We start from the raw sequence: 52,933 nt of genomic DNA on the forward strand, positions 1-52,933 counted from the left end.
CCGTTGCCCCACCCGCCCGTCTGGGACGCCTGAGGTTCCGCGGCCGAGGAGGACCGCCGCGCCCGGGCCGGGACGGTGTACCGCACAACTCCTGCGGTCTGCGGGCTCCCGCGGCCGGAGCAGCGGCTCGCGCCTGATCTGCCGGAGTTGTGCGGCCGAGACCGACGCGCAGAGCCGGGGGCTCAGCCCTCGGAGAGGGCGGCGAGCCGAGCCTCTTCGTCGGCGGTGATCGCCGACTCGATGATCGGCGCCAACGCGCCGTCCATCACCTGGTCGAGGTTGTAGGACTTGTACCCGGTGCGGTGGTCGGCGATGCGGTTCTCGGGGAAGTTGTACGTGCGGATGCGCTCGGAGCGGTCCATCCCGCGGATCTGCGAGCGCCGCGCGTCGGCGGCCACCGCGTCGCGCTCCTCCTGCTGCTTCGCCAGCAGCCGCGCGCGCAGCACGCGCATACCGGCTTCGCGGTTCTGCAGCTGCGACTTCTCGTTCTGCATCGAGACGACGATCCCGGTCGGCACGTGGGTGATGCGCACGGCCGAGTCGGTCGTGTTCACCGACTGCCCGCCGGGGCCCGACGAACGGAAGACGTCGATCTTCAGGTCGTTGGGGTCGATCGAGACCTCTTCGGGCTCGTCGACCTCGGGGAACACCAGCACACCCGTCGTCGAGGTGTGGATGCGCCCTTGCGACTCGGTCGCGGGCACACGCTGTACGCGGTGCACACCGCCCTCGTACTTCAAGTGCGCCCACACCCCCTGCGCGGGGTCGCTGGACGAGCCCTTGATCGCGACCTGGACGTCCTTGTAGCCGCCGAGGTCGGACTCGTTGCGTTCGAGGAGCTCGGTCTTCCAGCCCATGGATGCCGCGTACTGCAGGTACATCCGCAGCAGGTCGGCCGCGAACAAGGCGCTCTCCGCCCCGCCTTCGCCGGCCTTGATCTCCATGATCACGTCGCGGGCATCGTCGGGGTCGCGCGGGATGAGCAGGCGCCGCAAGCGCTCCTGCGACTCCTCGAGCCGCTCTTCGAGCGCCGGGACCTCTTCGGCGAAGGCCTCGTCTTCACGCGCGAGTTCGCGCGCGGCATCCAGGTCATCGGATGCCGCCCGCCACGCGTCGTACGCGTGCACGATGCGGTTCAACTCGGCGTAGCGCCGGTTGACCCGCTTCGCGCGCGCCGCATCGGCGTGCACGGCCGGGTCGTTGAGTTCGAGCTCGACCTGCCGGTGCTCGTCGATCAGCCCGCGGACGGACTCGAGGATGCCGGAGTCGGACACGGCTCAGCGGATGCCGTTGTCGTGCCCGTTGTCTCCGCGCGCGGGGGCCGGGATCGACTTCTGCATCTGGACGAGGAACTCGACGTTGGACTGCGTCTCTTTGAGCTTGCCGAGCACGACCTCGAGGGCCTGCTGCGGGTCGAGGCCCGCGAGGGCGCGACGCAGCTTCCAGGTGATCTTGACCTCGTCGGGCGACAGCAGCATCTCTTCGCGACGAGTCGAGGACGCGTTGACGTCCACCGCCGGGAAGATGCGCTTGTCGGCGAGCTGGCGGTTCAGGCGCAGTTCGCTGTTGCCGGTGCCCTTGAACTCCTCGAAGATCACGTCGTCCATCTTCGAACCGGTCTCGACCAGAGCCGTCGCCAGGATCGTGAGCGACCCGCCGTTCTCGATGTTGCGCGCGGCGCCGAAGAAGCGCTTGGGCGGGTACAGCGCCGAGGCGTCCACGCCACCGGTCAGCACGCGACCCGAGGTCGGTGCCGACAGGTTGTAGGCGCGGCCGAGACGCGTGATCGAGTCCAGCAGCACGACGACGTCGCGACCGAGCTCGACCAGACGCTTCGCCCGCTCGATGGCGAGCTCGGCGACCGTGGTGTGGTCTTCGGCGGGACGGTCGAACGTCGAGGCGATGACCTCGCCCTTCACCGTGCGCTGCATGTCGGTGACCTCTTCGGGGCGCTCGTCCACGAGCACGACCATGAGGTGGACCTCGGGGTTGTTCTGCGCGATCGCGTTCGCGATCTGCTGCAGCACGATCGTCTTGCCCGCCTTGGGGGGCGCGACGATCAGGCCGCGCTGGCCCTTGCCGACCGGTGCGACCAGATCGATGAGGCGCTGCGTGAGCTTCTCGGGCGCGGTCTCCATGCGCAGACGCTCCTGCGGGTACAGCGGCGTCAGCTTGCCGAACTCGACGCGCGTGGCGGCGTCGTCGACGGAGAGGCCGTTGATGGAGTCGACCTTCACCAGCGCGTTGTACTTCTGGCGGCTGGACTGCTCGTTCTCGCGCGGCTGCTTGATGGCGCCGACGACCGCGTCGCCCTTGCGCAGGTTGTACTTCTTGACCTGGCCGAGCGAGACGTAGACGTCGCTCGGACCGGGGAGGTACCCGGTCGTGCGGACGAACGCGTAGTTGTCGAGCACGTCGAGGATGCCGGCGATCGGGACGAGGACGTCGTCCTCACCGATCTCGCTCTCGAACTCATCACCGGTCGTGGCCTGCCCGCGACGCTTGTTGCGCTGACGGTTGCGGCCGTTGCCCTGGTTCTGCTGCTGAGCCTGCTGACCGTTCTGCGCGGGCGCTTCGGCCTCCTCGGTCGGGGCAGCCTGGGCGGGGGCGGGTGCCTCGCTCTTGTCGGCGGTCTCGGCCTTGTTGCGGTTGCGGTTGCGCGACCGGCTGCGGCTGCGGCCGCGCGACGGGGTCTCGGAGGACTCGTCGGTCGTGTCGGCCTCGGCACCGGATGCCACGGCCTCGGCGTTCGTGTCGGCCTCGGGGGCGCTCTCGACCGGAGCCTCGGCGGCGTCGGTCACGGGGGCGCTCTCGGCCGGAGCCTCGGCGTCGTCGGTCACGGGGGCACCCTCGGTCGCCGGCTCGGCCTCGGGCGCGGAGCCCTCGGCAGCGGCCTCTTCGGCGGCCGGCGCCTCGGCGGCGGGAGTCTCGGTGGCGACCGGAGCCTCGGCAGCCGGCGCCTCGGCGGCGGGAGCCTCGGTGGCGGCGTCGACGGCCGGAGTCTCGGCGGTGGCGGCGTCGGGAGCCTCGGCGGCCGGGGTCTCTTCGGCGGGGGCGCTCTTCGCACGGCGCGGCGCACGCTTGCGCGGCGCGCGCGCAGGCTTGACCGGCGCCTCTTCGGCGGCGGGCTCCTTGGCCGAAGCCGCGGGCGCCTCCTCGGCGGCGGGCTCCTCGGCCGAAGCCGCGGGCGCTTCCTCGGCGACCGGCTCGGCCGGAGCGGGCTGCTCCTCGGCAGCCGGAGCCGCCTCGGCGTCGGCCGCGGGCTCCTCGGCGACGGGGGCCTCCTCGCCCTCGCCGTCGACGGGCGCGTCGAACAGCGTCTCGTCGGCGGGAGCGGCGGGCTGCTCCTCGGGGGTGGTGTTCGCGCCCTCGGGCGCGTCAACGGGCTGGGTCTCGGAGATGGACTCCACGAGTGCTCCTCAGGATGAAACGTGGTCAGATCGCGGGTCGTCGGTGCAGAGGGCAGACGAAGACACTCACCAGCGGTTCGGAAGACTGCAGCCGATACCGGGTTCGCGATTTGTTGCGGATTTCGCAGGTGTCGCAGAGGCTCAGATTCGCGTGCTAAGCGGAACCCTCTGCGGCCTTCACTGTACCACCCTTGACGTCGACGGCGAGCATGAGCGTCTGCCACGGGGTGTCGACGAGGGACCCGGCGAGCTCGGCAGCCCCGAGACGCTGGCCCGGACCGTCGGCGAGCACCAGCACGCTCGGGCCGGCGCCCGACACGACGGCCGCGTAGCCCTCGGCGCGCAACGAGCGAACCAGACGGTCGGTCTCGGGCATCGCCTGCGCGCGGTAGTTCTGGTGCAGTTTGTCCTCCGTGGCCGCCATCAGCAGCTCGGGGCTCTGCGTCATCGCCGCGATGAGCAGGGCCGACCGCGAGACGTTGAACACCGCGTCTTCGCGCGGCACCTGCAGCGGCTGAAGGCTCCGGGCGACCGCCGTCGACATCGTGAAGCTCGGCACCAGCACGAGCGGCGAGACGCCGCGGTGGACGATGAGCTGCTTGTGCTGGGGGCCTTCGGCATCCATCCACGCGATCGTCAGGCCGCCGAACAGGCCGGGGGCCACGTTGTCGGGGTGACCCTCCATCTCGGTAGCGAGGCGCAGGAGGTCGACGTCGCTGAAGTCGGCCTCGCCCTCGAGCAGCCCCTGGGCGGCCAGGATGCCGGCCACCACCGCCGCGCCGGAGGATCCCATTCCGCGCCCGTGCGGGATGACGTTGTGCGCGACCAGGCGCAGGCCCGGCACCTCGCGCCCGACCGACGCGTAGGCGTGCGCGATCGCGCGGACGACGAGGTGCGAGGCATCGCGCGGGACGTCCTCGGTGCCCTCACCGCTGACCTCGATCTCGAGGCGCCCCGGCTCGAGAGCCTCGACCGTGAGCTCGTCGTAGACGCTGAGCGCGAGACCGAGGGTGTCGAACCCGGGGCCGAGGTTGGCGCTGGTGGCCGGGACGCGGACCGCGACCCGGCGCCCAAGGGCTGCGGTCACTCGGCCACCGGCTTCAGGTCGAGGACCGAGGCGACCTCCGACGTCGTCGCGTCGACGACCGTGGGCTGCACCTCGGTGCCGTCGGCCTTGCGCAGGGCCCACTGCGGGTCCTTCAGACCGTGACCGGTGACGGTGAGCACGACCTTGGCCCCGGCGGGGATGAGGCCCGCCTCGGCGCGGTCGAGCAGACCGGCGACGCTGATCGCCGACGCCGGCTCGACGAACACGCCCACCTCGCCGGCGAGGATCTTCTGCGCGGCGAGGATGCGGTCGTCGTCGATGGCGCCGAACCAGCCGTCGGTGGCATCCCGGGCCTCGAGGGCCAAGTGCCACGATGCGGGGTTGCCGATGCGGATGGCGCTCGCGATCGTCTCGGGGTTCTTCACGACCTCGCCGCGCACGAGCGGGGCGGAGCCGGCGGCCTGGAAACCGAACATGCGGGGAACACGCGTGGAAACGCCGCGGTCGGCCTCTTCACGGTAGCCGCGGGAGTACGCCGTGTAATTACCGGCGTTGCCGACGGGGATGAAGTGGAAGTCGGGGGCGTCGCCCAGCTGCTCCACGACCTCGTACGCGGCGGTCTTCTGGCCCTCGATGCGGTCGGGGTTGACCGAGTTGACCAAGTGCACCGGGTAGTGGTCGGCGAGCTCGCGGGCGATCTCGAGGCAATCGTCGAAGTTGCCGCGAATCTGGATCAGCCGGCCGTTGTGGGCCACGGCCTGGCTCAGCTTTCCCATCGCGATCTTGCCCTCGGGCACGAGCACGGCGGCGGTGATGCCGGCGTGGGCCGCGTACGCCGCGGCCGAGGCCGAGGTGTTGCCGGTCGAGGCGCAGATGACGGCCTTGGCGCCGTGCTCGACGGCGCGCGAGAGCGCGACCGTCATGCCGCGGTCCTTGAACGACCCGGTGGGGTTCATGCCCTCGAACTTCACCCAGACGTCCGCGCCGGTGCGCCGCGACAGGGCGGGAGCCGGGATGAGCGGGGTGCCGCCCTCGCCGAGCGTCACGACGGTGGAGGCGTCGGTGACGCCCAGACGGTCCGCGTACTCGCGGAGGACTCCGCGCCAGACGTGTGCCATGTCAGTTCCCTTCCACGCGCAGTACGGATACCACGCGCTCGACGACGCCGCTCGCGGCGAGACGCTCGACGGTCTCGCTCAGGTCTTGCTCACGGGCCTGGTGTGTACCGATGACCAGACGCGCCGACCCGCTCGCGGCGGTGTCGTCGGCATCCGGTTCGATGACGGTCTGTTCGACGGTCGCGATCGAGACGCGCCCTTCGCTGAGGATGCCGGCGACCGTGGCGAGCACGCCCGGCTGATCGTCGACCTCGAGCGTGATCTGGTAGCGCGTGATGACCCGGCCGATGGGCACGGTGGGGAGATTGGCGCGCGTGGACTCACCGACGCCCACTCCCCCGGCGATGTGGCGGCGGGCCGCGGAGACGACGTCGCCGAGGACGGCGGAGGCGGTCTGCACGCCGCCGGCACCGGCGCCGTAGAACATGAGGTCGCCGGCGGCCTCGGCCTGGACGAACACGGCGTTGTTGGCGCCGTGCACGCTCGCGAGCGGGTGCGTCCGGTCGACCAGCGCGGGGTACACGCGCACCGAGATCGACTCGCTCGACTCGCCCTCGGCGGCGGGCAGGCGCTCGCATACGGCGAGGAGCTTGATGACGTAGCCGGCGTGACGCGCGGACTCGATCATCGCGGCATCGATCTGGGTGATGCCCTCGCGGTGGACGGCATCCAGGGGCACGGTGGTGTGGAACGCCAGGCTCGCCAGGATCGCGGCCTTCTGCGCGGCGTCGTAGCCCTCGACGTCGGCCGTGGGGTCGGCCTCGGCGTATCCGAGCGCCTGCGCCTGGGCGAGCACGTCCGCGAAGTCGGCGCCCTCGGTGTCCATGCGGTCGAGGATGTAGTTCGTCGTGCCGTTGACGATGCCCATGATCCGCACGACGCGGTCGCCGGCGAGCGAGTCGCGGAGCGGGCGGATGATCGGGATGGCACCGGCGGCCGCGGCCTCGTAGTACACCTCGGCGCCCACCTGATCGGCGGCCTCGAAGATCTCGGAGCCGTGCGTGGCCAGCAGCGCCTTGTTGGCGGTGACGACGTCGGCGCCGGAGTTGATGGCCTGCAGCACTTGCGCGCGCGCCGGCTCGATGCCGCCCATGAGCTCGATCACGATGTCCGCGCCGACGATGAGGGTCTCGGCATCCGTCGTGAACAGCTCGCGCGGCAGATCGGTGTCGCGCTTGGCGTCGAGGTCGCGGACGGCGATGCCGGCGAGCTCGAGGGTGGCTCCGGCGCGGTCGGCCAGTTCGGCGCGGTGCTTGAGCAGCAGGTCGGCGACCTGCGAGCCGACGGCACCGGCGCCCAGCAGCGCCACGCGCAGCGTGCGGTAGTCGGTCATTCGATGTCTCCGTGGGGTGGTGCGGCCGAGCCGCGGGATGAGAAGGAAGCGGATGCCGCGATGCCGGCGTCGCGGGACAGCAGATCCTCGACGGTCTCTCCGCGCACGATCACGCGCGCCTCGCCGTCGCGGACCGCCACGACCGGGGGGCGCGGGGTGTAGTTGTAGTTGCTCGCCAGCGAGAAGCAGTACGCGCCGGTGGCCGGCACCGCCAGCAGATCGCCCGGGGTGACGTCGCCGGGAAGGTACTCGGCATCCACCACGATGTCACCGGACTCGCAGTGGTGCCCGACGACGCGCGAGAGGGCGGGGGCGGCGGCACTCTCGCGCGAGACGATCCGCGCGGAGAAGTCGGCGCCGTACAGGGCGGGACGGGCGTTGTCGCTCATCCCCCCGTCGACGCTGACGTAGGTGCGCTCGCGACCCTCGCCGATCTCGACCTTCTTGACCGTGCCGACCTCGTACAGCGTCACGCCGGCCTGACCGACGATGACGCGTCCGGGCTCGCACGCGACGTCGGGCATCGGGATGCCGCGCACCGCGCACTCCTGTGCGATGGCATCGAGGATGCCGTCGGCGATCTCCTCGATCGGGCGCGGGTCGTCGACGGACGTGTAGGAGATGCCGAAACCGCCCCCGACGTTGAGGAGGGGGATCTCTCCCCCGGCGAGCAGGTCGGCGTGCAGGTCGACGAGTCGGGCCGCGGACTCGCGGAACCCGGAGGAGTCGAAGATCTGCGACCCGATGTGGGCGTGGAGTCCGACGAAGCGCAGACCGGGCAGCTCGCGGATGCGAGCGACCGCCTCGGCGGCGCCGTCGAGCGAGAAGCCGAACTTCTGGTCCTCGTGGGCGGTGGCCAGGAAGGCGTGGGTCTCGGCGTGCACGCCGGTGCGCACCCGGACCAGGACGGACTGCACCGCACCGCGACGATCGGCGATCGCGGCGAGACGCTCGATCTCGATGGGACTGTCGACCACGACCGAGCCGATCCCCACGTCGACGGCGCGCTCGAGCTCGTCGACGCTCTTGTTGTTGCCGTGGAACCCCAGGCGCGCGGGTTCGGCGCCGCCGGCCAGCGCGACCTCCAGCTCGCCGCGCGTGCAGACGTCGACGGCGAGGCCCTCGTCGGTGACCCAGCGCACGACCTCGGCCGACAGGAAGGCCTTGCCTGCGTAATAGACGCGCGAGCGGATGCCGTGACGCGCGGCGGCCGAGGCGAAGGCGTCGCGGGCCCGGCGGGCGTGCGCCCGCACCTCGGCCTCGTCGAGCACGTAGAGCGGGGTGCCGAAGCGGGCACGCAAGTCGAAGATCGACACGCCCCCGACCTCGACCGAGCCGTCGTCGACTCGACGCGCGGAAGACGGCCAGACGGAGGCGACGAGCTCGTTCGCTTCGGCCGGGGCGGTGAGCCACTCGGGCACGAGCGCGGAGTGCGAGGCGGACACGGAGGAACCAATCGGGTTTTGCGGCGACGCGACGGCCGCGGATCACGGCTCCTGCCCGCGCGGGGCGTCACGCGACAGGCAGTCCTTGCAGTCTAGGGCACGGCGTATGCCGCCCCCTTCCCATGACCGGTGGATGCCGCTGACCGCGGGCGCCGCCGCCCGCGGAACGAGTGATGCACCGGGTGAACTGCGGGGGCGGAGAGCCGGTGCCGGCGGAACGACGATCCGCCGAGCGCGGCGCCGGACCTACCGTGAACCGGTGCCGCGCCGATCATCGTCCCCCCTCGTCGTCGATGCCCTCGGGGTCAGGATCGGCATCGATCTCTCTGCGCTCGAGCCGCCGGCACGCGCCGCCGTGCGGTCGGCGTGGAGCGGCGCTGTCTCCGCGGAGAGCGCCGCGCCGCGAACCGTCGTCGCCCCCGCGGCCTCCCACGGCGAGGGCCCCATGCTCGCCGCACTCTCCAGCGCCGTGACGATGGCGGCCATCGAGGCACGGCGCGGCGACCTCTGGATGCTGCATGCCGCTGGGGTCGCCGGCCCGGACGGCGGCGTCGTCGTCCTCGTCGGAGAGTCGGGTGCCGGCAAGACCACCGCCGTCCGTACGCTCGCCCGCACGGCGGGCTACGTGTCGGACGAGACGGTGGGCATCGATGCCTCCGGCACGGTTCTGCCGTACCGCAAACCGCTGTCGGTCATCACCGAGGGCGTGTCGCACAAGGTGCAGCGCTCCCCCGACGAGCTGGCCCTCGGCGCGCTCCCCGCCGCCGAGCTGCACCTGTCACGGCTGATCCTGCTCGCCCGGCGTCCCGGATCGTCGGACGCCCGGCTCGTTCCCGTCCCCACCTCCGAGGCGATCGCCGAGCTGGCGGGCCAGTCGAGTGCTCTCGTACAGTTGCGACACCCCGTCCGCACGATGGTCGAGCTCATCGACCGCACGGGCGGCGCCCTCCGCGCGGAGTACGGCGAGGTCGGCGATCTCGCGGCACTCCTGCGGGATGCCGCCTCTCCGTCGCCCAGCGCGGGATCCGAGCCCGCCGATCCGGCCCCGCTCCGGCTCGCCGACCCCGACCCGGGGTCCCCCGGGGACGGAACTCGGTACCAGCGCGCGGACGCCGTCGACTGGTGCGCACTGCCCGACGACCGACTCGCGGTGCTGTCCGGTCACACCGACGGCAGCGGGACGCTGCGGGTGCTCGCGGGTGTCGCGCCCACCCTGTGGCGCGCGGCCTCCGGTGTGCGGCGCGACGAGCTCGTCGCGGCCGTCGACGCCGCGTTCGCCTGCCCCGATCCCGGAGAGGTCACCGATCGGGCCCTTCAATCGCTGATCGAGGCGGGTCTGCTGCGCGCGTCGGTCTGAGCGCGGCTCAGCCGCACGTGCCGTTCTGCTGCAGCGCGGGGTCGTCGAGCAGGCCACCGTCGATGGCGAACATCGCCACGAGGTCGTCGCCCTGCACGGTGACCGAGTCGAGCGTCAGCCCGGCGGGAAGGCGATCGGCGATGCACAGGTTCCACGTCCGCAGAGCACCGTCGGCGACGCCGCCCAACTGACCGCGGAGGGTCTCGGCATCCACGCGGTTGCCGCCGAGCTCGAACGAGGACGGCGTGAGCGTGAGGTCGCCGCCGGCGGCGCCCGGGGTCAGGGAGATCCCGACCGGGATGGGGACGCCGAAGACCGAGAACCGCGTCGAGAGGGTGACGTCGGGCGCCGCGGTGCCGACCGTGTCCGACGGGAAATCGGGGATCTGCGACAGCAGCGCCCGCAGCTGCGCGGGATCCAGGCGCACCGAAGCCGAACCGCCCGATGCGGCCGCGCCCCCGGCGACCGGAACGCCCTGCAACCGCACACGGACGTCACCGGTGAGCGACCCGATCGCGACGTCGTCCGCCGACACCCCGACCTCGTCCAGTCGACCCGAGATCAGCTGCGGCAGGACGATACCCGGCACCTCGACGTCGACCGGCTGATCGGCAGGCAGACCCACCTTCTGCACGACCAGCGAGCGCACCGTGCTCGCCACGGCCGAGCGCGCGATCGCCTCGGCGGCCACGAGAAGACCCGCGACCACCACCACGATCACCGCGACGATTGCGATCGTCCGGCCGGTCCGGCGGCGGGGCCGCGTGGCATCCGTCATGACTACATGCGCTCCGGAGCGCCGACGCCGAGCAGCGTGAGGCCGTTGCGCAGCACCTGACCGGTCGCGTCGTTCAGCCACAGACGCGTGCGGTGCACGGACTCGATCGGGGCGTCGCCGAGCGGGATGACGCGGCAGTTGTCGTACCAACGGTGATAGAGCCCCGCGAGCTCCTCGAGGTAGCGGGCCACGCGGTGGGGCTCGCGCACCTCTGCGGCGTACGCGACGACGCGCGGGTACTCCTGCAGCGCGCCCAGCAGAGCGGATTCGGTCTCGTGCTCGAGCATCTCGGGGGCGAACTCGGAGCGGTCGACACCCGAATCGGCGGCGTTGCGAGCGACGTTGTGCGTGCGCGCGTGGGCGTACTGCACGTAGAAGACGGGGTTGTCGTTCGTGCGCTTCTGCAGGATCTCGGGGTCGAGCGTCAGCGGCGAATCGGCCGGGTACCGCGCGAGGGAGTACCGCAGCGCGTCGGTGCCGAGCCACTCCTGCAGGTCGTCGAGCTCGATGATGTTGCCCGCGCGCTTGGACAGCTTGGCGCCGTTGATCGACACGAGCTGCCCGATGAGCACCTCGATGTCCTTCTCGGGGTCGTCGCCGGCCGCGCCCGCGAGCGCCTTCAAGCGGTGCACGTAGCCGTGATGGTCGGCACCGAGCAGGTAGATCTTGTGCGCGAAGCCGCGATCGCCCTTGTTGAGGTAGTACGCGGCATCCGCGGCGAAGTACGTGTACTCGCCGTTGGAACGACGGATGACGCGGTCCTTGTCGTCGCCGAAATCCGTGGTGCGGACCCACACGGCGCCCTCGTCGTCGAAGACGTGTCCCTGCGCGCGCAAGCGGTCGACGGCCTCGTCGACGAGGCTCGGCTGACCGTCGACGCGCGCGTGGAGCGTCCGCTCCGAGAACCACACGTCGAAGTGCACGTTGAACCGCTCGAGCGAGGCCTGGATCTCGCCCAGCTGGAACTCGTAGGCCAGCTCGGTGGCCGCGGTGATCTGCTCGGCCCGGTCGAGGTCGCGGATGCCGGGCTGAGCGGCGGCGACCCGCTCGGCGAGCGCACCGATGTACGCGCCGCCGTAGCCGTCCTCGGGGGTCGGCTCGCCGTGCAGGGCCGCCACGACCGAGCGACCGAAGCGCTCCATCTGGGCGCCGGCGTCGTTGATGTAGAACTCGCGCACGAGTGTGGCTCCACTGGCGAGCAGCACACGGGCGATCGCGTCGCCGAGGGCGGCCCACCGCGTGTGGCCGATGTGCAACGGACCGGTGGGGTTGGCGCTGACGAACTCGAGGTTGATCGTGTTGCCGCGCTGGGAGTCGTTCGATCCGAACGCCGCCCCCTGCTCGACGATCGTCTTCGCCAGGGCGCCGGCGGCGGCGGCTTCCAGTCGGATGTTGATGAAGCCCGGACCGGCGACCTCGACGCTCGCGATGCCGGCGACGCCCTCGAGGCCCGCGGCGATCTCCGCCGCGAACTCGCGCGGGTTCGCGCCGACGACCTTCGACAGCTTCAGCGCCGCGTTGGACGCCCAGTCCCCGTGATCGCGGTTCTTCGGCCGCTCCAGCGGCAGGTCGGCGGCGGTCAGCCCCGACGACGAACCCTCGCGTCGCGCCTCGGCGAGCGGGGCGATGACGGCGAGCAGGGCGGCGGAGAGGGCTGCGGGATCCATAACCCTGCAATTCTAGGCCGCGCGGGCGGCACGCCCGCCTCAGCCGATCTGCACCAGGGCTTCGTGGTCGTCGTGGCCGGTGGCATCCGGAGTCTGTTCTTCCAGGACCGCATCGACGTACATGCGCTCGAGGCCGACGTACCCGCCGTGGTAGCTGAGGAAGGCGCAGTCGGCGGCGTCGCGGCCCGTGGCGATGCGCACGAGCGAGCGACGGTCGGACAGCCGCGTCGCGTCGATGACGTACCAGGCGCCGTCGAGGTACGCCTCGGCGACGGCGTGGAAGTCCATGGGCTCGAGCCCCGGCGCGTAGCACGCGGCGTACCGCGCCGGCATGTCCATCGCGCGCAGCAGCGCGATCACGACGTGCGCGTAGTCGCGGCAGACGCCCTGGCCGGTCATGAGGGTCGTGACGGCGCTGTCGGTGCCGAGGCTGAGCCCGGGCGTGTAGGTGACGCTGGAGGCCACGAACGTCGAGACCGCCGCGATCAGGTCGGCACCGGCGAGTCCGCGGAACTGCCGGCGGGCCTGGGCGAACACCTCGTCGGACTGGCAGTAGCGGCTCGGGCGCAAGTAGGTGATCGTCTCGAGGTCGCTCGTGTGCAACGTCGGAGAGGCCCCGGCGACCACGGCCTCGTAGCGCACGGAGAGCGGCCCCTGCTCGCCGGAGAGCCGGTGCAGACGACTGCCGGACTGGTCGACGATCTCGGTCGGGGTGTACACACGGTCGCCGCTCGAGAACGTCAGATGCTCGCTCGCCAGGGGCACCCCCTGGGCAGCGGTGATCTGGAAGATGAGGTCGACGGAGGACCCCAGATCGAGGTCGAATTCAGCGGTCACTCGGCGCGGCACCGGGTAATCCTCGCATGGCCCGGAGGGGGTGGGGCGCGCGCCGGTCATCCGTCCTTCTTGCCCGGGCCACCGGGGCGGTCGTGGCCGGGACCGCCCCTGCCGGGACCGGTGTTCCCCGGCCCCTTTCCGCCCGGTTCGTCGGGTGTCGCCGAGTCGCCGGGAGGCGTCGGTTCGTCGTCGGAGGCATCGTCGTCCCCCACGGTGCTCTGTGTGGGGTCGGGCGTGTCCTCGACGACCGGGGTGGTGCTCTCGGTCGTCGGCTCGGGCGTGCTCTCGGCGGTCGGCTCCGGAGCGGGCAGGAGCGAGGACAGATCGGCGCGGACGACGGCGATGCGGGCGAGGATCGCCTCGGCCTCCGCGGCGGAGAGGCTCCCGGCGTCGCGCTGCGCCGTCACGTCGGCGTCGAGCTGATCGAGCGTCGCCGACGCCGACGCGTAATCGCCGCCCGACGCCTGCGACGCGAGGGTCTGCACCACGCCCTGCCACGCGGTCGGTTCGGCGGCCGGCGGCGTGCATCCGGTTAGCGCGAGCACCGCGGCGAGCGCGAGCGCCGTCGTGGCGGTTCGGCGGAGACTCACGGGCCCAGTTCCTTCCAGAGGTCGTCGACGTGCTGGTCCAGGGGTGCGGGCAGCGCGGGCAGCCCCGGGTCGCTCGCGGGTGCGGTGGATCCGATCGCGACCGCGGTGGCGATCCCTCCCCCGGCGAGGAGCACGGCGACGAGGGATGCCACGATCGCGGCGCGTCGACGCGTCGGGCGCGCGGGGGCGGTGACCGGCGGCAGCACCCGCGTGCGGGTGAGGGCGTCCGGCGGCTCCGGCGACGGTTCGTCGAGCGGGACGGTGGGCACCGATTCGTTCGGGAGCGAGCGGAACTCGGCCCCGAGGGAGGCGGCATCCGGTCGCTCCGCCGGGTCGATCGCCGTCATGCGGGTCAACAGCGCACGCCAGGCGGCGGGGATGTACGCGGGGATCTCGGGCGGCGAGACCAGCCGGGCCGCCAGAGCTTCGTGGGGCGTTCGCCCGCCGAACGGGCGGCGGCCGGTGAGCGCCTCGATCAGGACGAGTCCGAGCGAATAGACGTCGCTCGCGGGGGCGGCCGGCATTCCGCGGGCCTGTTCCGGGCTGAGGTAGGCCGCGGTGCCGATGACGGTATCGGCTCGCGTGACGCGCGTCGCCCCGACGAGGGCGGCGATCCCGAAGTCGGCGAGGGTCGCCCGCGCCCGTTCCCCGGTGTGCGCGGGCGGGCGCAACAGGATGTTGGACGGTTTGACGTCGCGGTGGACGATCCCGCGACCATGGATGACCGACAGCGCTTCGGCGATCTCGCGACCGTACCGAGCGGCATCGACCGCAGGCACGGGTCCGCGGTGGACGAGGTCGGTGAGCGTGGGCCCGGCGATGAGTTCCATCGCGAGGTAGGTCGGCGGTGACGACAAGCGGGCGTCGTACAGCGTCACGAGCGACGGATGCGAGAGCGAGGCCAGCAGCCGGATCTCGGACCGTACGCGCGCGGCATCCGCGGGATCGGCGCCGTCGCCCGTGATCACCTTCAGCGCGACGGTCCGCCCGAGCGAGGTGTCCACCGCCTCGTACACACGCGCGTACCCGCCCTCGCCGAGCACCCGTCCGAGGCGGTACCGGCCGTCGAACAGGTCGTCGATGGCGGGGTCGGACGGTTGCGTCGTGTCGGTGTCTGTCATTCGGGTCCCCGATGCCGGGACGAACTCCCGGCGGTGTTCAGACGAGGTCGTCGTTCGAGGACCGCGTCGTCGAACGCGTGACCTGCGCGCCGCCCGCCCCCTCGCTGCGGGTGACGGTGTCGGTCTGGCGACGACGGACCATCAGCACGAGACCGATGACGAAGACGACCGCACCGGCTCCCATCATGATGTAGCCGATGGTCGTGAGATCGACGTAGTCGTTGGGGAGGTCCACGGCGAACGCGAGGATGGCGCCGATGACGATGAGCGCGATGCCGGCTCCGATGCTCATGGCAGTCCTTTCGGGAGGGTCAGCCCAGGATGCCATCGCCCCGGTGAACGGTCGGGAGGTCTTGACAAGCGCGACCGGGGTCGGTTCCGTCGCATCCCCAGCTGTGCTGTGGATACATCGACCGCGCGGGGTCGGGCGAACGGGACGTGTTCACGCGCCCGCTCGTGGACCAGCGCAACCGCCCGCCCATCGTCGGCACGGCAGGGCCGTAGCCTGGCGGACGGAACCCAGGTCGGGGGTCGGTTGAGATCGATGGTCCCGAAGCCGAGCGGGGCCTCGCTGTCGCCGTCGTCGCGCGAGTCGGACTCGACCGTGCTGGTTCACGAGAAAGGGGCCGCAGGATCTCGACGACCCGCGACCCCGTGTCACGACTGGTGCCCCCGACAGGAATCGAACCTGCGACCTTTGGTACCGGAAACCAAGCAGATACCCGCTTGTGACTTGCGACGCATCATTTGTGCGGTGTAGCGTCTCTCTCATGCGATCCCGGACTATCCGGGACGCGCCCATAATGGTTGCACCAGATGGTTGCACCTCACGAGAGGAACGAGCGGTGACAGACGTCGTACGCCTGAGAAGAAGAGAAGCGGTCAACGGTGCCCGCGACTCTCTCCCCCACCCGCAGTAACCGACCACAGGACCCCGCATGCCGAAGATGTTCCAGGACGCCCGCGGGCTCTGGACGGTCGCCGTCGAACTCCCCCCGGCACCAGACGGAACACGCCGGCGAAAGTACATCCGGCGGAAGTCGAAGACGGCGCTGCGAGCAGCGCTCGATGAGGTCGAAGCGACCATCCGGAAGAAGGGTGATGTCGCCACCTCCTCCCCCACGGTCTCCGCATGGGCGGACTACTGGATGACGGACATCGTCGCGAAGAACCGACGGCCGAAGACCGTCGCCTCCTACCGGTCCGTCATCGAGAACCACATCGTCCCCGTCATCGGGGGGACACGCCTCGACAAGCTCAACGCCGCCGCGATCCGGAAGGTCCTCGCACGGATGGAATCCGGGGGCCTGTCGTCCACATACCGGCGGAACGCTCACGGCGTCATGGCGGCGATGTTCGCCGACGCCGAGCGGGAGGAGAAGATCGACCGGAACCCCGTCGACCTCGTCCTCCGCCCCAGGAAGGCTGTAGCCGACCTCGAGGTGCTCACCGTCGAGGAGGCACAGCGGCTGCTTGAGACGTTCAGCGCATCACCGGACGCGTACATGTGGGCGACGTTCATCCTCACCGGCGCCCGTCGCGGCGAGATCATCGGCCTCGAATGGGACCGCATCGGGGAAGATATCGACCTGTCGTGGCAGCTGCAGCGTCTGGAGTACGCGCACGGATGCCGTGGACGGTGCGGCCTACCCCGGCCGTCTGAGTGCCCGAAGCGGCGGTTCATCGTGCCCGAGGGGTTCGAGCACCGTCACCTGCAGGGTGGACTGCACCTGACCCGGCCGAAGTCCCGGGCGGGGTGGCGCATCATCCCCCTGGTCGACCCGCTCCGGTCGATCCTCGACACGGCCCGCGAGTCAGCGACAGAGAACCCGTGGGGTCTCGCGTTCGTATCCGGCAGGGCGGGCGCACCGTCCCCCATCGACCCGGACGACGCCACGGCACGGTGGAACGCGACCCGTGACGCCGCCGGCATCGACCGTCCCGTCCGGCTCCACGACCTGCGGCACACCACGGTCGACCTGCTCGATGCCGCCGAGGTCGATATGGACACGATCATGGACATCGTCGGCCACTCGACGCGGGCGATGTCACGGGAGTACCGGTCGAAAGCGAACCGGGAGCGCATGCGGAAGGCGCTGCTAGCGATGTCTGCAAGCCTCGGGTATCCCGGTCAGTAGGCTCCGGATCGGTTCGCCCTGCTGCCCTCACCGCTGGCAGCTTCGATCGCCGCGACGAGGGCGAGCAGAGCGGTACGTGTCTGTCCGTCGGTGACGTTCGCCGCGGCGTTGCGGGCGTTCTCGATCGCGTTTCGTGTGTTCGTATCCATGGGCGTGAGACTAGCGGGGCGGGCGACTTATCGTCACTCGTTGATGAGCCATTCGCTTATGCCGCGGAGCGACGGCGGATCCTGCCGCAGAGCAGCGGGTCGATTCTCACGCCCTCCTCCGAGGTGGCCGCGTGCACGAGCAGCTGGTAGTACCTGGCCGGGGAGAGTCCGAACTCGTCGACGATCGCTGCTTCCTTGCGGGACGTGTGCCGGGGGTGGCGGTTCTCGAAGTCGAACAGGTCGGGGACGGTGGGCATGGGATCTAGTGTCCGCACGGGGTGCGACATCGGTACCCTGTCCGCATGGAGCAGTCGACACGGCCGGCGTTCACCGGCATCAGCATCACCGCGATCACCCTCGGCGCGGTCGGGTTGCTGATCGTGATCGTCCTGTTCCCGGCGGCGAAGATCGTCGGAGCCGTGCTGGGTGCCGCGGCCGTCATCGTCGGTGTGTTGGCCGCGGTGAACGCCCGCCGCGCTGGGGCGCCCTGGGTTGCTCCCGTGGTGGGGGCTGTGTTCGGGCTCGTCGCTGTCGTGTGGATGCTGATCGTCGCCGCCACGCTCTGACACACCCCCGCGCCCGTGTGCGCCCTGTAGACGCACGAAACGCCCCTCCCTGCACTCACGGTGCGGGAGGGACGGTGATCGTTTCGGTGGGGGCGTCTACTGTTCCGGGTCATGGGTTCGGTGAAGGTCACGGCAGGGAAGCTCGAGGAGACGCTCGCGAGGGTGCCGCCGGTCACGTTGCCGACGCCGGCGTGGGGCCCGCAACCGATCGGATGGTTCACGGGGACGCGGCCAGTGTGGGTGTGGGTGTCGTGGCGTGACCGGCCCGCAACACGTGAACCCGGGGTCGCGCGGGGAGCGAACGACCGGGTCGTGATGGTCAGCATCGACGTGGGCGGGGACCACTGGGAACCCGTCGTCTGGCGCAACGCCGTCACCGTGCGGGGATGAACGACGAAACGCCCCCGACGTCACCTCACAAGCTTGAGTTCTAGCGATCGTTGCAACACCCGTCCGATTTGGGGTTGCAGTGGAAGACGAAGAGTTCAAGATCAGGGCGAACCGGGCGGTGCCACAAGGGCGGGGTCGCCTCCACGCTGAGCGTGAGAGGTACGCCGCCCTTGTGGCGTCTGGCGTTTCGTATCGGCAGGCCGCCAGGATCGTCGGCGTGAACTACCGAACGACGAAGCGATGGCGGTCCGGGGTCTGGCAGTCATCGAAGAACGGGCCGGTGAATCGCCAGCACGTGCGGGCGCCGGGTGATGAGCTTTCGCCGCGGTTCCTGTCGGAGCTGGACCGGGTCGCGATAGCTGATCGGTTGCAGGCCGGCGAGAGCATCAGGGCGATCGCGAAGGCGCTGGTCCGCAGCCCGTCCACGATCAGCCGGGAGGTGCGCCGGAACTCGAGCCCGGTCTCGGGGAACTACCGCCCGTACTCGGCGCAGGTGAGGGCGGACAGCCGGTTGCCGCGGCCGAAGACGGGGAAGATCGCGGAGAACGTCGAGCTTCGGGATTACATCCAGAGCAAGCTGGAGCTCCGATGGAGTCCCGAGCAGATCGTGAACATGCTGCGGCGGGAGTTCCCCGACCGGCCGGAGATGCACGTGGTCCACGAGACGATCTATCAGGCGCTCTACGTCCAGGGCCGCGGCGAGCTGCGGCGGGAACTGCACATCGCCCTGCGCACCGGCCGGGCGCGACGCCGGTCGCAGAAGCAGTCACAGGCCCGCCAGCCGCGCTATCGCGACCCGATGGTGATGATCAGCGATCGACCTGCCTCAATCGAGGATCGCGCCGTTCCGGGCCACTGGGAGGGCGACCTCATTATCGGCGTCGGGTCGAAGTCAGCGATCGCGACGCTGGTCGAGCGCACCACCCGCTACACCATGCTCGTCCATCTGCCTGAAGACCGCGGGGCGATGACCGTCAGCGCGGCGCTGGTCAGGACGATGAAGACCCTGCCCGCCGAGCTGCGACGGTCCCTCACCTGGGATCAGGGCAGCGAGATGGGCAAGCACAAGGCGTTCAGCCTGGCGACCGACATGGCGGTCTACTTCTGCAACCCCGCGTCACCCTGGCAGCGCGGCAGCAACGAGAACACGAACGGCCTGCTACGGCAGTACTTCCCGAAGGGCACCGACCTCTCCCTGCACAGCGCGGAGGAGTTGCAGCGGGTCGCTGATCAGCTCAACTCCAGGCCGCGCAAGACGCTCGACTGGGAGACGCCGGCAGCTCGCCTCGCCGCCCTGATTGATGCCGCCTAAGTGTTGCGGCAGTCGCCACACTAGAGCTAAACTGTTGCTATGACCGCAACAGTAACGAAGCCCGCCCGCATCAAGTTCGTCACCTTCCGCACCGATAAGAACGGCCGTCGCTTCGCCACGGAGTACTTCCGCGGACGCAACTTCCGCATTGGCGTCGAGGAAGCGGAGGGGCTCATCGCTCTCGGCCTCGCTGTCGAGGAGCACGCAGCATGACCGATGCGCGCCAAGAGGCCATCTCGCGCTACTCCCACAAGAACGTCAGGGACCGCTACGACGCCGACCTGCTCATGGCTGGGTTCGAGGAAGGGGCCGCATGGGCGCGGGAGCAGATGGAGGAGCTTGGTAAGCGATGACCGCTACAGTTGCCCGGGTGGCCCCCAACCCCAAGCGCGCCCTCGCGCCGGCCGACGAGCAGCGCCTCCGCGCCGCGCTCGACGCGCACGAATCGTCCTACGACGAGCTGCGCGCCGCGGTCCTTGCCGCCAGCGCCAACGGCGCATCCGTCCGCGTCCTCGCCGAGTTTCTTGGCAAGAGCACCAACACCATCAGCCGATGGAAGACCGACGCCCGCCCCTGACCCCACAACACAGAAGAGCGCCCCTCCCAGCCGTCAGGCCAGGAGGGGCGCTCTTTTCGTATGCTCAAACCACACCGTGTTGCAACGATCCCTAGAATTCGCCCAAGGGAGGGAGGCCGGGGGCGTTGTTGTCTAGTTGTTCTATGTCATGACGTTGGTTACATCTGCGGGCCTGCTGCCTCGGTCAGCTCGGCTTCCTCGGCGCATGCTGCTCTGCCTCGGTCGCCTCGGTGAAACTCGTCTCAGGATTCTTTGGATTCGGACTTGACAGCACCCGCTTTTAGGGTGCTATACTGGATTCATCGCCAAGGGGAATAAGCCCCAGGCAAGACCGGAAAGAGACTCCGATGAACACCACCACCGCTTCTAAGGGAATCGTCAAGACTCACATCGATGGCGGCACCTACCGCGAGCTGGCCTTCGCTGAGACCCGCAACCGCTGGGGCGTCGCGGTCACCGAATGGACCACCTACAAGGGCCAGGTCGTCTTCCAGATCCACCGCGTCAGCGCCAAGGGCCAGATGTTCGCACAGGGCACCTTCGCTACCGAGGCAGAGGCTCGCACCGCCGCCAACCGCCTCTACCGCCGCGACAGCCACTGAATACCAGCGGGAGGGCTTCGGCCCTCCCGCTCCAAATGATCGAGGAACAGGATGACCTCCGCACAGATCGCGGCAACGCGGCGCTTGCTTGGACTCACGGCGGACCAGCTCGGCGACGAGCTCGGGATCAACCCCCGCACGATCCGCGGATGGGAGGCTGGCAAGTACGCCCCTTCCCCATCCGCCGAGGCAGCGTTGCTCGCTCTTCGATCCGAGCATGACGCCGAGCTTGACGTTCTGATCACCGAGGCAGCCGCTGGCCCTGTCGAAGTGCCGAGCGGGCCGAGGGAGCGCAGCTGGTATCTCGCTCTTGCTGCCCGCCTGATCGACCGTCTGCCCGCGGCTCAGATCGAGTGGCGCGCCGAGTAGCCGCTGTGTCTGTGGTGCGTGCAATACTTCCCTCACCACTTTGGGGGCCATCCATTGGGGACAGCCGACCGGGCTGTCCGGACTTGGATGACCGTTGTCACACGCGAACTCACCGCTCACCCCAGAGGGCAAGCGCCGACTGATCGAGCGCCTCGAGACAGGCAGGCCGATCGCGCACGTCGCTGACGAGATGGGCATCTCTCGCCGCACCGCGGCGAAGTGGTACGCCCGCTACCGCGAACACGGATGGTGCGGTCTCGAAGAGATGTCATCCCGCCCGCTCACGAGCCCCACGGCGACGCCTGACAACGTCGTAGATCTGGTGCTTGACATCCGCCGCTCGTCGAAGTGGGGAGCCGCACGGATCGCCGCGCACATGAACAGCACCCTCGGCGTCGAGATCTCGCACTCCACAGTGCAGCGCATCCTCCACCGCCGAGGCATCAGCCGCGTCGCCGACATGGATGAGCCAACCGGAGAGAACAAGCGTGAGCCGAAGACGATGGTCGCGAAGTACGCGGGTTACATGGTGCACGTCGACGTCAAGAAGGTCGGCCGCATCCCAGACGGCGGTGGATGGTTCATCCACGGCCAGGGCACTGACCTCGCCAGGAAATCGAAACGGAAGGGCATCGGCAAGGTCGGCTACATCTACGTCCACTCCGCGATCGAGGCGTACTCGCGGCTCGCGTACTCCGAGGTGCACCTGAACGAGCGGGGCATCACCGCTGCGGGATTCTGGCTCCGCACCGCGACGTTCCTGGCGCGCCACGGTATCGACAAGCTCGAGCGGAACATGACGGATAACGGCAGCGCCTACCGCTCCCGCGCCTACGAATCCGCTCTCGCCTCAACGGCCACCGATCACCGATTCACGCCGCCCTACACACCGAGGGTGAACGGCAAGGTCGAGCGATTCAATCAGACACTCAAAGCCGAGTGGCTCTACGTCCGCGGCTACGAGTCCGAAGATGCCCGGATCGCCGCGCTGACGGACTTCCTGAACTACTACAACCACGAGCGTCCGCACTCCGCGCTCGGCTACAAGCCGCCCGCGTCGCTCGCCCCGTCAGACTTCCGCATCGAGCCCCAGCCGATGCAGTGGCCCGCGGTCGAGATCCCGCGGGCCACCAGCGACGACTACCTCTTCTGACGTGCGAACAACGTCATGAGATACAACATCTAGTAGGCCGCGAGCGCGGACAACAGTGACTGATCTTCGATAGCGATCCGGCGGGCCAGTTCTAAGCCCACGTCAGACCGGACGTACTCTCTGCCACCTCGGCTGACCGTGGGTGCGTTCTCGAAGGCCAGAGGCCACGGCGACGACGGCCACGTGTTCTCCATCATCGTGGTCCTCCCGGTCACCCGGCCACGAACGAGGCAGAATCGAACCGTGCCACGGTCCCTGCGGCGGTGAGGCCATGCTTCTTGTTCGTCGCGAACGTCGAGTCGGTGTAGGTGATCCGTTCGGTGCCGTTGAGGCTCACGGAGATCGAGTTGCCGGACAACACCACCGAGAGGGTGTCCCCGTTCGCGAACGTGAGCCCCGTAGCGGACCCCACCAGCGTTCCCACCCCGCCTGCGACCTTCCGCAGCTCCAGGGTGGTGCTGTTGGGTTGCACGTAGAACAGGTTCGACGCGTCGAAGATGCGGAACGCAACGCCCGCGAAACTCGCCGTCACCGACATGACCGCCGTGAGCGTCCCGTTCTGCGCACCCGTGTCAACGAACGCGTATCCGCGGGACGCGGGAGTGGGACAGTACGCCGCGTTCCCCGCAATGCCCCACACGCTGCTGTTGATCGTCTGCCAGGTCTTCCCGTCGGTGGTGGTGCCGAGGGTGGTGGACGAGTCGGTGCGGTTGAAGTCGTCGGTGAACCCGGTGGACGCGGAGACCGTGCCGGCGAACGTCTGACTGTTCGTGCCGGCACTGTTCGACGCGCGGATGGTGACCGTGTACGACCCGGCCGCAGTCGGGGTACCGGAGATCACACCAACCGAGGACAGGGCCAGCCCTGCGGGCAGCGCACCCGAGGTGACCGTATAGGTCAGCGGTGGCGTGCCGGTCGCGGTGAGCGCCTGCGAGAACGACGATCCGACGAACATGGAGTTCAGCGCGGTCGTGGTAATCGTCGGCGCGGTGATCGTGCCGCCGCTGTAGTCCCCGTACGGGAGCGGGAGCGCGTCGTGCAGGGCGGTGGCATAGTCCTTGTGCCCAAGGGTGCCGAAGTGAACGGTGGTGGGTGCGGCGGGCGGGTAGTACCCGTCCGCGACGGCCTGTGTGCGGTCGGAGATCACCAGGTGCCCGGGCCAGTACGCGACGTGATCGTTCGCATCGCTCAACTCCCGCGCCGCCGTCTGGTAGGCGGACTCCGGGATCGCGAACGCCTCGCCCCCGTTGATCGGAGGAGACGACGCGAGCAGCACGCACGCACCGCCCGCGACGGCTTCGGTGATCGCTTCCTGGATCTGGGTCTTCCACGTGGCGATCGGTGTCTGCGCGTACACGTCGTTCGTGTCCAACTCGATGACCACCATGTGCGAGTACCCGGATAGAACCGACGCCTTGATGTTGCGAGTTCGCGCCGTGCCGGTGGCTGCGCCAGCAATGTCATACGCCTTCGATCCAGGCGCGCCGACCCGGTTCACGATCACCCCGGTGCCGCGGTGAGGGACCACCGCGAACACGTACGCGCCGTTCGTGGACCCGCCGGGGTGGCTGACCGTGATGTCGTGGGCGACGTCGGTGAACCCGGTCAGCCGCATCACGTTCAGCGTCCCGGACACCACAGTCGTCGTGCCGGCGTCGGCGACGGTGGAATCGACGGTCACCTTCGGGCGCACCGGGGTTGTCACGCCCGAATCTGAGCCCCAATAGAACACGTCCAGCGCGGTGAACCGGCCCGCGAACGTCGAGGGGATCGTGATCGACGCGGCCCCCGCCGCGTAGAGGTTGTACCCCCCGTACTGGAAACCACCCGGCGTCGACACATAACTATCGAACGGCCCCAGCGTGGGCGAGAACGCCGGTGCCGGCGAAGTCGACAACGAAGCGACCCCGTACGCCGAGTACAGGCCGAGGAAGTTCTGCGCCACCGCCTGCCGGTTGTCGCGGGCGAACAGCTTCCGCAGCACCACGGGCCACGCGTTCTCCCGGTACAGACCGTTCGGGTCGACCATGCCACCGTTGACGTCGTCGGATCCGATACCCCAACCGATCGAGTGAGTCAAGCACGTGATCACCGCAGGAGTGATGTCCTGCCGCCCGAGGGCCGCGGCCAGTCGGGCGAGCTTCTGCACGTTGTATATCCGGTTCGCCCGAAGTGCACGCGCCTGCCCCTGCGCGATCTTGGGCGCCGCAGCGGACACCCGCGAATCGATAAGCTCAGGAGCCGACGCGCCCAGAACGAAGATGGAGTCCGCTGCTTCCTTGGTGTAGATGACAGGTCCAGGCATTTTGTCCGCCTCACAGAGTCAGGGTGCCGTCACCGTTGTCGGTGAATGAGCCAGGGTTCAGGGTGATAGTGCCGTCGCCGTTGTCGGTGTATCCGCCACCCGCCCCAGCCGCGGCTATCGCACGGGCAACAGCGGCGCCTACGGGAGTGTCGGGGTTGTCCGCGTCCGCCGCGACGGTGTCGTACTGCTGGCCGAGGATGTCAAGCTTCTCGGCTGTGACGGCCTTGGACGGGTCCCCGTCGCGCCACTGCGGTCGAGAGAACGGCATGTGCGCCTCCTACACGGGGTGATGCCGACAGGGTGACGGCTGGGATGACGACGGGGTGATGCGGGTGAAAGCGGGGTACGTGAGAGCGGCGGCCGCCCAGAGGACGGCCGCCGCGAGCAGGAAACGGATCACTCGTTGTGTCCGCCAGGCGCCCGGTAGCGGGCCGTGTGCGGGTCGATCGCGTCCTGATACTCCGTGCGCGTCACAGTCGACGGGTCGGGCGCGTACGCCGGCAGACGGGCGATTCCGAGGAGCCACCCGAACCGGGGCGCGACGTACAGCTCAAGCAGCCGCACACCGATGTAGTACACGCCCTGGAACGCGCCCGTGATGACGAGGGTCAGCGCCACCTCGAACTGGTCGTCGAGGGTGATGCCGGAGGTGACAGCCCATCCGATAACGGCGCCGACGATGATCGGCACGAGGGTACGGACGATGGAGTCGAACAGAGCCTTCATGGCGGGTGTCCTTTCAGACGTCGGCGTAGGAGCCGTTGGTGATGAACCCGTGCTTGCCGCAGCAGTCGGGCCAGATGACGGAGGCGGTGATGGTGAGTGGTTCGATCTGCACGAGCGTGTGCGCACGGTGCCCCGAAGGTCGCCATCCGAATCGCTCGCCCGGGGCGACCGTCTCGGGGCCGAGGATCTTCCCGCAGTCGTGCCACACCCACAGGCACTCGATGGCGTGGATGTGCCCTTCGGGCTCCTCGCACGTCCAGGAGTAGGCGACCCCGTTGCCGAGATCACGCGAGAACTTCGGCGGCTCGATAGCGGCGCGTGCGCTCATGGCTGGGGTGTCCTTTCAAGACGAAGACCCCGGGGCACCCGGAGTCAGGAGGTGTCGCGGTCTGGCCGTGACGGGTACGGGTCGAGCTCGTCCGGGTCGGTGCAGGGCGCGTCGATGAACCGGCGGCGGGCGAGCGCGAGAGCCTCCTCGAGGATCCGCACCCACCGTTCCAGCCAGCCGACCCGCGCGATTGCGACGTCGCGCTCCACGCGCGCCTTGTCGCGCTCGGCGATCGCAGCGTCGACCTCCGCACGCCGCTTCTGCAGGTGGCCCTGCCGGGCGTCGCGGACCCAGTCGAGGATCTTCACGAGCAGACCACCGGAGGTGATCGCGATGATGAGCTTCACGAGGTCTTCGATGGTCACGTGGCGCTCACCTCCGGGGCTCGAACGTGTACTTCCTGATCAGCAGCCAGCGGACGAAGAAGAGCCCCGCGCCGAGCGCGATCCACCCCATCTGCGTGAGGCGCGACCCGGACTGCGAGAGCTGCAGGGACAGGACGACGATGAAGTAGATCGCCGCGCCCAGCCAGATCATGACGATCGAGAGTCGCTCAGCGAACCACCACCCGGGGAACACCGTCAGCAGGCCGCCGAACGCGCCCATGATGACGAACCCCGCCCACACAGCGGTCAGCGGCCCACCAAGCGCACCCTCGATCGACTGCGGCGGACGCAGGAGGGTCACGAACCCCGTCAGCAGCGCCACCCCGTAGAACACGAAGTACGTGGCCTTCAGGTGCCGGGGTTCTGTGATCGACTCCCACACGCGCCGCGCGCGCAGGATCACCATCATCCGACCCGCGACAGGTAGGCGCGGACGATGTCGTACTCCGCGGTGAGCATCTGATCCGACCCGTTGTTGTTGAAGTACCGCTGGATCAGCGACACCTCGTACGGGTTCGCGATGTGTGTCCGCTTCCCCGTCTCCGAGTTCGTCAGCCAGATGCCATGATCACCGTCAGCGAGCGGCAGCAGCGTGTACTTCCCGTAGTCGCCGCGCGCGTCGAGCGCCTTCTTCACCTCCGAAGCAACGATGTCGCGGACACCGTTGAGGATGTCTTCCTTCACGCCCATGATCTGCTCCTCCTCCGTGACCACACGGGTCGCGTTGTTCGATGTAGCTGCGGGTGCCCCACTGCGAGGGTTCTTGTCGATGACGTGCCACGGCTCATCCGGGTAGCCCCGATCGGGCTGGATCATCCCCGGCGTGAGACCGACAGCACGGCAGTCTTCGTAGAACGCGGCACGACCGCCGTGCTTCTCGTACACCCACGCCCAGTTGCCATAGTCGACCGCGAGGGTCTCGATGCCCTCCCAGAATCCGCCGTGCGACGAAGTGCGCGGTGTGGCTGCGCCGATGCCCCAGATGCGTCGGGCGATCACCTGAGCCGCGTACGGTCGGTAACACGACCACCCATCCGAAGGTTCCAGCCACCGTCCCGTCCGGTCGAACGCGCGCTGCAACAGCGCCAGGTGCCGGGCGTACGTGCCGGGGGTGAGACCCCAGAACCAGTCACCGTCGATGCTGTTCCACCCTCGGCGGAAGATGACCAGATCACTCTCGGGGATGTCCCCGTTCTTCCATGCCATGGCAGGTTTCCTCTCCCTCGGTCAGTTAGACCGCGCGGGTCCACTCCATGTCCACGAGCACGACCATCCCGTCCGCACCAGAATTCGACGCCGCCGCCGACGACAACCAGATCTGGAACAAGCCAGCCGAGGTGACTCGCGCCCACCCCCACACCGTCGTAGTCCCGGAGAACACGATCGGACAGAAACCGTCCGACCCAGCCGCCGGCCGCCACCCCACCGGAACGTTGCCGACCGTGTACAAGGTCGTCGCCGAGAAGTTCGTCAACGACGTCGTCGTGAACGCGCCCCGAAGTCCTCCGCGGGTGCCTCGACGGCGGAGCCGCAGCGACTCGTACAACCCGTGGTCTGCGTAGAACGACTCCGCGTACGGCACCGTCCGGGTCTCCTCGAACGCCCAGATGCCGTTCTCCCGCACCGCGAGGACGTCGAGGTCAAGACGGTACGCAGTCGCACCGTCAGCCGGCGTCCACGCGTCCATCTCTGCCTGATTCCTCAGCCACACCGTGCCACCCGCCATCGCGGTGAACGGTGCCGTCTGCGTGATCACGACCGTCTGCGTCGTCAGGTCGCCGGACGTGACCACCGCAGTGGCCAGCTCGAGCGCGCCGGCCGGGATCGAAGGCTTCGACGGGGACGCGTTCGCGACCCCCTGCGTCACCCCGAACAGCGGCGCCGTGCCCGTGTCACTCGCGAGAGGGAACAGGCACCGCACCCAGATCACGTCGATCCGGGAATTCGATCCCGGCGCCGCGGTCGTCGCGACGGTGGTGATCGCGTCGTTCGCGACCCACTCCACACCGGCACTGTTCCGCGCGGTCACCGCGACGAACGGCGCGATCTGGTACGTCATGCCCAGGTCGGCGGTGCCGGTGACGATCGGGTCCGTCGAGAACGGCACCACCCCCACACGGGACACCCCGGCGGCGGAACGGACGGCCATGCCCGCCTGGATGCGACGCCACGCAGCAGCGGACAGTCCAGCGGGCGCCTCGGTGGGAAGGGAAGGGGTGAGCATGACGCCTCCTAGGCGGTGTTACCGATGCGACCGTCGCCCGCGGTCCACGTGACAACGCGGCCCGAAGCGGACGACAGGTTCGTCGTGAGGATGGAAGGCATACGCACCACACCGCCGGTCTGGCCGATCGTGACGTCCGGCCCGGCGAGAGCCGCCGCCACCTGCGCGGCGACGATGTCGTCGATGTTCTCGTTGATGAAGTCGGTGATCCGCTGGTCCAGGTCGCTGACAAGGATCGTGAGCTGTTCCTGCTGTGCGGTGAGCTGCGCCTGCTGCTCCGCGATGACCGTCACCGCGGCCTGCAGCGCCGAGACAGCGTTGTACTGCTGCGTGCCCGTCGGGGACTGCAGCTCCTTGACCGCCGCGCGGAGACGGGCGATCTCGTCCGCGAGACCCTCGAGGTCTGTGCGGGGAGGGGACGGGTCAGCCATCAACCCTCCTCGTCGTACGTGGCCCCACAGGTCACCTGGATGAAGTCCGACCGGGACGAACCCGAGAGGCCCACGATCCGCCGCTTGTACGAGCCGGGAGGCAGGTAGTCGTAGATCGGGTCGAGGGTCGTGTCCCCGGTCACCACACCCGGGCCAGTGAGCGTCCCCGGGCCGGTGAGGAGGCCGAGCTTGATCTGCTGCCGCTCCGACAGGAACAGCTCCGCCATGTCGCCGCACCCGTACTCGTACGGAAACGGGGACTGATCCCCCGACGCGTCGAACGACCAGAACTCCCACGGCTTACGCGCCGTCCGCAGAGCCTCCACGTTCGCGGAGTCCAACGTGCCCGTGTCCTTCGCCGTCGTCGACACGTCAGCATCCAGATGCAGCAGCGGGAACCCCCGGTCGACAAGGTACGGGTCGTACAGCATCCGCAGCAGCGTCGTGTCCGACGAACGCCCCGCGGCCGCCCACGACACCGACCCCATGCGGGACGGGTCGAGCTGCACCCCCACACCGGTGACGTCGTTCGGCTCCCACGTCAACGGCACCTCACCCTGCAGACGCGGGCGATCCTCCGTGCCCGACTCGTACACCCACCCGAACGAATCCGAACCAGTGCGGACAAGCCGCACACGGATGTCTGGGCCGTTCTCCTGGTTCGACAGGTCAGTGAGCGCGGCACCGACTTTCTTCCGCTCAACAGCCGTGTACGACTGCTGGCGGATGCCAGGCCGGTCGGGGTGGAACTCGATCGGGATGTCCGTCCACCCGGGCCACAGGCACGCCTGCTGCACCAGCCGCTTCCCGATCGTCCCGTGATCCACACCCTCGATGACCGTGTCGAACCCCTCGGCAGGTTTCCCCTCAGGCGCGAGCCAGTCCGGCGCCGCAGCACCCAGAAGACCCGGCGGCGGCGGGAGCACCGGCACACCAGCGAGCATGTGCCGGAACCCGCGCGCGGTGACCTTGAGCGAGCTCCGGTCACGGTCGAAATCCTGCGGCAGGATCGGCCCGCCCAGCAGGTGCCCTCCGGCATCCACCGCGATCGAGTGCTTCCACGGGGTGAACAGGTTCCGCCACCCGCGGATCCCATCAACGAAGTGGACGTTGACGGTCTCGGCGGTGTTCGACTGCTCCTGCCAATCGTGCTCGTCGGGCTCGACTTCCTCGAGCAGCGCACCCCCACGGGTCTCGAAGACGAAGAACCGGGTCACCACCATGCGTGATCCACCTTCCCCGCCATCATCGGAGACCCGACCGGGTCAGTCACGTCGAACTGGAACGTCCGCGAGAACCCGCCCGGGATGCTCGTCCACTCACGGAACCGCAACCACCGGGACACGTCCTGACCGCCGAGCGTCGCCCGACCTTTCTCGATCACGACCGACTGGCCGGCGGGGATGGGACGTTCGAACCCGAACCGGGCGCCCGTCTCCACGCACGTGACCAGCGCGGACGAGAACCCACCCGACAGCACGAACGACGGCGACGACGGCGCTTTCCCATCGTTGGGGAGCAGCACACGCCCGCTCGAACCACCACCGGGCCAGACCGCCGTCCAGACCACCGGCCAAACGACACCCTGACCGGCAGACGGCGGGCCCGTCTCCACCCACTCCCCCGTCGAATACCGGCGGGGATCGGCCGCGCGGAAACGCACCTGATAGACCGCGGTCTTCCCGTAGACCAAGATGCGAACGTCGGGCTCGCCGACACGTCGCACCATCGCCCACTTGACGCCGGCCGGCTCCTCCACGGTCAGGAGCCCGCCCTCCCCGCCGGCCAAGACCGAAGACAGGGCGTTCATGCGTTCGGCCTGATCCAGGCCATCCTCTGTGTGGATGACACCCTCGACCGTGATCGTGCGTGCCCCCAGAAGACCGTCCTTCGGGAACTCGCCGTGCTGCTGAGGGCGCTCGATGGTGGGCAGACGTGTCGCAACGCCCGCCCACCACCCGGTGAGCCCGTCCTCGCTGATCGTGTACGTTGCCGGGCCATCTGTCCCATCGAGCGTCAGACCGCCTACGTGCACTCTCACCATCACGGACTCCTTCGTGCGGGATAGAGCCCGGCATTGGCTGCTACGTTCTGCCACATGTACTCATCTGCCGCTGCATCCACGGGGCTCGTCGTCACGGCGCTCATCGTCGCCATTTCCCTCCTGGCGCTGTACTTCATCGTCCGAGGGGCCGTATCGGACGGGATGAAGAACTACGCGCGCTGGCGAGAGGAGACGGGGCGGGACGTGCCACCCACCACAGATGGCAGCGCACCACCCGCCCCGTGACCCTCAGGCCGATCGCATCGCGAAGGAGATTCGTTCACCCGCGATCCGCCCGACCTCAGCCTCCGACATCCCCGGCTGCGGGTAGATCTTCAGGTCGATCGGTCTCTGCTCCTGCACGACCGGCGCGGAGACAGGACTCGCGGAGACGTAGGAACTCATGTACTGCGGGCTTCGATCCACGTAGCCACCGTTCGCATACCCCTTGATCGGGGGCATCTCCCCGCCAGCATTCATGTGCTCCAGCCACGCCCGATTGCGAGGCTTCGCAACCTCACGCGAGCGAGTGACGAACTCGCCAGTGGCGAGTGCGTACACGACGTTGTCGCGGTCAGACGGCGGGCCCGGAATGATGCCACCCATCGCACGGCCGGGTCGGATGCTCGTGGGATCGAGCGAGTCCGTGACCGTGTTCAGGCGGATGGTCGTGCCGTTCCACTGGTTGTAGATCGCGGTGAGCTGAGCATTCACTCCCGAGGTGTCCACCTTCAGGTACGGCGTGACGTTCTCGATGCGGAGCTTGTACTCCCTCATGATCTGCTCGACCGTGGCCTGACCGCTGGCCAACTTGCCAGCGATCTCAGACGCAGCACCCTGTCCCAGTTGCGCGGCCGCCGCCGCCACAATCGGTGACGCATTCGTTAGGGCGCTCGTGAAAGCATCCGTACCGCTCTTCGACCGCTCGCCGAATGCTTTCTCCATCACGGCCAGCTGTTCGTCGCTGGCATTGACCAGCTCCGCGACGAGAGGAGCACCTTCCGGGCCGAGAGATGCCAGCTCAGAGAGGACACCTTCCGATACGCGCCCGGAGAGCAGGATCATGTTCTTTTCCCACTCTGTCTGCGCATCGATCTGCTTCTGCAGTTCGGTTATGTAATCAGCCAGGTTGACGGAGAAACCGTCGTAGTAGTCCTCCCACGAATCACCCGAGTCTTCGGTCTTAGCCGCGGTGTCTTCCGCCCACTCGCGCTGCTTATCCTGCATCGCGGTGAGTGCGTCACCGAAACCGATAAACCGCTCGTCACCGCCAGCTAGCGCCTCGAAGAATGCCTTCTGGGCATCCGTTGCTTCCTGCGTAGCCGTGGCCACGTCACCCTGAGCGATCTCAAGCAGCTTCGTGGACTTCGCGGAGGCGTCGAGCCCCTCGACCTGCACGCCGGTGCTGTTCGCCTGAGCGATCAGCGCGTCGCGGAACTCCGGCATCCGGTCGAGTAGGTCCTTCTGCTCCTGGTCGGTGAGATTGAACCCATCCGCCAGGACACGGAAACCATCCTGAGCAGCTGGAAGATCCGTCGCGGCCAGGCGTCCAAGCTGCTCGCCTAGTCGCCCGAGGTTCGCATCGAGCTGCTGAGCCTCGATGTCGAACCCCTTGAGGAAGGGGTTACGGGCGATGATGTCTAGCTTCGCCTTGAACGTATCGGCGTCCTTGATCGCTCCCGACAGGAACGAGATTGGCGTCCCCTTGTCCGAAACGGCGAACAGCTCCGCCGGGCTGGTGGCGTTGCGGATGACGTTCTCGTACTCTGCGGATGTGGCCTTCAGTTTGTCGAGAGCCTGCTGCAACGCGGCGACGCCGACAGCGCCAGCCGCGAGACCAAGGCCCCATGGCCCGCCGAGGAAAGACACGAGGCTGCTCATACCGCCACGCATCCGGCTGACGCCGTTCACTGTCGCCTCTGCCGCTCGAGCGACACCCGGTAGCTCCGACGCGCGGAGCGTGGTCAGGGCGGCGTTGAAGGCCGCGATCTTCGGCACGGCGATCAGGAACGCCCCGCCTGCCAGCGCGGCCCCACCCGCGACCGTACCGAGCAGCGCGACACCGAACTGGAGCCCCTCGGGAAGGTCAGAGAACCCCTTCGAGAGCGTGGTGACGGCTTCTGCCACACCCTTCACGGCCGGGAGGAACACCGACCCGTAGTCGATCGCAGCGTCCCGTGCCGCGTTCGCCGCGATCTGCAGCTTCGCCTCAGTCGTCTCGTACCGCTTGTTGGCCTCATCAGTCAGCGCGGAGTTCTGCTCCCACGCCTTCGACTGCAGGTCGAGCGAGTCGGTGAGGAGATCCCCGGCACCCTTGAGCTGCAGCAGCACCCGCTGCTCCTCGGTCGACTTGAAACCGAGGTCGGTGAGCGTCTTCACGACGTTCCCGCCGGACGCCTCGACCCCGTTCAGACCCTTCGCGAACGTGTCGAGCGCGCGCACCGGGTCGTTCCGGAACTGGTCCGCGAACTCCTTCGACGTGACGCCCGCTACCTTCGCGAAGGCGGCGAGCTGGTCACCACCCGTCTGCACGGCCGAGTACAGGTCCTGGAGCACCCGAGACGCGACGCCACCACCGAGCTCTGCGGTGATACCCATGGAGGCGAGGGCGTTCGCGAGACCGAGGACTTCACCTTCGGTAGCACCGACCAGCTTGCCGGAGCCGGAGATGCGCTGCGCCATCTGGACGATGTCGCGCTCCGTCGACGCCCCCGCGTTACCGAGCGCCACGAGGGTCGCCCCGAGCCGGCCGACGTCCTCAGGTGCGGTCTGCATCACGTTCATCAGCTGCGCGATGCTCGTGGCGGCCTCGTCAGCGGAGAGATTCGTCGTCTCCGACAGGTCGATCATCGTCTTCGTGAACGAGGCGATGTCCTGACGCTTCACGCCGAGCTGACCCGCAGCTTCCGCGACTCCCGCGATCTCCTCATGGGTGGCGGGGAGAACGCCGGTCAGCGAGCGGAGCTGCTCCTCGAGCGCGCCCATCTCCTCGGCGTTCCCGTCGACGGTCTTCGTAACGCCGGCCCACGCCGACTCCCAGTCGATCGCGGCCTTCACCGATAGTGCCGTCGCGGCGGTGGCGATCGCGCCGACGGCGAGGAGCTTGGTGCCTACTTGCTCCATCGCCGCGTGCTGCCGCTCATACGCGGCCATGGCGTCCTCGCCGGACTCCTTGAGCTTCTGGTTCGCCTGGCGGGCCTTCTCGTAGTTGGCGAGGTAGTTATTCACCTCGGCGAACAGGACGACCTTGACGATGCGCTCCACGATGGCACCTCCGTCCTGTCGTCGACGGCGGGCAGTGGCCTACCGTGTGACCCGTTCGACGTCGAAGTAGACGCCGTTCAGGTTCGCTCCGTCGCCGGACGCCTTCTTGTGCGCATCCATCGCGTCAAGAGCGGCCCTGCGGGCGTAGTTCGTGTGCGGGCCCGTCGCGGCGTACGCGTAGTCGCTGCCGTAGCTGCTGGGCGCCGCGTCGTCCGACGTTGCTTCGGGGAGCCATTCGCCGAACTCGCCGGTGTTCCGCTCGACGATGAGGAGTGCCTGCACGAGGCCTCGGGACTCGTCGTCCCACTCGCTCTCCGTCACGGACGAGACGACGCGGCCGTGCTCGTCGTGAATGTACGTCGTGGTGGGCTGCCAGCCCCAGTACCTCCGTGGGGAGATGCCGGCGCGAACGGCGGCAGCTACTTCGTTGCGGAGCGCCGCGCTGCCCCGAAGTCTTTTACCAGTGCGTCCAGGCGGCTGGCCGGTTCCGCTTCGTTCAGGGACCAGACGGCGTTCTGCACATCCGTGACCTCAGACCCAGAGAGGACCGCGAACAGGCGCGCCCACTGCTCGAGCGTGAGGCGATGTTCCTCGTCGTCTTCGACTCGGTAGCCGTACGCGGTGTCGGTGTCCTGGTCGACGTACGCCGCCGCCGCGAGAGACAGGGTGGAGATGTTGTAGCCGTAGTGGCGGTCGACGGGCACGTCGGCGCGGACGGGGTGGTGGAGGCTGAGCTCGCTCCATGCGTGACCGGGGATTCGGTAGAACCGCAGCGTGACGAGAGACTCCATCGCACGCTCACGCAGGTCGTCGATCTGCATCTTCAGCTCGGTGACCTTCGGGTTCTCGCCTGATGCCAGTCTCTGGTCTGTGGCCGCCTCGGCAGCGAAGTCGGTGATCTGCGCGCGGAGGCTGCTGATGCGCTCCGCGATGTCGCCGTCGAGGCAGACGTGGACGTCCTTGAACGCGCGGGGGCGTTGTTCGGATCGGGTGAGGAGTTCGTCGAAGTTCATGGTGTCCGCCGTTCTCCGCCGTGAAGGGGTGGACCGTGGGGGCGTCCGGCGGAGAACGCCCCCACGGGGTTGTGTCACGTCAGGGCGTGCTCGGCCGAGATGTAGTTCACGGCCGCGGCCTGCTTCATCGTGAACTTGCCGTCCTGGATGGGACCGGGGAGCTGAGCGCCGAGGGTCAGCGAGTATGCGCGGACCTTCTGCGACGCGGCGGCCAGGGTCTTCTGCGGGACGTTGCGGCGCTCGACGAAGATCCAGTCGCCCGGGGTGAGGATGACCGACGCGGACCCGGCGTCCGTGGAGTCCACGTACGACAGGTCCGGGACTTCCTGTGTCACGGCCTGCAGGGACTGACGCGACTGCGGCGACGTGAGGCGGGTGTCGGCGTTCTTGCCCTGCGACGGGTTGGGGTTCCACCCGCCCTGCATGAACGAGTAGGTGATCCGCTTCGCGCTCGTCGCGGCCAAGTTGGCGGCGGTGATGGCGTCGAGGTTGACCCCCGCAGTGGCGGCGGGGATGGCCCAGATGGTGAGGTTCCCGGTCTGGTCCACGGCGGGAGGTCCGCCGAATGCTTCAGGCGCGTCGGCCATGAGCTCTCCTTTCGTCTCCCCGGCAACCGGGGGTTTCGGTTGACCCTCGGGGAGGCCGAGGGGGTCAGTGGGTGATCAGGCAGCGCGGCTGCTGACGGTGTCGAAGTAGATGTCCTGGTAGAACAGGCGAACGTTCGAGTCGTAGCGGGCGTCGTCCATGTCGCTCGTGAACGGGGTGCACGCGCGCCCGGCGACCTCGAGCCGCTGGCCGACGAACTGGGTGCGCAGCGCATCGACGAGGTCGACGAGACCGCCCGCGTCGACGGTGACGACCCGCCACTGGAACTCGACGCTGTAATCGCCTGCGACGTCCTCCGGTGAGGTGTTCCGTTCCCCGGCGTACCCGCGGATGGTGACCGTCAGCACGAGGTAGTTCCCGGAGACGGCCGTGGCGCCACTGTCGCGAAACACCTCGAAGATGTCACTCGAGTCGATGTATTCGTGCCCGGCGGCGAGGGACTTCGCGGCTTCGATGTGTTGGCGGAGCATCAGACGTCCGCCGCGTCAACGCCGGCCATGAGGATGCCGCGGATGAACCCGTCCTGGTTCGCTTTCGCGGCCAGGCGAGCCGCGTGCTGCGGGGACGTACCACGCTCTGCGACACCCTCTTCAAGGAAGCCGAGCGCGCCCTGCCCCTTGGTCGGGTCCGGACCGATCTCGGCCATTACGCCGTCACCGGTCTTCTCGATGTCGTAGCTCATGGACGCGGGGTAGCCGCGCGCGTGGCGGCCGGACGACGCCCGTGACACTGCGCGCATGTCGTCGCGGACGTCTTGCGCGGACACCTGCACCGCCTTGCGGACGTTGCTGTGGAGGTGCCGTGGCACGTCGCCCATGTCGGCAATGAGACCGTTCAGGTCGGTGAAGTCGAATGACACGCTCACGTCTGCTCCTTCACGGGGTATCGGTGGGCAGTCACCTGCCCCATGTCCGGGATGCCGGTCACCTCGAACGTGAGGCCGACGAGGGACTGGTCCGAGGTCGACCCGGTGACATCGATCTCATCCCCGTCGGTCAGCATCGGCGCGGCCACGGGAAGGTCGACGCGGAGGTCCTGTGTGGCGACGGCCTGGCTCGCGGAGTCACGGTCGGAGACCGCGCGGCTCGCCCCGTTGGCGACGCGGGCGGAGCCCGAGTACTTCTCGGTCACCAGCACGCGTGTCGCCTTCCCAGCGACCGTGCGCATCGCCCAAGTACCGGCGACGATCGTCTCCGTCATCCGCTGCTCCGCGCGCTCACGGCCACGCTGAAGCACGGTCGGGTCGTACGCCATCAGCTCTGCCCCAACCGGATCGTGAACGCCCCCGTGCGGCGCTTCACGAGCGGGACGAGCGCGTCAGCCTCCGAGTCGCTGATGAACAGGACACCCTCCTCCGACTCGCGGGCACGGCGGCGGGTGAGGGACCAGTCGTCGATCTGCTCCCGCTCCTCAGCCCACCCATCGGTGTTCTTGAGGAACCGTGCGACGACGTCGGCGATCGTGGAGACGTACCGCCGCTCCCAGTCCGCGAATTCCTCGGCAGTCGCGAAGGTGGGCGGCTGGTGGATGCCGCGGAGGCGCAGCGCTGTCCGGAGCTGCGCCCCCGCGTCTTCGATGCGAGCCGCCGCCACTACGGCCTCCGCGGCGGTGAGCGGTCGCCACCGATCCGCGATGTCGTCCGCGGTGACGTTCGGCCACGCCATCGTCACTCCACCGGGATGTCGACGCTCTTCAGCGCCTCGATGATGTCGGTCTTCGTCGCGTCGGCGGGGATGTCGATCTCGAGCCCCTTCGCCTTGGCGGCTGCGACGCCATACGCCCGCCAGGCGCCCGCACCGGACCCTGCACCGCCACGAGGGGGCAGAGACGGCTCGGACGCGCCAGATGAGCCGGTGTCGCTTCCTGCGCCGTCTTCCTTTCCCTCGTCGGCGTAGACATCATCGGCGTTCTTCTCGGCGAGGAGGTGGTCGCCAACCTTCACGCCCTTGGGGATCTTGTCGCCCGCTCGGAGGATCAGACCCGTCTCGGTGAGGGCGATCCCTTCGAGGTCGTCTCGGATTTTGGCCATGTCGTTGTAGTCCTTTCGCGCGAGCGGGGCCCGAACGCATTGCGCGCCGGGCCCCGCCAGTTCTGTGATGGGTTACGCGAGGACCTTGGCCGCGAGGCTCAGGTTCGCGTTCGCGAGCACGGGAAGGGCGATCGCGTCCGAGATGACCTCGGCGATCATCGGTGGCTTCTCGCCGCGGTACGTGCCGGCCACGATGCCCGGCTGCTCCGATTCCTCGATGCCGTACCGCTCGTCCGTCGACGTCAGGGTCTGACCCCAGAACGTCGCTCCGAGCTCGGTGTCCTCCCACGCGTCGGTGTCGACCGGCGCGGGCAGGAGCAGCAGCTTCGTGTCGTCGAGGACCTTCCCCGACTTCGTGCGGCGGTCGTACTTCACGATCGGCGGGAGGCCGGCGCCGGTGACGATGTCACGCACGTCGGTCTCGGTCGATGCGCGAGAGGCGCCGTTGTTGAGCTGCACGCGGAACTGGTCGCCGGCCGACAGGGCGGTGAACACCTTCGAGGACATCAGCATCGAGCCGGGCTCAACACCGTTGGTGTCCAGGTAGATGTCGCGCAGCGCCTGCAGGTACGCGAGGCGGTCGACGTTGCTCGCGGACCACAGGCTGGTCGCGGTGACGTCGTGCTCGGTCTTGCGACCGAAGGTGTCGTCGGCGCCGATCTCGGGGATCGTGGCCTTGCCGGTGGCGAGGACGATGCCGCGGAGGCGCTCGACCCGGTCGGCGACGGCCTGCACGACGCGGCGCGCCGTGGCGAGGATGGATGCCTCGATCTGCGCGTCCGGGGCGTTCCGGGTGCGGAGCTGCTCGTACTCGGAGATCGCGATCTCCTGGCCGACTGCGGCAAGCTCGAGGATGGTGCGCTTGCGCGCGGGGCGCGCGCCGGGCTTGATCTCGGCGTCGAAGGCGCGGAACAGCGCCTCCTCCACCAGTCCCGCCTCACCGGCGAAGAACCGCACGACGATGTCGGCGACCTCACGGTTCGGCAGGTATTGGGCGAGGGTGGCACGGTTGCGCTCGTACTCCGAGAGGGAGGCGCGCACGTAGCCGGTGAGGGTGGCCGGGTCGACGATGTCAGTCCACAGGGGCATGATCTGTCTCCTCTCAGACGTACTTGATCAGCGAAGCGAGCTTCGCGGTGGCGGGCTTGGCGAAGTTCGCGTAGAAGGCGGCGATCTTCGAGACCTTCACGCGACCGTGATCGAACAGCGGGACACCGAAGTCCTTGTCGTCGACGACGCTCTGGTCGGTGAGGATGTGTCCCTCGAGGACGCCCGCGCCGGTGGTCGTGCCGGCGGTGACGTCGTAGGGAACGAGGAGGCCGCCGACGAGGGCGACCGGAGTGCCGGAGCGGATGTAGCCGTCCGGGTAGTGCGTACTCTTGGTGAAGGCCGAGATGTCGAGGATCTCGGTCCGGCCGTTACGGATGCCGTGGTCGGAGTCGAGCCACGACATGTCTCCCGTGCCGAGCGTCTCCTGGCGGAGCTTGGGCATGATGTCAGTCCTTTCCAGACTTGTTCTTGGAGTGCTTCTCGTCGTAGAGGTCACGTCCCGACTGGACGCTGCCGCCGGTCGCGTTGGTGTCGCGGTCGCCCTGTCCGGGAATGGGGCGGCGCCCCGGCTTCGCGGGCTCGACGGCGGTCGAGTTGTCGTCGACCCACTTCTTCAGCGCTTCCGCGTCGACGTTCTTGCCGTCCTCGCTGACGAGGCTCTTGCGGTCGAGCGCGAAGAGCTTCGAGGCGGGCACGGTGCGCCCTTCGAGCGCCTTGTCGAGCTGGTCGCCGACGCGCTCCAAAGCGAGCTCGAGGCGATCCGCTGCGCGGGCCTCCTCGATGCGCTTGTCGACGTCCTCCTGCGAGAGCGGCGCCGGCTTGCCGTCGTCGTCCTTCGGCTTCGGCTGCGTCACGGCACGGAACTTCTCCGCGTCGCTCTTCAGGTCGTCGTAGTCGGAGTACTTCGCGCGCTCTTCCTCGCGGGCCTTCTGCTCGGCGCGGCGTGCCCGGTCGGACACGATGCGGTCGAGTTCCTCCTGCGATGCCGGTGCCTTGAACTCCTTGCCGCCGCCCTTCTCGTCATCGTCGGCGACGAAGCGGAGGTAGGGGCTGCGGATGAGCTGGCCGAATGCGTTGCGCTTCATGGTGGGTTGTGACCTTCCGTTTATCGGGCCCGTCGGCCGCCGTTTATGGCCCGTCGGCCGTGCCGCGACACGCTCGCGTAGCGCCTCCACCGAGACGGTGGGAAGTGTGTGGGGGCGGCGCCCGTAGACCGGGGAAGATGCCGGCGGACGCCGCCCTGTCAGATGAGTCCGAGTTCCCGCGCCAGACGGCGCACAGACTCGGGTGTGCCGCGCTCCCCCAGCCGCCGCAGTTCGCGGGCCAGATCACGCTCCAGCTCCGCGACCTTCGCCGCAGATGCCGGAAGTGGTGACGCGTACACGTCGGCGCTGCTGAGCCCGACACCGCGGGGGACGTTCCCGGTCGTTCGGGCGTACTGGAGCCGGTAGTTCGCGTCGTACAGGCGCCGCTCCGCCGCGGTCATCGTGGCCCTGTTCAATGGGTCGCGCTGACCGGTCGCCGCAGCGTCGAAACGCGCTGCACGGTTCGTCACGACCGTGCGCCCGCCGATCGTGACTGTCCCCCGTCCCCGGCCGGCCGCGATGATCTGCCGATCGGTGCGGACCCCAGGAGCCAGCGATACCGCAGTCTGTCCACGGTCGAGGATGTACCCCTCCTGACGCATCAGCCGGATCGCGTTCGTCCGAGTCCCAGCCCGCCGGTAGATGTCATCCACCGTCAGCCGGGAAGGCGCCCCGTACCGTCGCGCGCCCACAGCAGTAGCGAGGCCACGCTGCGAGACGTTCACGACACGGTAGATGTCGGCACCGTCCCGGATGGCTCGCGCTTCGCTGCGACCGAACACCTTCTCCTGCTGCTGCTTCGTCATCGCCTGGAACGTCGCGTACGGGTCTGTGCGCTCATCTCCGACGACATTCTCGGCACCAGGCGCATGGAAGCAGTCGCACCGAGGATGCCTCTGGAACCCTTGATTCCAGCGGTACCAGCGGCCCGCGAGGATCACGCACCGCCGACATGACGGCGGGTTCAGGACCCGCACGTACCCGGTGATGTCTGGGCGTTGGACGATGTCGGCGGCGTACACCTCGCGGCGTGTGTCGGCCATGACCGTCAGCGACGTCATCGTGAGCCACCGGCGCCCGACCTGCAGCGCGTCTGCAGCTGCCGCGCCCCGGCTGACCGCGACCTTCGTCGTGATGACCGCCTCATCGAGCAGCGTGCTCATCGATCGACCGTCAGGGGCCGACGACAGGAACGCCGCCGGGTCGAGTTCCCCCACCGGGCTGTCGGCCTGGTTCGTCTCCGCGAGCACCGCCGCCGTGTAGCCGACGGCGACGCCCACGGCATCCGCTCGAGCGCCTTCCAACGTCGACAAGACCCGGGGCTTCACCCTGTCCCACGACGCGTCGAAGTCGTCACCCATCCGCGACCACTGCCGGCCGACGTCCGACGCCGCTGCGACGGAGAGCGCCTGCTGCTCGCGGTACTGGTCAACTGCCGCTTGAAGCATCCTCGATCGGCCTTCCCGCGGCCGCGATCTGCGGATCCAGGGTCACGTTCTCGTCCCAGTCACGCATGCGGCCCTGCTCGATGTCCGTGTACCCGAGGTCCTTCCGCGCCTGCTCGATCGGGAGGATCGAACGGCCCGTGGTGTCCTTCGTCGTGACGAGCTTCATGATCGCGTCGGCCTTCTGTGCGACAGTCGGGGTCGACGGGTCACGCCAGATCGTCTCGATCTGCTTCGGCCGGGCGTCGTCGTCGCGGCCCATGTTCAGGAGTACGAGACGCTGCACTTGCTCCCACCGGGTCGACAGGGTCCGCTGCTTCCGCTCCGCACGCTTCACCAGCTGCGCCTCCGACGCACGGATCGCGTCCGCCGAGGGCGGATTGTCACCCTTGAACAGCAGGTAGTCCGCAGGGATACCGAGCTGCATCGCGACGATCTGCATCAGCAGCTTGATCGACTCGTGGAAGTTCGACAGCGACGCCTCAGGGAACTGCCCGAACGTGGCCTTGTCGTTCTCCGTCGACCACATGCGGCCGGCGATCATCGAGTACGTGTTGAGCGCCTGACCGGCCTCGTCGGTGAAGTCTTCCTCCTTGAGCCCCGTCGCGAAGCGCCGCGGCAGGGCATGAAACTCGGCGGACACCATCATGTCCGAGGCGAGCTTGTTCAGCGCGTCCAGAGGGCTGACGATCGGGTGGAACACCGACCGGCCGAGCCGCTGGTCGAACTTCCCCGGCCGGTTACGACCCAGGATCCGCGGGTCGTTCATCAGTGGGACGAGCGAGCACAGGTTGTTCCCGTTGTCGTCCTCACGGTCATCCTCGACCCACCCACGGCCCTGCTGGAACCGCCAGGTGACCCACCCGTTCTGGTGGTGGAACGTCATCCACCGGGTCTTGTCGAGGTCCGTCCACCGCTTCACGCCGTGCTTCACACGCTTCGTCTTCGGGTCGTCCTCATGGATCGCGTCGAACGCGGACTCGAGCGTGATCACCGGCACGTCATCCGCGGCCTCACCCGGCCCCACAGTGGCGTACGCGCGCCCCAGAGCGAGGCTCTCCCGGTGACCCTGCTGCGACAGATCCGGGCCGTCGTTCTCCTGCCACACGTCCCACAGATCGTCGTCCGCCTCTGCACCGCGGCCGATACGGAACCCCTCAACGTCGAGCCGGTTGTCGTACACGTCGACGGCGAACAGTGCCAGGTTCAGCACGATCGGCGACAGACGGTAGCCGAGCTCCTGCTGCAACACCGGGGCGAGGAACTTCAACGGCTGCTCACCCTCGAAGTACAGGTCGTTCTTCTCGAGCATCGGCTTCTGCCGGCTGATCGCGCGGGACAGCCGCAGCGCCTCGTCGAGTTCCGTCACGGCAGCTCTCCTATCTGCTGCGCCAGACGCGCACCTTCGCTCTCGGTTTCGGGGGCGACCAGCCAGCGGCGAGCGAGTCACGCACCGCAGCGTTCGCGAGGATCGAGCACATCGCGAGGTCGATCTTCTGGGTCTCGTTCGGCTTCCCGAGGATGTACTTCTGACCGGGCTTCGCGACCTTCTTCGCGTTGCCCATGTGCAACTCCGTGGTGGGGCACCCGTCGTTCGTGATGCGCCCGTTCGCCAGGTCCGCCTCGAACCGGCGGATCTCGTCGTACATGCGACTCACCGAGTTGGTGGGCCACTCGATCACGTGCTCATCACCGTGACGCAACGCCCACGTCTCGATGTCGGTATTCCAGTCCTCCGGGTCGCAGTACATCCGCACCACCGTGAACCGGTCGAACAGCTCGTCAACGGCCGCGTCGACATCGCTGTGAGGGATTCTGTCGCCGTGCTCTCTGGGGTTCCAGAACGACGGTCGGTCGCGGTCGGGACCGACACGAGGTGTGAAAGCGAACCCGGTCATTGTCTGGGCACGGATTCCGGTCCAGTCGTTGTTGATGCTGCCGTCCAACTAGAACCCGATGCAGATGGCAGTGCCATCCGGCGGGTTCGGCAACCACGGTCGCTTCGTCGCCTGCATCGGGAACCTCCTCACCTGCCCGCAGGGGCACTCATGCAACTACGCGCCCCAGCGAGGCGTACGCGCCTTCCCAGACCCCTTCGGGTAGCCATGTGCCCATACCGCGCACCAGCTTGTTCCCGTAGAAGCGTTCCGCCTGCGCCGGGTCCTGCTCGAGCAGCTCCGCAGCCTCCGCCTCGATCGAGTCGAGGTCGACGTGCGCAGCACCGACGTACACGTATGCGTGGATCTTCCGGCGGTCGCGCTTGTTCTTGTAGCTGAGGTTCTTCGGCGGCTGCCGGTAGAACTTGAACAGGTCGGCCGCGCGCGACTCGTACGTCGACCGCGCGGTGGACTCCTCGGCGGGGTCCCACGTGTTCGTCAGCTCGATGCCACGGCCGCCCATGCCCGACGTGCCGCGGCGCATCGTCTGCGCCGTGCCCATCAGTCCGTTCGACTTCGTGTAGATCCCCGTCTCGTCCTGCACGAACCCGGTGGTCGGGTTACCAAGGCGGGACGACTCCGCCGAGGTGACCTTCTCGATCACCCCGTCGTCGCCGATGCGCATGAACTTCTCACCGACGCGGACGCGCTCGCTCAACGGGCCGCGGAGAACCATCTGCTGCAGCGGACGCCAGGTGTTGTTCACCTGGTCCTCGGACGTCGCCATGAGCTGGATCAGCGGCGTCGGCCAGGGCATGCCCATCGGCTCGCCGGGCTCGTACTCGTAGACGAACCCGCACTGGCATCCGTACCGGGCGCAGTCGTAGACGTCGTCGTCACCCGCCCACCCGGCAAACAGGTCCGGCCCGAGCGCCATGACCGCGGTCTCGGCCGCAGCCCACGGGCTCTTCCCGTACTTCTGTGGGCCAACTACAAGCGATCGACGGTAGGTGAACGCCTGGTTCTTGATGGGGTCCTCAGGCCGCCACGGCGTCTCCGGGCGCACGCGGCCGTGGTTCGCGGTGCACCAGAGCTGCCAGTCCGACAGGATAAACGGCTGCCCCTTCCGGAACCCATCCGGGATCGGCAGGTGCCACGCCATCCAGTCGGCCTGCAGGTACCCCAGCGTCGGCCACGTGACCTCGAACTCAGCGATCTGCTCCGACATCTGGCAACGCCCTCAGCCTTCCTCGCGACGACGGCACCTGCCGCTTCGCAGCAGCCGGAGTCGACGCGGCCACCGTCGGCGACGGCGTCGGATTCACCGAGATGCGATACCCAGCGCTGATCAGTGCGGTGTTCGTAATCAGCAGCGCGTTCTGCTGCTGCAGCAAGAGCGTGCGCCGCGCCGCGGTCACACCGATCTCCTCGGCCTCGCAGAACGTGCGCACGTACATGGCGACCTCATCCGCGGCGCCCTGCTCATCCCAGAGAATCGCCTGCGGCCGTTTCCACAGCCGGCGCCACACGACCATCTCCCGAGCGGTGGCCTTCGTCAGCGGCCAAGCCGGCGCAGCGCCAGAGCGCGTTTTCGGGAGCGTTCGGATTGCGCCGCCTTCGATGCGGAGCGCCTCAGCGAGCGAACCCGGATCCGGCGCACGCCCGCCGCCCGGCCGTTTCCCACCACGGGGCATGGCGACCTCCTAGGCGATGAGACTCAGTGGCCGAGCGATCTCGAGCGAATCGCTCTTCCGGATGTTGCAGAGCAGATGAGCGAGCTGCGCATTCTCACGACTGTGTGCCCCGCCGTGTGCAACCGGAGCAACATGGTCGAGGCTCGGGCTCATCGGGTCGGGCCATGCGCAGTCAGGATCGACGTCACCTTCGCAGATTCCGCAGACCCATCCGTCACGCTCGAACACCTCGAAGTAGTCGAACGACTCGGCGTCCTCGGCACCTCGAGTCAGCGCGTACCGCTTCTTCCAGTTCGCCCGGCGGCGAGCATCCCATGGCGGGTTCGCCTGGCGACCATCAGCCCGAGACACACGGTTGTAGTGCATCTTCCCGTGACGCTCAGAGCAACACCGCTCCATGTCGCGGCGCGGCAGGAAATCCACATCGCATCCTTCGAGCGCGCACACCCTCGCTGGCAACAGTGTAGGCAGGACGTCACCGCGAGCGACTGCGCCGCACCGGCCGCTGCAGTAGCGACGGTTCCGCGCAGCCCCTGTGATGTCCAAGCCGCACCCACCACAAGCTCGAATCGGAGTCTCGCACTCAACACAGAGGCGTCGCCGAGGCCCGCCGTTGTACGGCGCGAGGTGACCGCATCGAGCTAGGCGAGGCGGTCCTGGACGAGCTCCTCCACGAGGCATTTCAGCGGCCCCCTCAAAAATCTTCGGTTCCGGTTCGCTAAACAGCGCCCTCCCCGGCGGTCCTGGTTGGGAGGGGCCTTGGGGGGCTTCCCCCCACCCTTTGAGGGCTGCCCGTGGGTCGGGTCGGGGGTGGTCTTGGGGAGCGCTGTGCGGCTGTCTCAGGGTGTGGGAGGTGTGGTGAGCGCTATGTGGTCTTCGAGGGTCTGAACGCGCTGTGTCCACTGTGTGTGGCCTTGGTGGAGGCCGGGGAGTCGGGTGGTGAGGTCTTGGCCGCGTTCGGTGTGGGTGCGTTCGTGTTCGCTCATGTCGGCGTACTCGGTGAGTTGGGCTTCGAACATGGCGACGAGCATCTTCGCGGTGACGAGCTGCTTCGCGGGGTCGCGTTCGGGTTGGGCGCTCACGGGTGTGTGCCTCTCTGCTGGTGGGCGGTGCGGCCGCCTTCGCTGCGGTTGCACCCGGAGTGTTCGGGGCCTCGGTATCCGGTGCGGTCGGGTGTGTGTCCGAGGTCCCATGGTTCGCCGGGGTGGATGAACGGGTCGTCGGGTCGGAGACAGTTCGGGTTCGCGCATCGGATCCGGCCGGTTTGCACTTCGATTTCCCAGGCGGCCCGGGTGCGTTCGTGATCGGGCCCGTACCCGCGTTGCTGTCTCGTGCCGCGCTGGCGTTCACGTTCGCGCTGGTGGGTGGTGCAGCGTGTGCCGGTGGTGAGGTTCGGGCATCCCGGGTGGGCGCAGACCTTCCGGGCCATCAATCGTACGAGCGGACGATCGACGGGAGGTCGTACTCGTCGCGGCAGCAGAACATGAGCGCCTTCTCCGACTCCCATGTGCGTTTGCAGTGGGGGCACTGGTACAGGCCGAACGCCTCGAGCTCGTCAGGCGTCATCGTCTGCGTCTCCGTCGTTGAGCATGTGCCAGTGTGCGCGTTCCAGGACGACGCTCAGGAACTGCACGATGCCGGATGCGTCTGTGGTTGACGTCTGCGGGCCGAGCGCGTACTGCGCTCCCGTGACCAGCGGCAGGACGTCGTCAGTTTCGGCCGTCTCGACCCGGGACGGCCAAGCACACAAGGCGATCAACGGGTGGGTGGTCGGCATCTCCACGGTCTCGGTCAGGTATGTGTGGATGGCGTCGTCGAGCCGCTCGAGCGGTGTGGTGCTCATCAGCCCTCCAGCATGTGGGTGAGGTCGAGAACGGTCGCGCCGGCCGCTTGGAGGGCTGGGGTGTGTTGATGGCCGTGGTGGGCGCAGTATGCGAGGGTTCCGCCGCCCGTGAGTTGGACGTGGATGTAGGCGCGGGCGTTGCACTGGTCGCAGGATACGAACACGGCGACGTCAGTCATCACCGTTCTCCTCGCTGAGGTAGGCGGACACGATGTCGCAGCACACGCCGATCGCGTGCTCACCGCACACCGGGCAGCGCAGGGGCTGGTTGAGGATGCGCCAGCGTCTCCCGCAGGAGCAGATGACGTCGCGGCTGTCGCTTCCGGGGGTGTGATCCCAGTGGAGGAGCAGGTGCCAGAGGAGGGTGATGGTGCGCATGTTCGACTCCGTCGTCGAGGTTCGAAAGTTTGCCCCAGGCCGTCGTACGCGCTTCTCGGCCGCTCTCCCGGGATAACCGTCGGGATCACCTGGGGTCTTCTGCGAGGGCTGCAGCTTCCGCGTCGGGCATTTCCCAAACACGCCTCGCATTGCTCCGGGGGCTGGGATCGAACCAGCGCGCTATCGATTAACAGTCGATTGCTCTGCCGCTGAGCTACCCCGGAAGGGTGTGAGAGGCGCCGACTCTCGACTCGTCGGGTCGGCGCCTCTCGGGGGCCGGTGCAGGTGTCCCTCCGCGATGTCGGCGCGGTCATGGGGATCCTTGATCGAGTGAGGAACCACACACTCGGTGAACACCGGGGTCAGGGCCCACGGCAGGGAGGAGCGGACGCGGCAGCACACCGTGGCTGCGGGCGTCATGGTCGGCTCGGACTCCCCGCCGTGGGAGCGGGTAGGGCAGGTTCATCTGCAAGAGGGAAACAGCGAAGCGCCCGGAGCTGATCAGGCATCCGAGCGCTTCTACGCTGTGAGGGTGCTTTCGGGAGGCATTACTCCCTACCGGCCGTTGGCCCCCGTCGTCATGGACGATTCGCGGTAGGGCTATAGTAGCGCGCCACATGGGGGTCCGGGAAGTGGTGGCACGACGAAGCCCCCGGGAACCGGATGTCGGTTGCTCACGGAGGCATCGTCGTGTTCCTGTCCTGTTCGACAGGTTTCTCTGATCTTGAAGGTAAGGGGATCAAGTACTCTCCCCGGTGGATGCCTGGAAAACACGGCGTGTCGCGTCCTGTGCGGCTTCCTCAGCTCGTTTCAGTGCCCGGAGGCGGTACTGGTGCGGGGGCCAGTTCTTGAGGCGTTCACGCCACCATTTCATGAGCACCCGCTCGTCCACGACTCGCACGTTCTGCCCGTTGCGGACCTCCCATCCCATCGGGAGGCCCTGACGTCGCCAGTGCCGGATCGTGTTCATCGACCTGCCCGTCTTCTTGGCCGCTTGCCGGTAGGTGAGTAGGGGCATCCGTCACCCGCCCTGGTCGCGCTGCTGCCGGTTCCGCTCCCGTGTCTCCCGGATGCGCGCCTGGCGGCGGTTCTCGGACTCTTGGAGAGCTCGCGCTCCTGCTGCTCGCTCGGTGCGCCGGTCGGCCTCCCACCGCATGATCCGGGCGGTCATCAGCTCCCGCTCCCAGATCGGGAGTGACTGGACCTCCTGCAGCATCTCGTGCACGGGCTCGTCTTCGGTGGCGTGCACCTCGAATACGATGGAGACGGTCACGACGTACTCCCAGGCGACGGAACACTCGATCCGGTCACCAGAGCTTCCTCTCGTCGCGTGAGCGCACGGGCGAGAATGCCAGTAGCTCCGTCGCCGCCTCGCGGCATGCCGTGCAACGCGTGCCGCCGCGCACCGCGTCTGCGATGCGCTGGTGCTCGGCGGCTACCTTGCAGTGTTTCGTGCAGAGGTAGCCGTAGCCGCCGCACAGGCGGCATACCGCCTCCCACTCGACCGACGCCGCACATTCGCCGTCGTGGTCGCACTCTTGCGGGAGGTCCATTTCGAGCGCGTGCAGAGACAGGGACGTTTCCTCATCGAGAAGCATCGGGGCTCCCATTCGCGTGGTCGCGGATCAGCTCGCCGCCCTCGTCCTCGTAACACGACGGGCACCACCGGCCCCGGCGGGTTCGGACGCCGCGGTAACCGCAGGCGTTGCACGTCGCGTTCGGCTTGCGTCGGAACCTCCGTGCCCAGAGGCGCAGGCGAGTCCAGGGGGTTGGCTCCCAATCGAACGGGTCGCCGATGCGGAAGCCCAGCAGGATCAGTAGTCGCTTCATCGGTCCTCCTCGGTACGGTTCGGGTGGTTCCACCCCATGCGGTCCTGGGTGCGGGACAGGGCACCCAAAGCCACAAGGTCGGGGCGCGCGTCACTCATCGGGACCCCCATCCGCGTGGTTGGTGGGTTCGGTCATTTCGGTTCCTTCCTCGATCTGCTGGGTAAAGGTCTCCCCGCAGGAACGGCACACGCCCACACGAGCCACCCCACCGCCCCGGGTGTCCACGTAGTCCCAGGTGACCTTGTGACGTCCGCATGTGTCGCACATGCCCGGGCGTGGGTGTGGGTGGATGCCGTGGACGGCTTTGAGTCGGCGGACGGTGGAGAACAGTTCCCGTTCGTCCTCGGTGAGGGCGAGGGTGTGGGCGGTGGGTGCGTGGTGGATCAGCCACCCCACCGTCAGGAGGGCCGCGTCCTTCGCCGTGGACGGGGACGTGAGCGCCCCGCCGGCAAGGTCAGGGGCATTCTGGCGGGTGTCCTCGGCGCGTTCCCACACGGCCGCCGCATACCCCGTCAACAGGCCCCACAGGTACCCGGCGTCACGGGTGAGGGTTTCGTCGATCGTGTCGCCCAGGTCCCGGTGCTCGTTCCCGCCCGTGATCTGCAGCCGGTCGAACCTCGACCCGCCCCTCGAGACCCCGATGGTGGGTTGCGCGAGGGTGACGAGCATGGAGAGGACGTCGGGGATCTGCCCCAGGTGGTGCTCGAACTGGTGCACCCACCGGCGGTAGTCGTGGTCCGCCTGCTGCTCTGTGGTGAAGCCGATATCGGTCATGCCGCCAGCTCCCACTCGATGGCCGGCACACCAGGGCGGGCGAGCAGCATTCGCAGCGCAGCGATGGCCTGCTGCAGCACGACACCGTTGCCGCACGCCTTGAGCTGCTCCGCCCGAGACAGCCCGACGACGGATGCCGTCACCCATCCGAAAGGCCAGCCCATCATCCACTCGGTGAGCTCCGGGTTCAGGCGGGCCTTCCCACCCTTCCCGTCCATCCGCACCGGCGACGGGGCGAGGCGACCCATGACCGCCTCCCACCGCGCGATCGCGGCGGCGTACGGACCCCATCCAGCCGCGGCATCTACGGCCGCGCCGGGGAGGAGCCTCTCGTCCGCACGAGCACCTGAGCGTGTGGCATGCCCTCCCGTAGCGTCTGCCACCTGAGGCGTCGGCAGTAGCCGGCCACCGGTTCCGATGAGTCCGTTCTCCGCGATGATCGCCAGATCGGTGACTACCTCGCGGCCCGGCTTCTTGCGGAGGTGCTCGCTCGGGCTGTTCCCTGACGGCTGAGCAACCGGTGTCGGCAGAAGTGTCAGCTCGGAGCCGTCAGGTGACCGGTCAGCGCGAGTATCTGCCCCGTAAGACGGAGAGCCTGACCCCGCTCCTTCGCCACGTCCGGGTGCAGTGGTCCGCCCCCGTCCTCGTCCGCTACCGGGGTGCGTAGTAACGGTTCGCTCGGTCGGCCAGGCGAGGATGAAGACTCGGAGTCGACCGTGGGGGGCGCCGATGTCGGATGCTCGGATGCTCGTCCATTCCGCATCGAACCCGAGCGCGGCCAGGTCAGCGAGAACGGCTCCGAGTGCCCGCAGAGCAGGTTCACTCGGTTCGTCTCCCAGACACCACGGGCAGGGTTCCACGTCGCTATGTGCTTCGGCACTGAGGAGGCCTCCAACGTTCTCGATGACGACCCAGTCGGGTCGGTCTTCTGCGATTGAGCGGGCGAACTCCGACCAGAGGCCGGAGCGGGTGCCGTCGCGGAGACCCGCGCGGGCGCCGGACACGGACACGTCCTGGCAGGGGAACCCGCCGGCGCGGACGTGCGTGTGCGGGACGGTCGTGAAGTCGACCTTCGTGACGTCGCCGTAGTTCGGCACGTCGGGGTAGTGGTGCGCGAGCACCTTCGACGGGGCGGCGTCGAACTCGCAGAACCACGCCGGCCGGGTGCCGAACACCTCGCCGACAGCACGGCCCAGCATCCCGGTACCGGCGAACAGTTCACCTGACAAGATCTCGTCTCTCATGCCGCCCAGTCCTTTCGAAGTTCCTTCAGCTGCAGTGCGCTCTTCCCGCCCCAGATGCCCTCGTCCTGCTTCGTGCGCAGCGCGAAGGCAAGACACTGGACCCGCACGGTGCACTCGGCGCAGACCCGCTTCGCGCTCTTCGTGCTCCCGCCCTTCTCCGGGAAGAAGATCTCCGGGTCGGTCTCGGCGCAGCGGGCTTCCTGCATCCACGGCTCGGGGGTGATGAGGGATGCGGTGCCGGACCATTGCACGTGCGGGTGCACGTGGGTGCCGGGGATCAGTTGGTCCATCGGGTTTCTCCTGCTGCTTGATCTGCTCGGTACGCCGCGTGGCAGTCCTCGCAGTGGACGTCTGGCCAGTCGGCGGGTTTGGTGGTCTTCCGGCCGCAGTACCCGCGGCCAGGGGCACCGGGCGCGCACACCCGGGATGACTCGGTCACAGGGGGACGAGTCGGATCAGGTCGCTGAGGACGCCACGCGCTCCACAGGAGCCGTGGAATGCGGCGTCGAGGGATGCGGCCACGATGACGCCGTGAGGGCCGCAGACGAGGCCACACTGCTTCCCGCAGTGGGAGCAGAGCGCGGCGAGCTTCGCGGGGTGGCCGCATGTGATCCCGCGGATCTTCCACACGCAGCCGGGTTCGTCGTCGGCGTGCTCGGCGAGGTGACGGAGGACCTCGTCGTCGCGCTGCTCGACCGGGGACAGGGTGGCGGTCACGACGTCGCTCCGATCTGCGCGAGGATCCGCGCGGTCGTGTCGTCGTCGAGGCGGCGGAGGCCGAGCGCGCCGCGGTACGGGATCGGCTCGGCCAGGGCGCGCGGGTTCGCGAGGAACATGTGCCACTGCCCCATCTCGGACCAGGGCGTGCATTCGCACAGACGTTTCCTCGGGTCGTGCACGTTCACGAGGTCGACGACGCCGATAATCGCTCCGAGCGGACGCATGTGGCTTCCGTCTTCATCAACCGCGATGGGCGCATACAGCGGAGGCGGGCAGATCGTGGCATCCATGTCGTACGCGAGGCCAGCGTGGATCGCGATGGGTCCGCGGTAGTCCCCGGCGATGTTCCGCACTCGGTTCTCGACGGTCTTCCCGCCGTGGATGATGGCCCACGCCCACGGCTGGCGAACGGTGAGGATCCTCATGACCGCACCCCCGGTGCTTCGACCGGGCCAGGGCAGGCGGACACCTGGATCGCGGTGCTCGTCGCCCGGGTCCCGCAGCGTGCGCACACGGGGTTGGTCGAGAACGTGTCCTCGGTCCACCGCCAGTCGTGCAAGAGCACACCCTCTGCCTCCCGGATGATGCCTTCGATCCGCGTGTCCACGTCGAACCCGTGCTGTGCGGTTCTGTGCGCCCGCTGCACGCCCGATTCCCCCGCCGCCTTCTCCGCATCCCCGGCCGCCGCGATGAGCTGGTACGCGAGCGCACGCGCCGTCTCCGGCAGCATGTGGGTCCGGTGACCGTCCGGGGTGGGGAACGTGAGCAGTTCCACCTCCCCGTCATCCGTCCAATCCGCCTCAGCGATCGGAACCGTCTTCGACTCCTGGAGGATCACAGCCCTGCCCCTTTCATCCGACGCTGGTTCATCCGCTGTTCGCGCGCAGTGGCCCAGCGAACGTTCCCAGGTTCGTAGTTGCCGTCGTTGTCGATCCGATCAATCGAGTAGCCCGGTCCGGGCGGGTCGCCCATGTATGCAGCGAACGACTCGAACGACGCATCCCACTCGGCGCACACCCGAATGCCGCGGCCTCCATAGCGCGGGAAGTCAGCGGCAGTCGGGTTACCGCACCGCCGCCGCATCAGGAGCCACCGGTTGTAGAGACTGGTCCGACGAGTGGGACCCGCTTGCCCATGAGTCATGGACAGCCGCCACTGCTCGCGCTTCACGCATCCGCATGACGTCGTCCGGCCCGTGCGCAGCTGCACACCGCGAACTATGGCCGTCCGCCCGCAGTCGCACGCACAGGACCAGAGAGCCTGACGATTTGGCGTGGACCCCGCCCAATGCAGAACGGTGAGCTTCCCGAACCTCTCGCCGCTCATGTCCTTGACCAGCACGTGCGGTCCCTGGCGTTCATTCATTCCTTCGTCTCCTCGATGCTCAGCCCGGCGCGCACCGCGGCGCGCAAGGCGTTCCTGCGTTCGACGCGCACCCGCGACGCGTCAGTGACCTTCGTCTCGTGCTCCAGCGCGGTCGCACCCATCGCGAGCACCGCGATCTAGTTCGCCAACCGGAGTTGCGCCGTCAGGTCGTCGATCGCGTCGACCTGCGTGCGCCTCCCTGACGCGCTCAAAACGGGGTCTCCGAATCGGAGGAGCCGGGAGTGATCCACGGCTCGTCAGCGGGCGCTTGACGCTGCCCAGACCCACCCCCACCGGAACGGGTCACCTGCG

General features: G+C 68.4%; 72 protein-coding genes and 2 tRNA genes (1 of these 74 cut by a window edge). 12 read left to right on the top strand and 62 right to left on the bottom strand.

All coding sequences use genetic code 11. The features are described from left to right. Positions 1-182: 182 nt before the first annotated feature. The 6 genes from prfA to lysA form a co-directional block, all read right to left on the bottom strand. Entirely contained in the window at positions 183-1,259 is a 1,077-nt protein-coding gene (prfA, locus tag FE256_RS03620; protein ID WP_138173033.1) for a peptide chain release factor 1, read from the bottom strand. A gap of 18 nt (positions 1,260-1,277) precedes the next feature. Next, complete coding sequence (rho, locus tag FE256_RS03625) at positions 1,278-3,410, bottom strand: transcription termination factor Rho (RefSeq protein WP_138172876.1); 2,133 nt, start codon at positions 3,408-3,410, stop codon at positions 1,278-1,280. Between the two features lie 154 nt (positions 3,411-3,564). Continuing rightward, positions 3,565-4,497: a homoserine kinase gene (thrB, locus tag FE256_RS03630; RefSeq protein WP_138172878.1), complete on the bottom strand. Its 933-nt coding sequence runs from the start codon at positions 4,495-4,497 to the stop codon at positions 3,565-3,567. Then, the gene (gene thrC / locus FE256_RS03635; RefSeq protein WP_138172880.1) at positions 4,494-5,576 is read right to left on the bottom strand and encodes a threonine synthase; all 1,083 of its coding nucleotides are present in this window, start codon (positions 5,574-5,576) and stop codon (positions 4,494-4,496) included. The genes thrB and thrC overlap by 4 nt, the downstream gene beginning before the upstream one ends. A 1-nt stretch (position 5,577) precedes the next feature. Continuing rightward, positions 5,578-6,909: a homoserine dehydrogenase gene (locus FE256_RS03640; RefSeq protein ID WP_138172882.1), complete on the bottom strand. Its 1,332-nt coding sequence runs from the start codon at positions 6,907-6,909 to the stop codon at positions 5,578-5,580. Beyond that, on the bottom strand, positions 6,906-8,354 hold the full coding sequence (lysA, locus tag FE256_RS03645; protein ID WP_171024166.1) for a diaminopimelate decarboxylase: 1,449 nt from the start codon (positions 8,352-8,354) through the stop codon (positions 6,906-6,908). Before lysA ends, FE256_RS03640 begins: the two co-directional genes overlap by 4 nt. Before the next feature lie 259 nt (positions 8,355-8,613). Here lysA and FE256_RS03650 point away from each other — a divergent pair, with 259 nt between their 5' ends. Beyond that, positions 8,614-9,711 (top strand): ATP-binding protein, encoded by a 1,098-nt coding sequence (locus tag FE256_RS03650; RefSeq protein WP_138172884.1) that lies wholly within the window; start codon positions 8,614-8,616, stop codon positions 9,709-9,711. A 7-nt stretch (positions 9,712-9,718) separates the two neighbouring features. On the opposite strand, the gene FE256_RS03655 is transcribed toward FE256_RS03650, so the two are convergent. The 7 genes from FE256_RS03655 to FE256_RS03685 all read right to left on the bottom strand — a co-directional run bounded on the left by FE256_RS03655 (position 9,719) and on the right by FE256_RS03685 (position 15,436). Beyond that, positions 9,719-10,489 (bottom strand): LmeA family phospholipid-binding protein, encoded by a 771-nt coding sequence (locus tag FE256_RS03655; RefSeq protein ID WP_138172885.1) that lies wholly within the window; start codon positions 10,487-10,489, stop codon positions 9,719-9,721. 2 nt (positions 10,490-10,491) lie between these two features. After that, positions 10,492-12,156, bottom strand: coding sequence for an arginine--tRNA ligase (locus FE256_RS03660; protein ID WP_138172886.1), 1,665 nt, complete (start codon positions 12,154-12,156; stop codon positions 10,492-10,494). 39 nt (positions 12,157-12,195) lie between these two features. Then, the gene (locus FE256_RS03665; protein ID WP_138172887.1) at positions 12,196-13,005 is read right to left on the bottom strand and encodes a transglutaminase-like domain-containing protein; all 810 of its coding nucleotides are present in this window, start codon (positions 13,003-13,005) and stop codon (positions 12,196-12,198) included. 44 nt (positions 13,006-13,049) lie between these two features. Continuing rightward, on the bottom strand, positions 13,050-13,583 hold the full coding sequence (locus tag FE256_RS03670; protein WP_138172888.1) for a hypothetical protein: 534 nt from the start codon (positions 13,581-13,583) through the stop codon (positions 13,050-13,052). After that, on the bottom strand, positions 13,580-14,704 hold the full coding sequence (locus tag FE256_RS03675) for a serine/threonine-protein kinase (protein ID WP_138172889.1): 1,125 nt from the start codon (positions 14,702-14,704) through the stop codon (positions 13,580-13,582). The genes FE256_RS03670 and FE256_RS03675 overlap by 4 nt, the downstream gene beginning before the upstream one ends. A 37-nt stretch (positions 14,705-14,741) precedes the next feature. Further along, positions 14,742-14,996, bottom strand: coding sequence for a DUF6458 family protein (locus tag FE256_RS03680; protein ID WP_138172890.1), 255 nt, complete (start codon positions 14,994-14,996; stop codon positions 14,742-14,744). A 372-nt stretch (positions 14,997-15,368) separates the two neighbouring features. Then, positions 15,369-15,436 (bottom strand) — tRNA-Arg (locus tag FE256_RS03685). Positions 15,437-15,642: 206 nt separating this feature from the next. Here FE256_RS03685 and FE256_RS03690 point away from each other — a divergent pair. Beyond that, positions 15,643-16,842 (top strand): tyrosine-type recombinase/integrase, encoded by a 1,200-nt coding sequence (locus FE256_RS03690; protein ID WP_138172892.1) that lies wholly within the window; start codon positions 15,643-15,645, stop codon positions 16,840-16,842. Here FE256_RS03690 and FE256_RS18015 read toward each other — a convergent pair. Together FE256_RS18015 and FE256_RS03695 are read right to left on the bottom strand one after the other, a co-directional pair. Beyond that, entirely contained in the window at positions 16,836-16,991 is a 156-nt protein-coding gene (locus FE256_RS18015) for a hypothetical protein (RefSeq protein WP_171024168.1), read from the bottom strand. The genes FE256_RS03690 and FE256_RS18015 overlap by 7 nt on opposite strands. Positions 16,992-17,047: 56 nt before the next feature. Next, entirely contained in the window at positions 17,048-17,248 is a 201-nt protein-coding gene (locus tag FE256_RS03695; RefSeq protein ID WP_171024169.1) for a DUF3263 domain-containing protein, read from the bottom strand. Between the two features lie 45 nt (positions 17,249-17,293). Between FE256_RS03695 and FE256_RS03700 the strand changes: the two genes are divergently transcribed. From FE256_RS03700 to FE256_RS03730, 9 genes are all read left to right on the top strand, one after another. Continuing rightward, on the top strand, positions 17,294-17,557 hold the full coding sequence (locus FE256_RS03700) for a hypothetical protein (RefSeq protein ID WP_138172896.1): 264 nt from the start codon (positions 17,294-17,296) through the stop codon (positions 17,555-17,557). A gap of 111 nt (positions 17,558-17,668) precedes the next feature. Next, positions 17,669-17,947 carry a hypothetical protein gene (locus tag FE256_RS03705; RefSeq protein ID WP_138172898.1) on the top strand — a complete coding sequence of 93 codons (279 nt, stop codon included), beginning with the start codon at positions 17,669-17,671 and terminating at the stop codon, positions 17,945-17,947. Between the two features lie 217 nt (positions 17,948-18,164). After that, entirely contained in the window at positions 18,165-19,259 is a 1,095-nt protein-coding gene (locus FE256_RS03710) for an IS30 family transposase (protein WP_502704854.1), read from the top strand. A gap of 39 nt (positions 19,260-19,298) precedes the next feature. Further along, positions 19,299-19,472 (top strand): hypothetical protein, encoded by a 174-nt coding sequence (locus FE256_RS18020; protein ID WP_171024170.1) that lies wholly within the window; start codon positions 19,299-19,301, stop codon positions 19,470-19,472. Next, positions 19,469-19,612 carry a hypothetical protein gene (locus tag FE256_RS18025; protein ID WP_171024165.1) on the top strand — a complete coding sequence of 48 codons (144 nt, stop codon included), beginning with the start codon at positions 19,469-19,471 and terminating at the stop codon, positions 19,610-19,612. Before FE256_RS18020 ends, FE256_RS18025 begins: the two co-directional genes overlap by 4 nt. 17 nt (positions 19,613-19,629) lie before the next feature. Further along, the gene (locus tag FE256_RS03715) at positions 19,630-19,836 is read left to right on the top strand and encodes a helix-turn-helix domain-containing protein (protein WP_171024171.1); all 207 of its coding nucleotides are present in this window, start codon (positions 19,630-19,632) and stop codon (positions 19,834-19,836) included. A 347-nt stretch (positions 19,837-20,183) separates the two neighbouring features. Further along, positions 20,184-20,438, top strand: a complete 255-nt coding sequence (locus FE256_RS03720; protein WP_138172904.1) for a hypothetical protein — start codon at positions 20,184-20,186, stop codon at positions 20,436-20,438. Between the two features lie 51 nt (positions 20,439-20,489). Beyond that, on the top strand, positions 20,490-20,807 hold the full coding sequence (locus FE256_RS03725) for a helix-turn-helix domain-containing protein (RefSeq protein WP_138172906.1): 318 nt from the start codon (positions 20,490-20,492) through the stop codon (positions 20,805-20,807). A gap of 94 nt (positions 20,808-20,901) precedes the next feature. Further along, complete coding sequence (locus FE256_RS03730; RefSeq protein ID WP_252370890.1) at positions 20,902-21,960, top strand: IS481 family transposase; 1,059 nt, start codon at positions 20,902-20,904, stop codon at positions 21,958-21,960. 211 nt (positions 21,961-22,171) lie between these two features. Here the strand turns inward: FE256_RS03730 and FE256_RS03735 are convergent, their stop codons facing one another. From FE256_RS03735 to FE256_RS03785, 11 genes are all read right to left on the bottom strand, one after another. Further along, positions 22,172-24,265 (bottom strand): putative Ig domain-containing protein, encoded by a 2,094-nt coding sequence (locus tag FE256_RS03735; RefSeq protein WP_138172908.1) that lies wholly within the window; start codon positions 24,263-24,265, stop codon positions 22,172-22,174. A 10-nt stretch (positions 24,266-24,275) separates the two neighbouring features. Beyond that, positions 24,276-24,533: a hypothetical protein gene (locus tag FE256_RS03740; protein WP_138172910.1), complete on the bottom strand. Its 258-nt coding sequence runs from the start codon at positions 24,531-24,533 to the stop codon at positions 24,276-24,278. A gap of 128 nt (positions 24,534-24,661) precedes the next feature. Beyond that, on the bottom strand, positions 24,662-24,991 hold the full coding sequence (locus FE256_RS03745; RefSeq protein ID WP_138172912.1) for a hypothetical protein: 330 nt from the start codon (positions 24,989-24,991) through the stop codon (positions 24,662-24,664). Between the two features lie 13 nt (positions 24,992-25,004). Further along, on the bottom strand, positions 25,005-25,319 hold the full coding sequence (locus tag FE256_RS03750) for a hypothetical protein (protein ID WP_138172914.1): 315 nt from the start codon (positions 25,317-25,319) through the stop codon (positions 25,005-25,007). A gap of 44 nt (positions 25,320-25,363) precedes the next feature. Next, on the bottom strand, positions 25,364-25,684 hold the full coding sequence (locus tag FE256_RS03755; RefSeq protein WP_138172916.1) for a hypothetical protein: 321 nt from the start codon (positions 25,682-25,684) through the stop codon (positions 25,364-25,366). A gap of 7 nt (positions 25,685-25,691) precedes the next feature. Beyond that, the gene (locus tag FE256_RS03760) at positions 25,692-26,111 is read right to left on the bottom strand and encodes a hypothetical protein (RefSeq protein ID WP_138172918.1); all 420 of its coding nucleotides are present in this window, start codon (positions 26,109-26,111) and stop codon (positions 25,692-25,694) included. Beyond that, positions 26,111-26,911, bottom strand: coding sequence for a M15 family metallopeptidase domain-containing protein (locus tag FE256_RS03765; protein WP_138172920.1), 801 nt, complete (start codon positions 26,909-26,911; stop codon positions 26,111-26,113). The genes FE256_RS03760 and FE256_RS03765 overlap by 1 nt, the downstream gene beginning before the upstream one ends. A 25-nt stretch (positions 26,912-26,936) precedes the next feature. Then, a complete protein-coding gene (locus tag FE256_RS03770; protein ID WP_138172923.1) occupies positions 26,937-27,929 on the bottom strand; it encodes a hypothetical protein in 993 nt (330 codons plus the stop codon). An 8-nt stretch (positions 27,930-27,937) separates the two neighbouring features. Then, a complete protein-coding gene (locus FE256_RS03775; protein WP_138172925.1) occupies positions 27,938-28,360 on the bottom strand; it encodes an ABC transporter C-terminal domain-containing protein in 423 nt (140 codons plus the stop codon). Then, positions 28,360-29,583 carry a hypothetical protein gene (locus FE256_RS03780; RefSeq protein ID WP_138172927.1) on the bottom strand — a complete coding sequence of 408 codons (1,224 nt, stop codon included), beginning with the start codon at positions 29,581-29,583 and terminating at the stop codon, positions 28,360-28,362. The genes FE256_RS03775 and FE256_RS03780 overlap by 1 nt, the downstream gene beginning before the upstream one ends. Further along, positions 29,574-30,404: a phage tail family protein gene (locus FE256_RS03785; RefSeq protein ID WP_138172929.1), complete on the bottom strand. Its 831-nt coding sequence runs from the start codon at positions 30,402-30,404 to the stop codon at positions 29,574-29,576. The genes FE256_RS03780 and FE256_RS03785 overlap by 10 nt, the downstream gene beginning before the upstream one ends. Positions 30,405-30,458: 54 nt before the next feature. Between FE256_RS03785 and FE256_RS03790 the strand changes: the two genes are divergently transcribed. Next, on the top strand, positions 30,459-30,650 hold the full coding sequence (locus FE256_RS03790) for a hypothetical protein (RefSeq protein WP_138172931.1): 192 nt from the start codon (positions 30,459-30,461) through the stop codon (positions 30,648-30,650). Between the two features lie 3 nt (positions 30,651-30,653). Here FE256_RS03790 and FE256_RS03795 read toward each other — a convergent pair whose 3' ends face one another. From FE256_RS03795 to FE256_RS03955, 36 genes are all read right to left on the bottom strand, one after another. After that, positions 30,654-33,668, bottom strand: a complete 3,015-nt coding sequence (locus FE256_RS03795) for a phage tail tape measure protein (RefSeq protein ID WP_138172933.1) — start codon at positions 33,666-33,668, stop codon at positions 30,654-30,656. A 39-nt stretch (positions 33,669-33,707) separates the two neighbouring features. Further along, positions 33,708-33,989, bottom strand: coding sequence for a hypothetical protein (locus FE256_RS03800; RefSeq protein ID WP_138172935.1), 282 nt, complete (start codon positions 33,987-33,989; stop codon positions 33,708-33,710). Between the two features lie 98 nt (positions 33,990-34,087). Then, positions 34,088-34,681: a hypothetical protein gene (locus FE256_RS03805; protein ID WP_138172937.1), complete on the bottom strand. Its 594-nt coding sequence runs from the start codon at positions 34,679-34,681 to the stop codon at positions 34,088-34,090. A gap of 74 nt (positions 34,682-34,755) precedes the next feature. Further along, positions 34,756-35,268: a phage tail tube protein gene (locus FE256_RS03810; protein WP_138172939.1), complete on the bottom strand. Its 513-nt coding sequence runs from the start codon at positions 35,266-35,268 to the stop codon at positions 34,756-34,758. Between the two features lie 75 nt (positions 35,269-35,343). Continuing rightward, a complete protein-coding gene (locus tag FE256_RS03815; protein ID WP_138172941.1) occupies positions 35,344-35,757 on the bottom strand; it encodes a hypothetical protein in 414 nt (137 codons plus the stop codon). Next, complete coding sequence (locus tag FE256_RS03820; RefSeq protein ID WP_138172943.1) at positions 35,757-36,152, bottom strand: hypothetical protein; 396 nt, start codon at positions 36,150-36,152, stop codon at positions 35,757-35,759. Before FE256_RS03820 ends, FE256_RS03815 begins: the two co-directional genes overlap by 1 nt. Next, entirely contained in the window at positions 36,149-36,541 is a 393-nt protein-coding gene (locus tag FE256_RS03825) for a DUF6093 family protein (protein ID WP_138172945.1), read from the bottom strand. Before FE256_RS03825 ends, FE256_RS03820 begins: the two co-directional genes overlap by 4 nt. Then, positions 36,541-36,951: a hypothetical protein gene (locus tag FE256_RS18030; RefSeq protein ID WP_171024173.1), complete on the bottom strand. Its 411-nt coding sequence runs from the start codon at positions 36,949-36,951 to the stop codon at positions 36,541-36,543. The genes FE256_RS03825 and FE256_RS18030 overlap by 1 nt, the downstream gene beginning before the upstream one ends. Before the next feature lie 2 nt (positions 36,952-36,953). Further along, a complete protein-coding gene (locus FE256_RS03830; protein WP_138172947.1) occupies positions 36,954-37,316 on the bottom strand; it encodes a hypothetical protein in 363 nt (120 codons plus the stop codon). A 72-nt stretch (positions 37,317-37,388) separates the two neighbouring features. Next, a complete protein-coding gene (locus tag FE256_RS03835; protein WP_138172949.1) occupies positions 37,389-38,405 on the bottom strand; it encodes a major capsid protein in 1,017 nt (338 codons plus the stop codon). Positions 38,406-38,418: 13 nt separating this feature from the next. Continuing rightward, positions 38,419-38,808, bottom strand: a complete 390-nt coding sequence (locus tag FE256_RS03840) for a hypothetical protein (RefSeq protein WP_212743467.1) — start codon at positions 38,806-38,808, stop codon at positions 38,419-38,421. Positions 38,809-38,812: 4 nt separating this feature from the next. Then, the gene (locus FE256_RS03845; protein WP_138172951.1) at positions 38,813-39,451 is read right to left on the bottom strand and encodes a hypothetical protein; all 639 of its coding nucleotides are present in this window, start codon (positions 39,449-39,451) and stop codon (positions 38,813-38,815) included. Between the two features lie 158 nt (positions 39,452-39,609). Then, entirely contained in the window at positions 39,610-40,899 is a 1,290-nt protein-coding gene (locus tag FE256_RS03850) for a hypothetical protein (protein ID WP_138172953.1), read from the bottom strand. Continuing rightward, the gene (locus FE256_RS03855) at positions 40,880-42,265 is read right to left on the bottom strand and encodes a phage portal protein (RefSeq protein WP_138172955.1); all 1,386 of its coding nucleotides are present in this window, start codon (positions 42,263-42,265) and stop codon (positions 40,880-40,882) included. Before FE256_RS03855 ends, FE256_RS03850 begins: the two co-directional genes overlap by 20 nt. A 10-nt stretch (positions 42,266-42,275) precedes the next feature. Further along, positions 42,276-42,794: a terminase large subunit domain-containing protein gene (locus FE256_RS18035; protein ID WP_212743468.1), complete on the bottom strand. Its 519-nt coding sequence runs from the start codon at positions 42,792-42,794 to the stop codon at positions 42,276-42,278. A 148-nt stretch (positions 42,795-42,942) separates the two neighbouring features. Further along, positions 42,943-44,001 (bottom strand): terminase large subunit domain-containing protein, encoded by a 1,059-nt coding sequence (locus FE256_RS18040; RefSeq protein WP_171024174.1) that lies wholly within the window; start codon positions 43,999-44,001, stop codon positions 42,943-42,945. Then, the gene (locus tag FE256_RS03865; protein WP_171024175.1) at positions 43,982-44,467 is read right to left on the bottom strand and encodes a hypothetical protein; all 486 of its coding nucleotides are present in this window, start codon (positions 44,465-44,467) and stop codon (positions 43,982-43,984) included. Before FE256_RS03865 ends, FE256_RS18040 begins: the two co-directional genes overlap by 20 nt. A gap of 9 nt (positions 44,468-44,476) precedes the next feature. Continuing rightward, on the bottom strand, positions 44,477-44,890 hold the full coding sequence (locus tag FE256_RS18045; RefSeq protein WP_171024176.1) for an HNH endonuclease: 414 nt from the start codon (positions 44,888-44,890) through the stop codon (positions 44,477-44,479). 416 nt (positions 44,891-45,306) lie between these two features. Beyond that, on the bottom strand, positions 45,307-45,549 hold the full coding sequence (locus tag FE256_RS03875) for a hypothetical protein (RefSeq protein WP_138172961.1): 243 nt from the start codon (positions 45,547-45,549) through the stop codon (positions 45,307-45,309). Between the two features lie 346 nt (positions 45,550-45,895). Further along, a complete protein-coding gene (locus tag FE256_RS18050) occupies positions 45,896-46,033 on the bottom strand; it encodes a hypothetical protein (RefSeq protein WP_171024177.1) in 138 nt (45 codons plus the stop codon). Next, positions 46,023-46,310, bottom strand: coding sequence for a hypothetical protein (locus tag FE256_RS03885; protein ID WP_138172965.1), 288 nt, complete (start codon positions 46,308-46,310; stop codon positions 46,023-46,025). Before FE256_RS03885 ends, FE256_RS18050 begins: the two co-directional genes overlap by 11 nt. After that, positions 46,310-46,489: a DUF7455 domain-containing protein gene (locus FE256_RS03890; RefSeq protein WP_138173035.1), complete on the bottom strand. Its 180-nt coding sequence runs from the start codon at positions 46,487-46,489 to the stop codon at positions 46,310-46,312. The genes FE256_RS03885 and FE256_RS03890 overlap by 1 nt, the downstream gene beginning before the upstream one ends. Beyond that, positions 46,482-46,688, bottom strand: a complete 207-nt coding sequence (locus tag FE256_RS03895; RefSeq protein WP_138172967.1) for a hypothetical protein — start codon at positions 46,686-46,688, stop codon at positions 46,482-46,484. The genes FE256_RS03890 and FE256_RS03895 overlap by 8 nt, the downstream gene beginning before the upstream one ends. A gap of 152 nt (positions 46,689-46,840) precedes the next feature. Then, a tRNA-Asn gene (locus tag FE256_RS03900) sits at positions 46,841-46,912 on the bottom strand. 515 nt (positions 46,913-47,427) lie between these two features. After that, the gene (locus tag FE256_RS03905; RefSeq protein WP_138172969.1) at positions 47,428-47,706 is read right to left on the bottom strand and encodes a hypothetical protein; all 279 of its coding nucleotides are present in this window, start codon (positions 47,704-47,706) and stop codon (positions 47,428-47,430) included. A 3-nt stretch (positions 47,707-47,709) separates the two neighbouring features. Beyond that, the gene (locus FE256_RS03910; RefSeq protein WP_138172971.1) at positions 47,710-47,961 is read right to left on the bottom strand and encodes a hypothetical protein; all 252 of its coding nucleotides are present in this window, start codon (positions 47,959-47,961) and stop codon (positions 47,710-47,712) included. Between the two features lie 34 nt (positions 47,962-47,995). Further along, complete coding sequence (locus FE256_RS03915) at positions 47,996-48,286, bottom strand: hypothetical protein (protein WP_138172973.1); 291 nt, start codon at positions 48,284-48,286, stop codon at positions 47,996-47,998. Positions 48,287-48,608: 322 nt separating this feature from the next. Beyond that, positions 48,609-49,292 (bottom strand): hypothetical protein, encoded by a 684-nt coding sequence (locus tag FE256_RS03920; protein WP_138172975.1) that lies wholly within the window; start codon positions 49,290-49,292, stop codon positions 48,609-48,611. After that, positions 49,289-50,536, bottom strand: a complete 1,248-nt coding sequence (locus tag FE256_RS03925; RefSeq protein ID WP_212743469.1) for a DNA cytosine methyltransferase — start codon at positions 50,534-50,536, stop codon at positions 49,289-49,291. Before FE256_RS03925 ends, FE256_RS03920 begins: the two co-directional genes overlap by 4 nt. Further along, positions 50,533-50,826 (bottom strand): WhiB family transcriptional regulator, encoded by a 294-nt coding sequence (locus FE256_RS03930; RefSeq protein WP_138172977.1) that lies wholly within the window; start codon positions 50,824-50,826, stop codon positions 50,533-50,535. The genes FE256_RS03925 and FE256_RS03930 overlap by 4 nt, the downstream gene beginning before the upstream one ends. A 145-nt stretch (positions 50,827-50,971) precedes the next feature. Next, the gene (locus tag FE256_RS03935; RefSeq protein ID WP_138172979.1) at positions 50,972-51,253 is read right to left on the bottom strand and encodes a hypothetical protein; all 282 of its coding nucleotides are present in this window, start codon (positions 51,251-51,253) and stop codon (positions 50,972-50,974) included. Then, on the bottom strand, positions 51,250-51,681 hold the full coding sequence (locus FE256_RS03940) for an ASCH domain-containing protein (RefSeq protein WP_138172981.1): 432 nt from the start codon (positions 51,679-51,681) through the stop codon (positions 51,250-51,252). The genes FE256_RS03935 and FE256_RS03940 overlap by 4 nt, the downstream gene beginning before the upstream one ends. Further along, positions 51,678-52,094, bottom strand: coding sequence for a hypothetical protein (locus FE256_RS03945; protein WP_138172983.1), 417 nt, complete (start codon positions 52,092-52,094; stop codon positions 51,678-51,680). The genes FE256_RS03940 and FE256_RS03945 overlap by 4 nt, the downstream gene beginning before the upstream one ends. After that, positions 52,091-52,228 (bottom strand): HNH endonuclease, encoded by a 138-nt coding sequence (locus tag FE256_RS03950; RefSeq protein ID WP_138172985.1) that lies wholly within the window; start codon positions 52,226-52,228, stop codon positions 52,091-52,093. The genes FE256_RS03945 and FE256_RS03950 overlap by 4 nt, the downstream gene beginning before the upstream one ends. A 389-nt stretch (positions 52,229-52,617) precedes the next feature. Further along, a complete protein-coding gene (locus tag FE256_RS18555) occupies positions 52,618-52,743 on the bottom strand; it encodes a hypothetical protein (RefSeq protein WP_289508570.1) in 126 nt (41 codons plus the stop codon). Between the two features lie 86 nt (positions 52,744-52,829). Next, positions 52,830-52,933: the 3' portion of a single-stranded DNA-binding protein gene (locus tag FE256_RS03955; RefSeq protein WP_138172987.1), read on the bottom strand. It continues 343 nt past the right edge of the window; the window shows 104 of its 447 coding nt (coding positions 344-447); its start codon lies beyond the right edge, outside the window; its stop codon occupies positions 52,830-52,832.

Source organism: Microbacterium sp. 5K110 (genome assembly GCF_005774735.1).
Classification (GTDB): Bacteria; Actinomycetota; Actinomycetes; order Actinomycetales; family Microbacteriaceae; genus Microbacterium.

Coding starts and splice junctions, on each gene's coding strand:
- thrC (WP_138172880.1), bottom strand. CDS start 5,576: ATGGCACACGTCTGGCGCGGAGTCCTCCGCGAGTACGCGGACCGTCTG.
- FE256_RS03640 (WP_138172882.1), bottom strand. CDS start 6,909: ATGACCGACTACCGCACGCTGCGCGTGGCGCTGCTGGGCGCCGGTGCC.
- FE256_RS03655 (WP_138172885.1), bottom strand. CDS start 10,489: ATGACGGATGCCACGCGGCCCCGCCGCCGGACCGGCCGGACGATCGCA.
- FE256_RS03660 (WP_138172886.1), bottom strand. CDS start 12,156: ATGGATCCCGCAGCCCTCTCCGCCGCCCTGCTCGCCGTCATCGCCCCG.
- FE256_RS03675 (WP_138172889.1), bottom strand. CDS start 14,704: ATGACAGACACCGACACGACGCAACCGTCCGACCCCGCCATCGACGAC.
- FE256_RS03680 (WP_138172890.1), bottom strand. CDS start 14,996: ATGAGCATCGGAGCCGGCATCGCGCTCATCGTCATCGGCGCCATCCTC.
- FE256_RS03690 (WP_138172892.1), top strand. CDS start 15,643: ATGCCGAAGATGTTCCAGGACGCCCGCGGGCTCTGGACGGTCGCCGTC.
- FE256_RS18015 (WP_171024168.1), bottom strand. CDS start 16,991: ATGGATACGAACACACGAAACGCGATCGAGAACGCCCGCAACGCCGCG.
- FE256_RS03695 (WP_171024169.1), bottom strand. CDS start 17,248: ATGCCCACCGTCCCCGACCTGTTCGACTTCGAGAACCGCCACCCCCGG.
- FE256_RS03700 (WP_138172896.1), top strand. CDS start 17,294: ATGGAGCAGTCGACACGGCCGGCGTTCACCGGCATCAGCATCACCGCG.
- FE256_RS03705 (WP_138172898.1), top strand. CDS start 17,669: ATGGGTTCGGTGAAGGTCACGGCAGGGAAGCTCGAGGAGACGCTCGCG.
- FE256_RS18020 (WP_171024170.1), top strand. CDS start 19,299: ATGACCGCAACAGTAACGAAGCCCGCCCGCATCAAGTTCGTCACCTTC.
- FE256_RS18025 (WP_171024165.1), top strand. CDS start 19,469: ATGACCGATGCGCGCCAAGAGGCCATCTCGCGCTACTCCCACAAGAAC.
- FE256_RS03720 (WP_138172904.1), top strand. CDS start 20,184: ATGAACACCACCACCGCTTCTAAGGGAATCGTCAAGACTCACATCGAT.
- FE256_RS03725 (WP_138172906.1), top strand. CDS start 20,490: ATGACCTCCGCACAGATCGCGGCAACGCGGCGCTTGCTTGGACTCACG.
- FE256_RS03735 (WP_138172908.1), bottom strand. CDS start 24,265: ATGCCTGGACCTGTCATCTACACCAAGGAAGCAGCGGACTCCATCTTC.
- FE256_RS03740 (WP_138172910.1), bottom strand. CDS start 24,533: ATGCCGTTCTCTCGACCGCAGTGGCGCGACGGGGACCCGTCCAAGGCC.
- FE256_RS03745 (WP_138172912.1), bottom strand. CDS start 24,991: ATGAAGGCTCTGTTCGACTCCATCGTCCGTACCCTCGTGCCGATCATC.
- FE256_RS03750 (WP_138172914.1), bottom strand. CDS start 25,319: ATGAGCGCACGCGCCGCTATCGAGCCGCCGAAGTTCTCGCGTGATCTC.
- FE256_RS03760 (WP_138172918.1), bottom strand. CDS start 26,111: ATGGTGATCCTGCGCGCGCGGCGCGTGTGGGAGTCGATCACAGAACCC.
- FE256_RS03765 (WP_138172920.1), bottom strand. CDS start 26,911: ATGGCATGGAAGAACGGGGACATCCCCGAGAGTGATCTGGTCATCTTC.
- FE256_RS03770 (WP_138172923.1), bottom strand. CDS start 27,929: ATGCTCACCCCTTCCCTTCCCACCGAGGCGCCCGCTGGACTGTCCGCT.
- FE256_RS03775 (WP_138172925.1), bottom strand. CDS start 28,360: ATGGCTGACCCGTCCCCTCCCCGCACAGACCTCGAGGGTCTCGCGGAC.
- FE256_RS03780 (WP_138172927.1), bottom strand. CDS start 29,583: ATGGTGGTGACCCGGTTCTTCGTCTTCGAGACCCGTGGGGGTGCGCTG.
- FE256_RS03785 (WP_138172929.1), bottom strand. CDS start 30,404: ATGGTGAGAGTGCACGTAGGCGGTCTGACGCTCGATGGGACAGATGGC.
- FE256_RS03790 (WP_138172931.1), top strand. CDS start 30,459: ATGTACTCATCTGCCGCTGCATCCACGGGGCTCGTCGTCACGGCGCTC.
- FE256_RS03805 (WP_138172937.1), bottom strand. CDS start 34,681: ATGAACTTCGACGAACTCCTCACCCGATCCGAACAACGCCCCCGCGCG.
- FE256_RS03810 (WP_138172939.1), bottom strand. CDS start 35,268: ATGGCCGACGCGCCTGAAGCATTCGGCGGACCTCCCGCCGTGGACCAG.
- FE256_RS03815 (WP_138172941.1), bottom strand. CDS start 35,757: ATGCTCCGCCAACACATCGAAGCCGCGAAGTCCCTCGCCGCCGGGCAC.
- FE256_RS03825 (WP_138172945.1), bottom strand. CDS start 36,541: ATGGCGTACGACCCGACCGTGCTTCAGCGTGGCCGTGAGCGCGCGGAG.
- FE256_RS18030 (WP_171024173.1), bottom strand. CDS start 36,951: ATGGCGTGGCCGAACGTCACCGCGGACGACATCGCGGATCGGTGGCGA.
- FE256_RS03830 (WP_138172947.1), bottom strand. CDS start 37,316: ATGGCCAAAATCCGAGACGACCTCGAAGGGATCGCCCTCACCGAGACG.
- FE256_RS03835 (WP_138172949.1), bottom strand. CDS start 38,405: ATGCCCCTGTGGACTGACATCGTCGACCCGGCCACCCTCACCGGCTAC.
- FE256_RS03840 (WP_212743467.1), bottom strand. CDS start 38,808: ATGCCCAAGCTCCGCCAGGAGACGCTCGGCACGGGAGACATGTCGTGG.
- FE256_RS03845 (WP_138172951.1), bottom strand. CDS start 39,451: ATGAAGCGCAACGCATTCGGCCAGCTCATCCGCAGCCCCTACCTCCGC.
- FE256_RS03850 (WP_138172953.1), bottom strand. CDS start 40,899: ATGCTTCAAGCGGCAGTTGACCAGTACCGCGAGCAGCAGGCGCTCTCC.
- FE256_RS18035 (WP_212743468.1), bottom strand. CDS start 42,794: ATGACCGGGTTCGCTTTCACACCTCGTGTCGGTCCCGACCGCGACCGA.
- FE256_RS18040 (WP_171024174.1), bottom strand. CDS start 44,001: ATGTCGGAGCAGATCGCTGAGTTCGAGGTCACGTGGCCGACGCTGGGG.
- FE256_RS03865 (WP_171024175.1), bottom strand. CDS start 44,467: ATGCCCCGTGGTGGGAAACGGCCGGGCGGCGGGCGTGCGCCGGATCCG.
- FE256_RS18050 (WP_171024177.1), bottom strand. CDS start 46,033: ATGACGCCTGACGAGCTCGAGGCGTTCGGCCTGTACCAGTGCCCCCAC.
- FE256_RS03885 (WP_138172965.1), bottom strand. CDS start 46,310: ATGAGCACCACACCGCTCGAGCGGCTCGACGACGCCATCCACACATAC.
- FE256_RS03890 (WP_138173035.1), bottom strand. CDS start 46,489: ATGACTGACGTCGCCGTGTTCGTATCCTGCGACCAGTGCAACGCCCGC.
- FE256_RS03895 (WP_138172967.1), bottom strand. CDS start 46,688: ATGCGCACCATCACCCTCCTCTGGCACCTGCTCCTCCACTGGGATCAC.
- FE256_RS03905 (WP_138172969.1), bottom strand. CDS start 47,706: ATGCCCCTACTCACCTACCGGCAAGCGGCCAAGAAGACGGGCAGGTCG.
- FE256_RS03915 (WP_138172973.1), bottom strand. CDS start 48,286: ATGCTTCTCGATGAGGAAACGTCCCTGTCTCTGCACGCGCTCGAAATG.
- FE256_RS03920 (WP_138172975.1), bottom strand. CDS start 49,292: ATGACCGATATCGGCTTCACCACAGAGCAGCAGGCGGACCACGACTAC.
- FE256_RS03925 (WP_212743469.1), bottom strand. CDS start 50,536: ATGAGAGACGAGATCTTGTCAGGTGAACTGTTCGCCGGTACCGGGATG.
- FE256_RS03930 (WP_138172977.1), bottom strand. CDS start 50,826: ATGGACCAACTGATCCCCGGCACCCACGTGCACCCGCACGTGCAATGG.
- FE256_RS03940 (WP_138172981.1), bottom strand. CDS start 51,681: ATGAGGATCCTCACCGTTCGCCAGCCGTGGGCGTGGGCCATCATCCAC.
- FE256_RS03950 (WP_138172985.1), bottom strand. CDS start 52,228: ATGGGCGACCCGCCCGGACCGGGCTACTCGATTGATCGGATCGACAAC.
- FE256_RS18555 (WP_289508570.1), bottom strand. CDS start 52,743: ATGGGTGCGACCGCGCTGGAGCACGAGACGAAGGTCACTGACGCGTCG.